At 71.3% G+C, this 56,454-nt stretch carries 55 protein-coding genes; 28 read left to right on the top strand and 27 right to left on the bottom strand.

Features of this window, described 5'->3' with window-relative positions; translation table 11 throughout:
• Positions 1–76 precede the first annotated feature (76 nt).
• Positions 77–274 carry a hypothetical protein gene (locus QSK31_RS02970; RefSeq protein ID WP_285680676.1) on the top strand — a complete coding sequence of 66 codons (198 nt, stop codon included), beginning with the start codon at positions 77–79 and terminating at the stop codon, positions 272–274.
• 667 nt (positions 275–941) lie between these two features.
• On the opposite strand, the gene QSK31_RS02965 is transcribed toward QSK31_RS02970, so the two are convergent.
• A complete protein-coding gene (locus QSK31_RS02965) occupies positions 942–1,367 on the bottom strand; it encodes a cytochrome c oxidase subunit 4 (RefSeq protein WP_285680674.1) in 426 nt (141 codons plus the stop codon).
• A 9-nt stretch (positions 1,368–1,376) separates the two neighbouring features.
• Positions 1,377–2,315, bottom strand: a complete 939-nt coding sequence (gene ctaC, locus QSK31_RS02960) for an aa3-type cytochrome oxidase subunit II (protein WP_285680673.1) — start codon at positions 2,313–2,315, stop codon at positions 1,377–1,379.
• 181 nt (positions 2,316–2,496) lie between these two features.
• On the opposite strand from ctaC, the gene QSK31_RS02955 reads away from it, so the two are divergent.
• Positions 2,497–3,660 (top strand): cysteine desulfurase family protein, encoded by a 1,164-nt coding sequence (locus QSK31_RS02955; RefSeq protein ID WP_285680672.1) that lies wholly within the window; start codon positions 2,497–2,499, stop codon positions 3,658–3,660.
• Positions 3,657–3,869 (top strand): sulfurtransferase TusA family protein, encoded by a 213-nt coding sequence (locus QSK31_RS02950; RefSeq protein WP_285680670.1) that lies wholly within the window; start codon positions 3,657–3,659, stop codon positions 3,867–3,869. Before QSK31_RS02955 ends, QSK31_RS02950 begins: the two co-directional genes overlap by 4 nt.
• On the opposite strand, the gene QSK31_RS02945 is transcribed toward QSK31_RS02950, so the two are convergent.
• The 4 genes from QSK31_RS02945 to QSK31_RS02930 form a co-directional block, all read right to left on the bottom strand.
• On the bottom strand, positions 3,859–4,365 hold the full coding sequence (locus QSK31_RS02945; protein ID WP_285680667.1) for a P-loop nucleotide/nucleoside kinase family protein: 507 nt from the start codon (positions 4,363–4,365) through the stop codon (positions 3,859–3,861). The two genes, QSK31_RS02950 and QSK31_RS02945, sit on opposite strands and share 11 nt — an antisense overlap.
• Positions 4,366–4,372: 7 nt before the next feature.
• Complete coding sequence (locus tag QSK31_RS02940) at positions 4,373–5,350, bottom strand: carbohydrate kinase family protein (protein WP_285680666.1); 978 nt, start codon at positions 5,348–5,350, stop codon at positions 4,373–4,375.
• A gap of 165 nt (positions 5,351–5,515) precedes the next feature.
• Positions 5,516–5,893, bottom strand: coding sequence for an iron-sulfur cluster insertion protein ErpA (gene erpA, locus QSK31_RS02935; protein ID WP_285680664.1), 378 nt, complete (start codon positions 5,891–5,893; stop codon positions 5,516–5,518).
• Between the two features lie 87 nt (positions 5,894–5,980).
• Positions 5,981–7,138 (bottom strand): glycerate kinase family protein, encoded by a 1,158-nt coding sequence (locus QSK31_RS02930; RefSeq protein ID WP_285680662.1) that lies wholly within the window; start codon positions 7,136–7,138, stop codon positions 5,981–5,983.
• Positions 7,139–7,187: 49 nt separating this feature from the next.
• On the opposite strand from QSK31_RS02930, the gene QSK31_RS02925 reads away from it, so the two are divergent.
• The 5 genes from QSK31_RS02925 (at position 7,188) to QSK31_RS02905 (ending at position 12,106) form a co-directional block, all read left to right on the top strand.
• Complete coding sequence (locus QSK31_RS02925) at positions 7,188–7,340, top strand: hypothetical protein (RefSeq protein ID WP_285680660.1); 153 nt, start codon at positions 7,188–7,190, stop codon at positions 7,338–7,340.
• Between the two features lie 63 nt (positions 7,341–7,403).
• Complete coding sequence (gene nadA, locus QSK31_RS02920) at positions 7,404–8,573, top strand: quinolinate synthase NadA (protein WP_502872887.1); 1,170 nt, start codon at positions 7,404–7,406, stop codon at positions 8,571–8,573.
• A gap of 182 nt (positions 8,574–8,755) precedes the next feature.
• A complete protein-coding gene (gene murA / locus QSK31_RS02915) occupies positions 8,756–10,111 on the top strand; it encodes a UDP-N-acetylglucosamine 1-carboxyvinyltransferase (protein WP_352244353.1) in 1,356 nt (451 codons plus the stop codon).
• 71 nt (positions 10,112–10,182) lie between these two features.
• Complete coding sequence (locus QSK31_RS02910; protein ID WP_285680656.1) at positions 10,183–10,800, top strand: DUF3043 domain-containing protein; 618 nt, start codon at positions 10,183–10,185, stop codon at positions 10,798–10,800.
• 76 nt (positions 10,801–10,876) lie between these two features.
• Complete coding sequence (locus tag QSK31_RS02905) at positions 10,877–12,106, top strand: 5'-methylthioadenosine/S-adenosylhomocysteine nucleosidase family protein (RefSeq protein WP_285680654.1); 1,230 nt, start codon at positions 10,877–10,879, stop codon at positions 12,104–12,106.
• 5 nt (positions 12,107–12,111) lie between these two features.
• Here QSK31_RS02905 and QSK31_RS02900 read toward each other — a convergent pair whose 3' ends face one another.
• The 9 genes from QSK31_RS02900 to QSK31_RS48755 all read right to left on the bottom strand — a co-directional run bounded on the left by QSK31_RS02900 (position 12,112) and on the right by QSK31_RS48755 (position 23,919).
• Entirely contained in the window at positions 12,112–15,123 is a 3,012-nt protein-coding gene (locus QSK31_RS02900) for an ATP-binding protein (RefSeq protein WP_352244352.1), read from the bottom strand.
• 110 nt (positions 15,124–15,233) lie between these two features.
• Positions 15,234–15,857, bottom strand: coding sequence for a hypothetical protein (locus tag QSK31_RS02895; RefSeq protein WP_285680649.1), 624 nt, complete (start codon positions 15,855–15,857; stop codon positions 15,234–15,236).
• On the bottom strand, positions 15,857–17,725 hold the full coding sequence (locus tag QSK31_RS02890) for a hypothetical protein (RefSeq protein WP_285680647.1): 1,869 nt from the start codon (positions 17,723–17,725) through the stop codon (positions 15,857–15,859). The genes QSK31_RS02895 and QSK31_RS02890 overlap by 1 nt, the downstream gene beginning before the upstream one ends.
• 354 nt (positions 17,726–18,079) lie before the next feature.
• Complete coding sequence (locus QSK31_RS02885; RefSeq protein ID WP_285680646.1) at positions 18,080–18,388, bottom strand: AzlD domain-containing protein; 309 nt, start codon at positions 18,386–18,388, stop codon at positions 18,080–18,082.
• Positions 18,388–19,071 (bottom strand): AzlC family ABC transporter permease, encoded by a 684-nt coding sequence (locus tag QSK31_RS02880; RefSeq protein WP_285680644.1) that lies wholly within the window; start codon positions 19,069–19,071, stop codon positions 18,388–18,390. The genes QSK31_RS02885 and QSK31_RS02880 overlap by 1 nt, the downstream gene beginning before the upstream one ends.
• Entirely contained in the window at positions 19,068–20,036 is a 969-nt protein-coding gene (locus QSK31_RS02875) for an ABC transporter ATP-binding protein (protein WP_285680643.1), read from the bottom strand. Before QSK31_RS02875 ends, QSK31_RS02880 begins: the two co-directional genes overlap by 4 nt.
• Positions 20,033–20,833, bottom strand: a complete 801-nt coding sequence (locus QSK31_RS02870; RefSeq protein ID WP_285680641.1) for an ABC transporter permease — start codon at positions 20,831–20,833, stop codon at positions 20,033–20,035. The genes QSK31_RS02875 and QSK31_RS02870 overlap by 4 nt, the downstream gene beginning before the upstream one ends.
• Positions 20,826–21,653 (bottom strand): ABC transporter permease, encoded by an 828-nt coding sequence (locus tag QSK31_RS02865; RefSeq protein WP_285680639.1) that lies wholly within the window; start codon positions 21,651–21,653, stop codon positions 20,826–20,828. Before QSK31_RS02865 ends, QSK31_RS02870 begins: the two co-directional genes overlap by 8 nt.
• A gap of 1,141 nt (positions 21,654–22,794) precedes the next feature.
• Entirely contained in the window at positions 22,795–23,919 is a 1,125-nt protein-coding gene (locus QSK31_RS48755) for a hypothetical protein (protein WP_352244350.1), read from the bottom strand.
• 219 nt (positions 23,920–24,138) lie between these two features.
• On the opposite strand from QSK31_RS48755, the gene QSK31_RS48750 reads away from it, so the two are divergent.
• The 3 genes from QSK31_RS48750 to QSK31_RS02855 are packed head-to-tail and all read left to right on the top strand — an operon-like array spanning position 24,139 to position 28,005.
• Positions 24,139–24,894 (top strand): pentapeptide repeat-containing protein, encoded by a 756-nt coding sequence (locus tag QSK31_RS48750; RefSeq protein WP_352244349.1) that lies wholly within the window; start codon positions 24,139–24,141, stop codon positions 24,892–24,894.
• Positions 24,836–27,001 carry a WG repeat-containing protein gene (locus tag QSK31_RS48745; protein ID WP_352244348.1) on the top strand — a complete coding sequence of 722 codons (2,166 nt, stop codon included), beginning with the start codon at positions 24,836–24,838 and terminating at the stop codon, positions 26,999–27,001. The genes QSK31_RS48750 and QSK31_RS48745 overlap by 59 nt, the downstream gene beginning before the upstream one ends.
• A gap of 5 nt (positions 27,002–27,006) precedes the next feature.
• Positions 27,007–28,005 (top strand): aldo/keto reductase family protein, encoded by a 999-nt coding sequence (locus QSK31_RS02855; RefSeq protein WP_285680635.1) that lies wholly within the window; start codon positions 27,007–27,009, stop codon positions 28,003–28,005.
• A 1-nt stretch (position 28,006) separates the two neighbouring features.
• On the opposite strand, the gene QSK31_RS02850 is transcribed toward QSK31_RS02855, so the two are convergent.
• Both QSK31_RS02850 and QSK31_RS02845 read right to left on the bottom strand, forming a co-directional pair.
• Positions 28,007–28,828, bottom strand: coding sequence for a site-2 protease family protein (locus QSK31_RS02850; RefSeq protein WP_285680634.1), 822 nt, complete (start codon positions 28,826–28,828; stop codon positions 28,007–28,009).
• On the bottom strand, positions 28,825–29,019 hold the full coding sequence (locus QSK31_RS02845) for a hypothetical protein (RefSeq protein ID WP_285680633.1): 195 nt from the start codon (positions 29,017–29,019) through the stop codon (positions 28,825–28,827). The genes QSK31_RS02850 and QSK31_RS02845 overlap by 4 nt, the downstream gene beginning before the upstream one ends.
• 145 nt (positions 29,020–29,164) lie before the next feature.
• Here QSK31_RS02845 and QSK31_RS02840 point away from each other — a divergent pair, with 145 nt between their 5' ends.
• Both QSK31_RS02840 and cobS read left to right on the top strand, forming a co-directional pair.
• Positions 29,165–30,868: a bifunctional adenosylcobinamide kinase/adenosylcobinamide-phosphate guanylyltransferase gene (locus tag QSK31_RS02840; RefSeq protein ID WP_285680632.1), complete on the top strand. Its 1,704-nt coding sequence runs from the start codon at positions 29,165–29,167 to the stop codon at positions 30,866–30,868.
• Positions 30,865–31,578 (top strand): adenosylcobinamide-GDP ribazoletransferase, encoded by a 714-nt coding sequence (gene cobS, locus QSK31_RS02835; protein ID WP_285680631.1) that lies wholly within the window; start codon positions 30,865–30,867, stop codon positions 31,576–31,578. The genes QSK31_RS02840 and cobS overlap by 4 nt, the downstream gene beginning before the upstream one ends.
• 5 nt (positions 31,579–31,583) lie before the next feature.
• On the opposite strand, the gene QSK31_RS02830 is transcribed toward cobS, so the two are convergent.
• The 3 genes from QSK31_RS02830 to gcvT all read right to left on the bottom strand — a co-directional run bounded on the left by QSK31_RS02830 (position 31,584) and on the right by gcvT (position 34,439).
• Positions 31,584–32,516 (bottom strand): anti-sigma factor RsbA family regulatory protein, encoded by a 933-nt coding sequence (locus QSK31_RS02830; protein ID WP_285680629.1) that lies wholly within the window; start codon positions 32,514–32,516, stop codon positions 31,584–31,586.
• Positions 32,513–33,280, bottom strand: a complete 768-nt coding sequence (locus QSK31_RS02825) for an MEDS domain-containing protein (protein ID WP_285680628.1) — start codon at positions 33,278–33,280, stop codon at positions 32,513–32,515. Before QSK31_RS02825 ends, QSK31_RS02830 begins: the two co-directional genes overlap by 4 nt.
• Positions 33,281–33,368: 88 nt before the next feature.
• Positions 33,369–34,439: a glycine cleavage system aminomethyltransferase GcvT gene (gcvT, locus tag QSK31_RS02820; protein WP_285680626.1), complete on the bottom strand. Its 1,071-nt coding sequence runs from the start codon at positions 34,437–34,439 to the stop codon at positions 33,369–33,371.
• 149 nt (positions 34,440–34,588) lie between these two features.
• On the opposite strand from gcvT, the gene QSK31_RS02815 reads away from it, so the two are divergent.
• Positions 34,589–36,133 carry a leucyl aminopeptidase gene (locus QSK31_RS02815; protein WP_285680624.1) on the top strand — a complete coding sequence of 515 codons (1,545 nt, stop codon included), beginning with the start codon at positions 34,589–34,591 and terminating at the stop codon, positions 36,131–36,133.
• On the opposite strand, the gene QSK31_RS02810 is transcribed toward QSK31_RS02815, so the two are convergent.
• On the bottom strand, positions 36,130–36,504 hold the full coding sequence (locus tag QSK31_RS02810) for a hypothetical protein (RefSeq protein WP_502872906.1): 375 nt from the start codon (positions 36,502–36,504) through the stop codon (positions 36,130–36,132). The two genes, QSK31_RS02815 and QSK31_RS02810, sit on opposite strands and share 4 nt — an antisense overlap.
• A 95-nt stretch (positions 36,505–36,599) precedes the next feature.
• Here QSK31_RS02810 and lpdA point away from each other — a divergent pair, with 95 nt between their 5' ends.
• The 6 genes from lpdA (at position 36,600) to QSK31_RS02780 (ending at position 43,826) form a co-directional block, all read left to right on the top strand.
• Entirely contained in the window at positions 36,600–38,009 is a 1,410-nt protein-coding gene (lpdA, locus tag QSK31_RS02805; RefSeq protein WP_285680620.1) for a dihydrolipoyl dehydrogenase, read from the top strand.
• A gap of 37 nt (positions 38,010–38,046) precedes the next feature.
• On the top strand, positions 38,047–39,978 hold the full coding sequence (gene sucB, locus QSK31_RS02800) for a 2-oxoglutarate dehydrogenase, E2 component, dihydrolipoamide succinyltransferase (protein ID WP_285680618.1): 1,932 nt from the start codon (positions 38,047–38,049) through the stop codon (positions 39,976–39,978).
• Positions 39,979–40,057: 79 nt separating this feature from the next.
• Positions 40,058–40,975, top strand: a complete 918-nt coding sequence (locus QSK31_RS02795) for a TIGR01777 family oxidoreductase (protein WP_285680616.1) — start codon at positions 40,058–40,060, stop codon at positions 40,973–40,975.
• A gap of 149 nt (positions 40,976–41,124) precedes the next feature.
• The gene (locus tag QSK31_RS02790; protein WP_285680614.1) at positions 41,125–42,999 is read left to right on the top strand and encodes a DUF6311 domain-containing protein; all 1,875 of its coding nucleotides are present in this window, start codon (positions 41,125–41,127) and stop codon (positions 42,997–42,999) included.
• A 20-nt stretch (positions 43,000–43,019) separates the two neighbouring features.
• On the top strand, positions 43,020–43,658 hold the full coding sequence (lipB, locus tag QSK31_RS02785) for a lipoyl(octanoyl) transferase LipB (RefSeq protein WP_285680612.1): 639 nt from the start codon (positions 43,020–43,022) through the stop codon (positions 43,656–43,658).
• A 3-nt stretch (positions 43,659–43,661) separates the two neighbouring features.
• A complete protein-coding gene (locus QSK31_RS02780) occupies positions 43,662–43,826 on the top strand; it encodes a peptide ABC transporter substrate-binding protein (protein ID WP_285680610.1) in 165 nt (54 codons plus the stop codon).
• Here QSK31_RS02780 and aspS read toward each other — a convergent pair.
• Positions 43,823–45,070: an aspartate--tRNA(Asn) ligase gene (aspS, locus tag QSK31_RS02775; RefSeq protein WP_285680608.1), complete on the bottom strand. Its 1,248-nt coding sequence runs from the start codon at positions 45,068–45,070 to the stop codon at positions 43,823–43,825. The genes QSK31_RS02780 and aspS overlap by 4 nt on opposite strands.
• A 378-nt stretch (positions 45,071–45,448) precedes the next feature.
• Between aspS and lipA the strand changes: the two genes are divergently transcribed.
• The gene (gene lipA / locus QSK31_RS02770; RefSeq protein WP_285681360.1) at positions 45,449–46,345 is read left to right on the top strand and encodes a lipoyl synthase; all 897 of its coding nucleotides are present in this window, start codon (positions 45,449–45,451) and stop codon (positions 46,343–46,345) included.
• A 171-nt stretch (positions 46,346–46,516) separates the two neighbouring features.
• Here lipA and QSK31_RS02765 read toward each other — a convergent pair whose 3' ends face one another.
• Both QSK31_RS02765 and QSK31_RS02760 read right to left on the bottom strand, forming a co-directional pair.
• The gene (locus QSK31_RS02765) at positions 46,517–47,506 is read right to left on the bottom strand and encodes a hypothetical protein (protein WP_285680607.1); all 990 of its coding nucleotides are present in this window, start codon (positions 47,504–47,506) and stop codon (positions 46,517–46,519) included.
• Between the two features lie 163 nt (positions 47,507–47,669).
• Positions 47,670–48,245, bottom strand: coding sequence for an NADPH-dependent F420 reductase (locus QSK31_RS02760; RefSeq protein WP_285680605.1), 576 nt, complete (start codon positions 48,243–48,245; stop codon positions 47,670–47,672).
• 91 nt (positions 48,246–48,336) lie between these two features.
• Between QSK31_RS02760 and QSK31_RS02755 the strand changes: the two genes are divergently transcribed.
• Positions 48,337–48,834, top strand: a complete 498-nt coding sequence (locus QSK31_RS02755) for a MarR family winged helix-turn-helix transcriptional regulator (RefSeq protein ID WP_285680603.1) — start codon at positions 48,337–48,339, stop codon at positions 48,832–48,834.
• Here the strand turns inward: QSK31_RS02755 and QSK31_RS02750 are convergent.
• Positions 48,813–49,019 carry a hypothetical protein gene (locus tag QSK31_RS02750; protein WP_285680601.1) on the bottom strand — a complete coding sequence of 69 codons (207 nt, stop codon included), beginning with the start codon at positions 49,017–49,019 and terminating at the stop codon, positions 48,813–48,815. The two genes, QSK31_RS02755 and QSK31_RS02750, sit on opposite strands and share 22 nt — an antisense overlap.
• 92 nt (positions 49,020–49,111) lie before the next feature.
• Positions 49,112–50,536 carry a type I glutamate--ammonia ligase gene (gene glnA / locus QSK31_RS02745; RefSeq protein ID WP_285680600.1) on the bottom strand — a complete coding sequence of 475 codons (1,425 nt, stop codon included), beginning with the start codon at positions 50,534–50,536 and terminating at the stop codon, positions 49,112–49,114.
• Between the two features lie 146 nt (positions 50,537–50,682).
• Here glnA and QSK31_RS02740 point away from each other — a divergent pair, with 146 nt between their 5' ends.
• Positions 50,683–51,084: an RDD family protein gene (locus tag QSK31_RS02740; protein ID WP_285680598.1), complete on the top strand. Its 402-nt coding sequence runs from the start codon at positions 50,683–50,685 to the stop codon at positions 51,082–51,084.
• On the opposite strand, the gene QSK31_RS02735 is transcribed toward QSK31_RS02740, so the two are convergent.
• Positions 51,081–51,773: a DUF4191 domain-containing protein gene (locus tag QSK31_RS02735; protein WP_285680597.1), complete on the bottom strand. Its 693-nt coding sequence runs from the start codon at positions 51,771–51,773 to the stop codon at positions 51,081–51,083. The two genes, QSK31_RS02740 and QSK31_RS02735, sit on opposite strands and share 4 nt — an antisense overlap.
• 184 nt (positions 51,774–51,957) lie before the next feature.
• On the opposite strand from QSK31_RS02735, the gene QSK31_RS02730 reads away from it, so the two are divergent.
• The 5 genes from QSK31_RS02730 to QSK31_RS02710 all read left to right on the top strand — a co-directional run.
• The gene (locus tag QSK31_RS02730) at positions 51,958–52,137 is read left to right on the top strand and encodes a hypothetical protein (RefSeq protein WP_285680596.1); all 180 of its coding nucleotides are present in this window, start codon (positions 51,958–51,960) and stop codon (positions 52,135–52,137) included.
• A 53-nt stretch (positions 52,138–52,190) separates the two neighbouring features.
• Entirely contained in the window at positions 52,191–55,058 is a 2,868-nt protein-coding gene (locus QSK31_RS02725) for a helix-turn-helix transcriptional regulator (RefSeq protein ID WP_285680594.1), read from the top strand.
• A gap of 196 nt (positions 55,059–55,254) precedes the next feature.
• The gene (locus tag QSK31_RS02720; RefSeq protein WP_285680592.1) at positions 55,255–56,013 is read left to right on the top strand and encodes a polysaccharide deacetylase family protein; all 759 of its coding nucleotides are present in this window, start codon (positions 55,255–55,257) and stop codon (positions 56,011–56,013) included.
• Positions 56,010–56,162, top strand: coding sequence for a hypothetical protein (locus QSK31_RS02715; protein ID WP_285680591.1), 153 nt, complete (start codon positions 56,010–56,012; stop codon positions 56,160–56,162). The genes QSK31_RS02720 and QSK31_RS02715 overlap by 4 nt, the downstream gene beginning before the upstream one ends.
• 98 nt (positions 56,163–56,260) lie before the next feature.
• Positions 56,261–56,454 (top strand): hypothetical protein (locus tag QSK31_RS02710; protein ID WP_352244345.1); only part of this gene is annotated, 194 nt, incomplete at its 3' end.

Here is a 56,454-nt window from a genome sequence, read left to right as displayed (position 1 = left end):
GCTTCACCTGCCGTTCGTGGCAGCGTCGAACACACAGCCGGGGAATTCCACCTTCCGACGAGGAGAGGAGCCACCCGTGGGAGACCGTGAACTGCGCTGCGTGATTTGTGACCGCGACATGATGTTCGAGGTGCCGCCCTGCGGCGACGGGCACGACGACGACTGCCCCGAGTTGCTGTGCACTCGCTGCGGCGCCGCCGAGATGCTCTTCCCGCTGTCCCTGCGGGTCCGCCGCTTCCGCGGTGTGGCCCCGCAACAGCGCCGGGCGGCCTAGACAAGCTTCCGGGTCACCGCTCCCGCTCGGCGCGAGGTCACCGCGGCCGCTCCCCGCCAGGCGCCAGGTCACCGCGGCCGCTCCCCGCCAGGCGCCAGGTCACCGCGGCAGCCGACGCTGGGCTGGGGGGTAAAGGTCAAGGGATGCCAGGCGCCCGGGGTGCCCACTCGCCCTGGCTGCCGCCGCTCGCGGCCGTTGCCGTGCAGTGGTAGACCCTGGCGGTATCCGGGCCACTGATGCCGCCTTGCGCTACCACTTTCCGCAGCGGTGGTAGGTCCTAGCGGTATTTCGGCCCAGATGCCGCCAGGAACTACCACGTTTCAATGGATCTACCACTCGCGGCAGCAAGGCACGGCAGCAAGGCACGGCAGCGAGGGTTAGTCGGCACCCCGGGCGCCTGGCATCCCTTGACCTTTACTCCCCAGCCCAGCGTCGGCGGCCGCAGTGACCTCGCGCCCAGCTGGAGCAGCCGCGGTGACCTCGCGCCCAGCTGGAGCAGCCGCGGTGACCTCGCCAGGCGAGAGGTCCGCCGCGGTAATGCGAGAGACCGCCCCCGAGACCGCGACGCGGACGCGGACGCCCAACGACCGCAACACGCGCCTGGCAACAGCGACCGAAAAGCGGAAGCCCGCGCTCGGTGAGCGCGGGCTTCCGTCTACGTCAGAGCTCAGTGCTCGGCGGGGTGCCGGGTTCCGGAGTAGTACTCGAAGAGCAGGCCGCACGCCGACGTGATCACCAGGATCAGGCCCAGCGCGATCAGCCACCACATCCAGAACACCAGGCCGAGGCCGGCGATCGAGGCCGACAGCGCCAAGCCGAACGGCCAGTAGCTGCCGGGGCTGAAGAAGCCGATCTCGCCCGCGCCGTCGGCGATCTCGCCGTCCTCGCGGTCCTCGGGGCGCAGGTCGATGCGCCGGGAGACGAACCAGAAGAAGCCGCCGCACATCGAGCAGAGCAGGCCGGACAGGATCAGCGCGACCGTGCCGATCCACTCGACGCCGCCGCTGGCACCGTTGGTCCAGATGCCGTAGACGGTCGCCGCGGCGAACAGGAAGGCTGCGACGCCGGCGAAGATCTTGTATTCGGTCTTCAACTCAGGTCCTTACTTTCCCGCGGTGATCTGCGTCTGGCCGGACTGGTTCCAGCTCTGGCCGTGCCGGCGGGTGTCGAACGGCTTGGTGGTCACGGCGTACCGCTCGTCACCGGCGAAGCCGATCGCCTGCATCGCCGCCGCGGTGTCCGCGCCGTCCTTCTTGGCCTGCAGGAACTGGTCGAAGCGCTGCGGCGAGACCACGACCATCTCGAAGTTCATGAACGCGTGGTAGGTGCCGCACAGCTCGGCGCAGTGGCCGACGTAACGGCCCTCCTTGTCGAGGGTGACCTCGAACTGGTTGCGCACGTTGCCGGGGAACACGTCCCGCTTGAAAAGCAGCTCGGGCACCCAGAACGAGTGGATGACGTCCGGGCTGGTCTCCTCGAACCGGATGGTGCGGTCGGTCGGGAGCACGAGCAGCGGGATCTGGTCGTCCGAGCCCAGCGTGGAGGTCACCGTGCCGGCGTCCTTGCCCACGCCGTCGCGGTAGTTGAACTGCCAGTTCCACTTGAAGGCGACGACCTCGACGACCTGGTCGGGGTTACGCGAGAGCTTGTCGACGTCGGTCTGCACGATCGCGGTGTAGTAGAAGAGCACCGCCACGATCAGCACCGGCGTGACCGTGTAGAGGACCTCCATCGGCATGTTGAACCGGGTCTGCACGGGCAGCTCGTCGCCGCGCTTGCGGTACCGGATGATGCACCAGAAGATCAGGCCCCACACGAAGATGCCGACGACCAGTGCGGCGATCACCGAGGCGATCCACAGGTCGTACATCTTGTGGGCCTGCAGGCTGACGCCCGGTCCCGGCCAGCCGAAGTGGCCGAAAGCGCCGCCGACATCCTCCAGCGAGCAGCCGGACAGCAGCGCCAGCAGCCCCGCCGCGACGGCGCCGAGCCCGGCGATCCGGGTGGCCCGTGGCCGAGCGGTCCTACTCTTTACGCCCACGTGCTCCAAGCCTCCTATGCAGCGCCGTCCCGTTGCCGAACCGGACACCGACGCCCAGGCGTTACCGACGGTCGCACATTACTCGACCAGGCCCTACCGATCCGTTGCGGGGTCCGATCTTCACGACTCCGGACACGCGCCGGACGCCTGCCTTCAACAACCGGACGATACCGTTTCCCAGGTGAAAAACTCCGCCGATCCGGCCGGTGCGGCGTCGTACTTCGACGCCGCCACCGCAGCTCCCCTGCACCCTGTGGCACGCGAGGCCTGGCATGCCGCCCTGGACGACGGATGGGCGGACCCGGACCGGCTCTACGCGAGCGGGCGGCGGGCACGCCGGCTTCTGGAGGCGGCTCAGGCCGCCGTCGCCGAGAGTCTCGAGGTACGACCGGACGAGCTCTCCTTCTGGCCGTCGGGTACGGCCGCGCTGCACGCCGGGGTCCTGGGCGGCCTGGCCGGGCGGCAGCGGGCGGGCGCCACGCTGGTCCACTCGGCGATCGAGCATTCGGCGGTCCTGCACATCGCCGCCCAGCATGTCGCCGCCCAGCAGGGCGATGCCACGTCGGTGGGTGTGGATCTGCTCGGACGGCTGGACCTGGAGGCGTGGGACGCGGCGGTGTCCGCGCCGGGGGTCGCGCTCGCCTCGTTGATCAGCGCCAGCCACGAGGTCGGGACGGTGCAGCCGGTCGAGGTGGCCGGCGCGTACTGCAAGGAGGCCGGGGTTCCGCTGCTGGTGGACGCGGCCCAGACGCTCGGCCGCGCCCCGGTGCCGGAGGGTTGGTCGTTGCTCACCGCCAGCGCGCACAAGTGGGGTGGCCCGCCGGGGGTGGGGCTGCTCGTGGTCCGCAAGGGGGTTCGCTGGCGTTCCCCGTACCCCGGTGATGATCTTTTTCGCCCGCAGCCGCGGGGCGCGGCGGACATCCCGGCCATCGTCGCGGCCGCGGCTTCTCTGCGCGCCGTGCTGGACGAGGAGGACACCGAGGCCAAGCGGCTGTCCGCGCTGGTCGAGCGGATCCGTGCGGAGGTGGCCCGGTCGGTGCCGGACGTCGAGGTGGTGGGCGATCCGGAGAACCGGCTGCCGCACCTGGTGACGTTCTCCTGCCTGTACGTGGACGGCGAGGCGCTGCTGCACGCGCTGGACCGGGCCGGGTTCGCGGTGTCGTCCGGCTCCTCGTGCACGGCGTCCACGCTGCAGCCGAGCCACGTGCTGGAGGCGATGGGCGTGCTCAGCCACGGGAACGTGCGGGTGTCGCTGCACCGGGGCACGACCGCGGAGGAGGTGGACCAGTTCCTGGCGGTGCTGCCGGGGCTGGTCACCGGGATCCGGGCGGAGGCGGGGATGTGACCGAGATCGACTGCCTGGGCCGCCGTTGTCCGATCCCGGTGATCGAGCTGGCCAAGGCCGCGCGGTCGGCGCCGGTCGGCGAGGTCTTCCGGGTGCTGGCAGACGACCCGGCCGCCGCCAACGACATCCCCGCCTGGTGCCGCCTGAAGGGCCAGGAGTTTCTAGGGCAATCCGGTCACGCGTTTGAGGTGCGCAAGATCAAGGATTGAGGTACGCGACGACGGGCGGAACCGGCTCCGCGGCCAGGAAGGTGTCCACGACCAGGCGCGGTCCCAGATAGGGCTCGTACTCGGCCTGCCGCTCCAGCACCCGCACCCAGTCGGGGATGCCGTCGTGGTCACGCGTCGCGAACCGGGCCTCCACCCGGCGGCGATGCTCGGCGGCGTCCCCGCACATCACCTCGACCACGCGCAGCGGCACGGACAGCCGCTCGGACAGGTCGACCCAGAGCTGGCGGGCGGCCCGGACCGGGTTCACCGCGTCGACGATCACGCTGTGCCCGGTCCGGAGCTGTTCCTCGGCCAGTGCCGCCACCACCCCGTACGCAGCGAACCCGGGCCGCTGCTCGCTGACCTGGTAGCGCTGGAGGGTGAAGTCGACGGTGTCCACGGGCAGCACCACGGCCGGCAGAGCGGCCGCGACCCGCGCGGCGAGCGTGCTCTTGCCGACCCCGGGCAGCCCGGCGAACACCGCCAGCACGGACATCGTGGTCTCAGGCCGGCAGGTGCGGCTTGATCTCGGCGGCGGCCTCGGCGCCGTACGAGTCGGCGAAGCGCTTGGCGAAGTCGTCGCCCTTCACCTCGTACTCCTGGCCACCGGCTGTCTCCAGCACCAGGGCCGCCACCAGCGAACCCACCTGCGCGGAGCGCTCCAGGCCCAGCCCCCAGCCGACGGCGGCGAAGAAGCCGGCCCGGAAGCCGTCGCCGACACCGGTCGGGTCGGTCGCGATCACGTCGCGGGCGACCGGAACGTGGATCCGGTCGATGCCGTGGCCGGTGATCTCGACGCCGTCCTTGCCCAGCGTGGTGACCCGGATCTTGACCTGGTCGAGCACCTGGTCGCTGGTCAGACCGGCCTTGGTCTCCAGCATCGACCGCTCGTACTCGTTGGTGAGCAGGAACTCGGCGCCCTGGATGAGGGCCATCACGTCGCTGCCCTCCATGCGGGCGAGCTGCTGCGACGGGTCGGCGGCGAACCTCAGCCCGCGGTCGCGGCACTCCTGCGAGTGGCGCAGCATCGCGGCCGGGTCGTTCGCGCTGATCAGCACCAGGTCGAGCCCGCCGGCACGGGCGTCGACCGGCCCGAGCTCGATGTTGCGGGCCTCGGACATCGCGCCCGCGTAGAACGAGGCGATCTGGTTGAGGTCGTCGTCGGTCGTGCAGACGAACCGCGCGGTGTGGGCGACCTCGCTGATGTGCACCGAGCCGCAGTCCACGCCGTGCCGCTCGAGCCACGACCGGTAGTCGGCGAAGTCGGCGCCGACCGCGCCCACGAGGATCGGCGTGAGGCCGAGCAGGCCCATGCCGAAGGCGATGTTGGGTGCCACCCCGCCGCGGCGCACCACCAGGTCGTCGACCAGGAACGACAGCGACACCTTGTGCAGCTGGTCGGCGATCAGGGACTCGGTGAAACGACCGGGGAAGTGCATCAGGTGGTCGGTGGCGATCGAGCCGGTAACGGCGATCTTCATGTCGGCCCTCGATGTAGTGAACGGGGGGTTGCCCGACGAGCCTACCGGCACACCACAGACAACACAGGCCGCCCTCCAAGAGAGTGGAGAGCGGCCGGCATCACAACACAGGCCGCGCCATCTCCATCAGAAACAAGATGGAGAGCGGCCGGCGTCGTACGAAGATCAGTGGAAGCTGTCACCGCAGGCGCAGGAGTTCTGCGCGTTGGGGTTGTCGATCGTGAAGCCCTGAGCGTCGATCCGGTCGGCGAAGTCGATCTTCGCGCCGGCCAGGTACGGCGAGCTCATCCGGTCGACCACGACGCCAACGCCGTCGAAGTCGGTGACGACGTCGCCGTCGAGCGAACGCTCGTCGAAGAAGAGCTGGTAACGCAGGCCGGAACAGCCACCAGGCTGAACGGCGATGCGCAGGCGCAGGTCGTCGCGCCCTTCCTGCTCGATGAGGGCCTTGACCTTGACAGCGGCAACGTCGGTCAGGATGACGCCAGTCGGCGCGGCGGCCGTGGTGGCCTCGGTCGACTCGGTGTGCGCTTCAGTGGTCACTGCGGATCTCCCAGCTTGCGGACGGTTATGCCGTTAATCAGCAACGCTAGCCCCGTTGCCGGTGATTCCCAATCCGGGAGACCCGGATCACGCTTTAGTCGAGTTTCGGGTGGGGGCGGGGTCGGCGGATGTGCGGCTCCATTGTCCCGCCAGGCGGGCGCCGATCTCACGCAACCCCCGGACGGGTTCGGCCAAGGCCTGCTCGGTGCTGCCGAAGTGGTCGACCAGGGAATGCGTCTCGGTCACGCCCGCCGCGGCCGCCTCACGCATCCCGGTCTCCACCCGGCCGGCCACCACCACGCACGCCAGGCCGCGGTCCCGGGCGCCGTTCGCCACGCCGGCGGCCACCTTGCCGCGCAGGCTCTGGTGGTCGAACGAGCCCTCGCCGGTGATCACCAGGTCGGCGCGGTCGAGCTCGGCCTCCAGGCCGATCGCCTCGGTGATCAGCGCGATGCCGGACACGACCCGGCCGCCCAGGGCGAGGAGCGCGGCGCCCAGCCCGCCCGCGGCGCCGCCGCCCGGGGCCGTGGTCAGGCCGGTGACGCCCAGGTCACGTTCGAGGACGCCGGCGAAGTGCTCCAGCGCGGCGTCCAGGCGGAGCACGTCCTCCCGGGAGGCGCCCTTCTGCGGGCCGAAGACACTGCTGGCGCCGTGCAGGCCGGTCAGCGGGTTGTCGACGTCGGTGGCGGCGATCAGGGAGATCGGGCGGAGCGTAGGGGTTCCGGCCAGTTTGTCCGCGCTGGTGAGCGGGCCGCCGCCGTACGGGAGGGCGTACCCGGCCACGTCGATCGGGCCGGCGCCGAGCGCGGCGAGCATCCCCGCGCCGCCGTCGTTGGTGGCGGAACCGCCCAGGCCCACGATGACCTCGGTCGCGCCGGCCTCGGCGGCGGCCGCGATCAGCAGGCCCAGGCCGTACGAGGTGGTGCGGCCGGGGTCGCGCTCCTCGCTGGTCAGCAGGTGCAGGCCGCACGCCTGGGCGCTTTCCACGTACGCCGTGGTCCCGGCCAGCAGCACCTCACCCGGCACCGGGCGGCCCAGCGGGTCGACCGTGCGTACGGGCAGCCGGCGGGACCCTTCGATCGCGGCGGCGAGCACCTCGACGAAGCCGGGACCGCCGTCGGCCAGCGGGCGCAGCACCATCTCGTCGTCCGGCTTCGCCTCCCGCCAGCCCTCGGCGACGGCTTCCGCGGCGGCGGGGGCGGACAGGGTGCCGGCGAATTTGTCGGGGCAGATGAGTACGCGCACGCAGTGACCGTACAGGCGACGCACAGCCACCTGTGTCACCGTGGGTGGCATGGCCACTCTCATGCAGCGACTGCAGATGTTCCTCCGCAGCCCGCGGGGTCAGCGGATCGTCGACCAGGGCCGGCACCAGATGGCGAAGCCGGAGAACCAGGCCCGCGCCCGCCGCCTCTTCAGCAAGCTCCAGGGCCGCAAGCGCTACTAGTAGCAGCACAGCGTGGTGAACACCACCGTTAACTAGCCACGACGCTGTGCAAACATGGGGCTCGTGACGTCTACCTGGACTGAACCTTCCAACACCGCCACCGCCTTGCTGCTGCTCGGCCGGGGCACCGACCCCGCCAGCGAGCGCGGGGTGGACTGCCCGGGCGACCTGCCCGCGCCCAGCGACCCCGGCCTGGTCGAGCGGGCCAGGGCCGCGAAGGCCGCGCTGGGCACCCGTGTGTTCGTGCTCGGTCACCACTACCAGCGCGACGAGGTCATCCAGTTCGCCGACGTCACGGGCGACTCGTTCAAGCTGGCCAAGGAGGCGGCGGCCCGGCCGGACGCGGAGTTCATCGTCTTCTGCGGCGTGCACTTCATGGCCGAGAGCGCCGACATCCTGACCTCTCCGGCCCAGCGGGTCGTGCTGCCCGACCTGGCGGCCGGCTGCTCGATGGCCGACATGGCGGTGCTCGGGCAGGTGGAGACCGCCTGGGAACAGTTCGAGGACCTGGGCATCGCCGATCAGATCGTCCCGGTGACGTACATGAACTCGTCGGCCGACATCAAGGGCTTCGTCGGCCGTAACAAGGGCGTGGTGTGCACCTCGTCCAACGCCAAGCGGGCCCTGGACTGGGCCTTCGAGCAGGGCAGCAAGGTGTTCTTCCTGCCCGACCAGCACCTCGGGCGCAACACGGCGGTCCTGGAGATGGGCCTCACGCTGGACGACTGCGTGCTCTACGACCCGCACAAGCCGAACGGCGGGCTCACCGCCGAGCAGCTGCGCGACGCGAAGATGATCCTGTGGCGCGGGCACTGCTCGGTGCACGGGCGCTTCACCATCGAGAGCGTGCGGGAGGTGCGCGAGCGCGTACCCGGCGTCAACGTGCTGGTCCACCCGGAGTGCCGGCACGAGGTGGTCCGGGCGGCCGACCAGGTCGGCTCGACCGAGTACATCATCAAGGCCCTCGAGGCCGCGCCGGCCGGTTCGGCCTGGGCGGTCGGGACAGAGCTCAATCTGGTACGCCGGATGGCGCTCGCGCACCCCGACAAGCAGATCATGTTCCTGGACCGGGCGGTCTGCTACTGCTCCACGATGAACCGCATCGACCTGCCCCACCTGGTGTGGGCGCTGGAGGAGCTGGTCGCCGGCCGGGTGCCCAACCAGATCACGGTCGACGGGGACACCGCGCACCACGCGCGGGTGGCGCTCGACCAGATGCTGGCCCTCCCGTAGTCGATTACCCACAGTAAGGCGCTGTTACCCGTACGCACGGGTGTGTCTTTCTGTTGCCTTAATCATCAGGGATTCGTGCCATCTCGCGGCTTGTGGTGACTGCCGCCCGCATCACGCAGGGCTATGCTCTCCGGGCCCCTCATACCCGCCGGGCGGGTCACCCGCCCCCTCTGGAGGTTCCGTTGACCGACGACGTCTTGGCTGTGCACGGCGGTGCGCCGCTGCACGGACAGATCCGGGTCCGTGGCGCCAAGAACCTGGTCTCCAAAGCCATGGTGGCCGCCCTTCTGGGCGAGACACCGAGCCGCCTGTACGACGTTCCCGGCATCCGTGACGTGGAGGTCGTGCGCGGCCTGCTCGAGCTGCACGGCGTCAAGGTGAGCGACGGCGCCGACGACGGCGAGCTGGTGATGGACCCGACGCACGTCGAGACGGCCAGCACCGACGAGATCAACGTGCACGCCGGGTCCAGCCGCATCCCGATCCTGCTCTGCGGTCCCCTGCTGCACCGGCTCGGCCACGCCTTCATCCCCGACCTGGGCGGCTGCCACATCGGCCCCCGCCCGATCGACTTCCACATCCAGGCGCTGCGCGAGTTCGGCGCGGTCGTCGACAAGGAGCCGGAGGGCATGCACCTGAGTGCGCCCAACGGCCTGCACGGCGCCAAGCTGGAGCTGCCCTTCCCGAGCGTGGGCGCCACCGAGCAGGTGCTGCTCACCGCGGTCCGCGCCGAGGGTGTCACCGAGCTGCGCAACGCGGCCATCGAGCCGGAGATCATCGACCTGATCTGCGTGCTGCAGAAGATGGGCGCGATCATCACGGTGCACACCGACCGGGTCATCGAGATCCAGGGTGTGCCCAAGCTGCACGGCTACAGCCACCGTCCGATCCCGGACCGGATCGAGGCCGCCAGCTGGGCCGCGGCGGCGCTGGCCACCCGCGGCGAGATCGAGGTGCTCGGCGCACGCCAGGCCGACATGATGACGTTCCTGAACGTCTTCCGGTCGATCGGCGGCGAGTTCGAGATCACCGACGAGCGGGTCGGCCGGCCCGGCGTCACCCCGCACGAGGGCGGCATCCGCTTCTGGCACCCCGGCGGCGAGCTGCAGGCCGTGGCGCTGGAGACCGACGTGCACCCCGGCTTCATGACCGACTGGCAGCAGCCGCTGGTGGTCGCCCTGACCCAGGCGCGCGGGCTCTCGATCGTGCACGAGACCGTGTACGAGCAGCGGCTCGGCTACACCGACGCGCTCAACGCCATGGGCGCCACGGTCCAGGTCTACCGCGACTGCCTGGGCGGTACGCCGTGCCGGTTCGGCCGCCGCAACTTCAAGCACTCCGCGGTGATCGCCGGCCCGTCCAAGCTGCACGCCGCCGACCTGGTCATCCCCGACCTGCGGGCCGGCTTCGCCCACCTGATCGCGGCGCTGGCCGCCGAGGGCACGTCGAAGGTGTACGGCGTCGACCTGATCAACCGTGGGTACGAGCACTTCGAGGACAAGCTGGCGGCACTGGGCGCACACGTCGAGCGGCTCTGATCTCTGACCGTTTCGCCAAGGGCGGCAGCGCGGTGTAGGCCGAGCTGCCGCCCTTCGTTACCCTTCATGTCGTGCCCTCGCTGTTTCGTCGCAAGACCGAAGACATCCCCGCCGCCTCCGAGCCGGTGGAGGAGGTCGAGCCTGCCCGGCCCAAGAGCTACACGCCGAGCAAGAAGGAGCTGGGTCAGGCGACGCCCAAGCGGGTGAGCAACCAGCGGCGGGTCTCCGAGCCGGCCCCGCAGAACAGGCGCGAGGCGTACAAGAAGATGCGCGAGCACCAGCGCGAGGAGCGGGCCGAGGCCTCGGCGGGCATGCGCGCCGGCGACGAGCGTTACCTGCTGGCCCGCGACCGGGGTCCGGAGCGGGCCCTGGTGCGCAACATCGTCGACTGCCGCCGGACGGTCGGCACCTACTTCTTCGCCGGGGCGATCATCGTGCTGATCGGCTCGTCCACCCGGATGCCGCAGGCCGTGCAGATCGCCGCCAACCTGCTGTGGGCGATCCTCGCGGTCGGCGTGATCATCGACAGCTGGCTGATCGCCCGCAAGGTCCGGGCGCTGGTCCGCGAGCGTTTCCCGAACACGTCGCAGAAACTGGGCGCGCTCTCGCTGTACGGCATCATGCGCGGCCTGACGTTCCGCCGCATGCGCGTGCCCAAGCCGGCCGTGGCGCTCGGCGACAAGGTCTGAACGACCGGTTGACGTCTTCCCGCACGGCGCGCCGGCGCGGTAGGCGGGCGGTAGATCGACGGTGCAGCCTTCTCCCATGACCACGATCGACGTCCTCGTCATCACCGCGCTCAAGGACGAGTACGACGCCGCGGCGGCGGTCGCCGGCGGGGCGGGCTGGACCGGGCACGACGCGGGTGGCGCCGCGCCCTACGTCACCACCACTCACCGCGGGCTCTCGGTCGCCCTCGCCCGCCCCACCCAGATGGGCGGGCGCAGCACCAGCCCGATCGTCACCACCCTGACCGACAAGCTGCGGCCCACCTGCCTGGCGATGTCCGGCGTGTGCGCGGGCAACCCCCGCGAGACCGCCCCCGGCGACGTGATCGTCGCCGCACCGGCATACCAGTGGGACGAGGGCAAGCACTCCCCCGGCGGCGTCTTCAAGGCCGACATCCAGCAGTTCCCGCAGGACACCCGGTGGGTCCGCGCGGTGCAGGACTTCGACCCGGCCGGCCTGCCCAGCCACGGCTCCGCCTCCGACGAGGAGGCCGCCGTCTGGTACCTCGAACGCCTCCACAAGGGTCAGAACCCGCGGAAACATCCGGCCCGGGACCGCTACTTCCCGCACTCGACCTGGAGCCCGCGGCTGGGGCGGCTGGAGTCCGACGGGCTCATCGCCTGGCAGGACTCCCAGCTGGTGCTCACCGAGGCCGGCCGCGACCAGGTCAAACGCTCCCTCTACATCACCGTGGACGGCCCCGGCCGTCTGCCGTTCAAGGTGGCGGCCGGGCCGATGGCCAGCGGCGGCGCCGTCATGTCGGACCCGCGGATCTGGGACCGGCTCGAGGTCAGCACCCGTAAGATCCTCGGCCTGGAGATGGAGGCCGCGACCATCGCGACCATCGCCCACGAGCGGCGGGTGCCGCACTGGCTGGTCGCCAAGGGCGTGATGGACCACGCCGACCTGGACAAGGACGACCGCTTCAAAGCCTTCGCCGCGCGCGCGTCCGCCGAGGTGCTCTTCGCCCTGCTCGGCCGGCTGCTCACCCCTGCGACCAGGGCGCCCCGGCCGTCCACCCGGGCGCAGCTGATCCCCGGCATGGTGAAGCTCGAGATCGTCCGCCGGCTCACCTACGACTGGCAGGACCTGGCCGACGTCGTCGGCGTCCCCTCGCACGAGACGGGCCGGTTCCGCTCCGGCGACGAGCCGCGCGGACTGTGGGACTGGCTGGCCGCCCGGGACCGGCTCGGCGACCTTCCGCGCGCACTGGACGAGATCGGCCGGCCCGACCTGGCCGGCCTGCTCCGCCCGTACGCGGAATAAAGGTCTCAGATCCGGGCGCGGGCCATCACCTCCTCGTCGGTGAGCGGGCTGCTGGGGTGATGGCTGAGGCTCATCGGCGTACGCACCTTGACCGGCGCCTCGCCCTCGAGGGCGACGTAGAACACGCCGGCGGTGAGGTTGCCGATGTCCGGCACGTCGCCGCCCTTCACCTTGGCCATCTCCCGGGCGGCCTCGATCTGGGCGGGAGCGCTCAACCGTCCGAAGAACTGGGTGGCGGCGTTGCCCGGGATGCGATTGTGCAGGCCCTTCGGCGCCTGGGTGGCGAAGATCAGCCCGAGGCCGTACTTGCGCGCCTGGGAGGCCAGGGCGAGCGTGCTCTGCGTGCACGCGGTCATCCCGCCGGACGGCGCGAAGTTCTGCGCCTCGTCCATGACCAGCAGGCCGAGCAGCGGCCCGTGCTGCGCGGGATGCTTCTTGATCCACGCGAAGAGGCTCATCTGAAGCTGGTTGACGAAGCCCTGAGCGGCCTCCGGCGACAACCCGATGAAGCTGATCACCGAGATCCGCGCCCGCTTCCCCGCCGACGGGGTCAGCAGCGTCCCCGGCTCCATCGGCGAGCCGTCCCCGCCGAACATCGGATCGTTGTCCATCGCCGCGGTGAGCGTCTGGGCGAGATCCGCGGCGATCTTCGCGGCGTCCCGCAGCTCGCTGATCCCGTCCGGCAGATCGCTGAGCAGCGCGATGAGTCCCCGCAGGTCGCTGCCGCCCTCCCGCCCGTAGAACTCGACCGTCCTGCGCAGAACGGCCGTGCCGAGCAGGACCTTCTGCGTACGGCCCACCAGGTTCGCCCGCGGCGCCAGCGCCGCGGCGGCAGCCTCGACCGCCGCGCCGAACTCGTCCGGGTCGTCCCGCACACTCAGAAAGTCGGGCAGCGGCTGAAAGCTGAGCGGCCGCCCGGTCTCCCGCCGCGGCGTCCAGGTGAGCACCTCGACCTCATGCTCGTAGCGCGCGGCGAGCGCTTCGTCGCCCGCACCCCATCCGGTCGGCGGCGCCGGCCACTTGTCACCCAGCCGGGCCAGATCGTTGTTGGGGTCCAGCACGATCGCCGAGACGCCCTGCAGCGCGCACTCCTCGACGATGCGGCGCAACAGCACGGTCTTGCCGGACCCGGACGCGGCGAAGATCGCGGCGTGCTTGCGGAGCGCCTCCAGCGAGATCGACGACGGTACGTCGTTCTCGATGCCGCGGCCGATGGTGAAGCCCATCTCGTCCGAGGGCGTCTCCGTCTCGGCGATACGGGCGGGTTCCCCGGTCCACGCTTCGGCGTCGGCCAGCGCCTCCTTGAAGAAGGCGATCTGCTCGGTGGGGCGCTCGCGGACCAGCCAGGCCTGAAGCTGGGCCGGGTTCTCCGCACGGAGCCCGTGCAGGGCGGACAGCACACGCAGATCATCCTTGGTGACCTCGAGAGTGACGCCGCCGTCCTGCTTGAGCTTCCGGATCTCCTCCTGCGTCTTGGCCGACTGGCTCCAGGGGCCGTTCCGGAGAAGGAAGAGTTTGCGCTTCGCCACGTCGGTGTTCAGGCCGGCGGCGGTACGGGCACGCCGCATCCGGTGCAGGGCGGCCGTGCCGTGGTGGGTGTCGCTGATCGCCCGGAACGACCATTGAGCCTGATCCTCCGTCCGGGACTGGTCGGACGAAGCCGCCCGCTCCTCCTCGGTGCGCTCGTCCAGGTCTCGGCGCAACCGGGCATGCAGATCCGGTTTGGAGCTCGGCGGCGGGTCGACACTGAACTTCGCGCCGTTCTCTCCGCGTTCGGCGATCCAGGCCTGAAGTCCCACCGCGAGAAGGGCCGGGAAGGTGGTGTCCTCCGAGTCCCGCTCGAGCGGTGAGGTCACGTCCGCACCTCGCTTCAGCTCCTCGAACCTCGCCTCGATCCGGGCGAGCGCGTCCTTCGGAATTTTCGGCGGCGGCGGGGCTGTCATCTGCTGGTCCTCGCTCGGCACATCGCTGAGGCGCCTCAGTTCGCGAACTTCACCGTCGACGAGACAGGCCCGGATGTGCCGGTCGATGTCGATGAGCAGCCTGCGGGGTGTGTAGTCAGTGGTCTCGTCGAAGACCTCCGCCCGGATCGGCCAGGTCGGATAGGGCGGAGTGAAGTCCACGGCCGCGAAGCGATCGGAGAACCGCTTCTCGATGAGGGCGCGGGCGATCTGCGGATTTCGGATGCCCTGGAGCGCCATGCAGCGCCGGAACCTCGGGGCGAAGGACGCCGTGGCGTGATCCTCGATCAGCGACCAGTTGGTCGAGAGCAGCGTCACCATGGTCACGGTCCGGCGGGTCATGTCCCGAAGGTCGGTCAGTCCGTTCGCGAGGTCCACCACGACGCCGGCCTCGGAGTATTTGACGTCGTCCTCATGTGCCGCGGCTTGAGCGAGAGCCGTGTCGATCTGGTCGAAGGCGATGACGGTCGGGCCGGTCAGCGCGAGGATCCAGGAGATGTCCCGGACGAGCTCCTGAGCCGTGCGCCGCTTGCGGATCCCCCACTCCTTGAGATCCGCCGCGACCGCTTCCTCGCCGCCGAAGTAGCTCTCGGCGATGTCCTGATGGTCCTCGTCGTCCGACGAGCGCAAGGCCAGCGCGCGCAGGGTGTCCCGGCACTGCAGGGCGACGTGCCGATCGAACTCCGTCAGACCCTGGACGAACGCGTCGAGCGCGCTCCGGGTCAGTTCGGTGTCACCCATCACCGCGCGCCGCGCGGTCCGGGGAGCTCCGATCCGGGACGAGAGGCGTCGCAGCAGCAACTCCAGCTGCGTTTCACCACCCGCCGTGTCGCGTGCCAGGCCGTCCAGCAGGAACACCAGGACGCCCTGCCAGAAGTTCCGCTCGTCGAGCAGCCCGATCAGGAAGAAGTAGCCGCCCTGCTGCTGGGCCTGCTCGCGGACCCAGCCGAGCAGGTGGGTCTTGCCCGTGCCATGACGGCCCTCCAGAACAAGCCCGATCGGACTGACGTCGGCACTGTCCCTGGCATCGGCGATGCTGCCGCGGACATCTCGCACGACAGCCTCGTGCAGTCCGTCGACGTGGAAAGGTGAGCGCCGCCATACGTCATCAGGGGCCTGCGCCCAGCTGAATCGAAGCGCCGCCAGCGCCCTGCGCTCCTCCTCGGTCATCGCAGGCCGATCGCCAGCTTGTGCCGCGCCTCTCCGCCGACCACGATCGCCGCCTCTCGTTCCGCCGCGTCGATGCGGCGGCGATGGCTCTCCGGCTCGAGTCGCACGTCCGGCGCATCGAGCATCCGGACCAGTGCCTCGTCGAGATCCACCTTCGGCACGTCGTCGAGTGAGGACCGGAGCGCGGTCAGGTTCACCCACTCACCCCGCTCCTCCGCCAGCGTGGCGTAGGTGGCCCGGATCCGGTCGGTCAGATCGGCAGGCGCCTCGATCACCGCACGGCCGTCGTCGGGTCGCATGCGTCCGGACCTGTTCTGCTGGGCGACCAGCGCGCCCCACAGCACCTTCTCCGCCGCCGAGCGCCGTGCGCCCTTCTCGACCCTGCCGTCGTCGACCTTCAGACTCGCGGCGAGAACCTTCCTCCCTCCCGCGGTGATGGTGTGCTGATAGCAGCCCCGCCGCTCCGAGACCACATATCCGTCCTTCTTGAGCTTCGCGTAGGGGGCTCCGACCAGCCTGACCTGGTAGAGCTCCTCCATGTCGTTGTTCGAGAGCTCGCGGTCCTCCGCGTCGAGGATGATCAGGAACGCGTATTCCGCCGGGGTCAGGTCGGCACTCATCAAAAGTCCTTTCGCCGTACGCCTAAGGGTTGGGTTTCGGGGGTGACGAGTTGCCCGTCCGCTTCCAGGCCGAAGGCCCGCAGGTGGATCAGCGACGGATGCTCGCGTGCCGTGTAGAGGGCGATCAGCTTCGCGGCCGCGCTGGGGGTGCCGGCGTCCAGCTCCGCCTTGAGGTTCTCCTCGTCGCGCAGGTCGAAGAACAACGTGCAGAGGTCCAGTGCCGCCCGGAGGCTGCCCTCGTCGGCCTTCTCCCGCAGCGCGCCGATCTCGAATCGTGCGTTCTCGCCGCGGGACGAGACACGACGCAGCTTGGGCAGACGCAGTTCGGCAGCCTCGTCCCCGGCACGAGCCCGGGCCATGAGCAGGTCCTCGTCGCCCCAGTCCACATACATGTCAGCCAGGGCCTCGGCCGCGAGCCGCTCGCCGCGATCGGCGCGATCGCGCAGTTCGCGGAGGCAGCCGCGATCGGCGAGAAGCTCGATCAGGCGTTCCGCCGCCAGCGCGTCGCCGTCGTCCGCGTCCCGCCTCAGGTCGTCGCAGACGCCGACGTCGGCCAGCAGCTCGGCGACCTCGTCGGAGAGGCCGCGGACGAAGGGCGGGCGGATGGCGTCCACCCGCTGCTGCAGCTTCGCGAGGTGAGCCAGTTTCGTCGCGACGAGCGGGCCGGCCGCCTCGTGATGCCGCAGGACCCGGACCGCCTCGATCAGACGGTCCTGACGAGTCAGGAGGTCGGCCAGCACCACCGCCGATTTGCTGTCGTCGAACTCATGGGCGAGCCGGTCCAGGGCGACCTCGGCGTAGCGGTACCGCAGGCGGGCGATGGCACTCTCGGCCAGGCGGCGCAGGTCCTCCGGGCTACGCAGCCGCGTCGCCAGCGTCTGCCAGGCCTCGTGGGGCACGGGCTCGGTACGGCGTACCCGGCGCAGGTGCTGGGCCAGGTAGTCGGCGACGGTGTAGCCGCCGAGGGTGCCGGCGCGGCCGGCGTCGACCGGGGACAACGCGGACACGTTGCCGTAGAGCGGCCGGGTGGCGTGCGGCATGGCCTCGTCCAGCCAGTGGTCAGTCGGAGCCACCCGCTCGCGCGAGGTCAGATAGCCGAACATGGCGCCGGTCAGCAGTTCCACGCTCAGGGGTGACTGCATGCCCAGGCGGTGGGCGTCGGCCGCGGCCGTGATGATCGCCTTCGCGTACGGCGTGGCCGCCTGCTCCCAGCACATCACCAGGCTCGGCCCGCCCGCGAGCACCTGGGTCATCCCGGCGTCCCGCGTCTCGAGGGCCCGGCGGATCCGGCCGTCGCGCCTGGCGACCTTGGCCGCCTCGGTCAACTCCGTCGGGCTCAGCCTGTCCGGGACGCTGATGGACACGGCTCGTTTCACCAGCTTCTGAACGTCCTCGCCGGTGGCCGTCCAATGGGCGTACTGATCCGGCCACAGCGTCCCCACCACCAGGTTGCCGTTCCGTTCCAGGGCCAGCACACACTCGGCGGTCAGCGGCGGGCTGCTGCCGAGGTAACGCTGGAGCTCGTCCAGCCAGAAGACGGTCCTTCGCGGCGGAGCGTTCTTGAGGTGGAGAAGATCGGCCGCGTCCGCCGGGAGCAGCAATCGCCAATCGGGGAAGTTCTCGCGCACCGCCTCATAGAGCGACCGCGTCTTACCGGAGGAGGAACCGCCGATCATGATGACGAAGGCACCGCGATCCGGGAGGTTCGCACCGAGGGTCAGCCGGAGCTTGAGATCGAAGTCGCGGGGTACGTACTTCGGCAGCTCGTCGTCGCCGGTCGGAGTCGGGATGGCGCTGTGGATGCCGAGATCGCGGGGAAGGACGCTCTCGAAACGATCGCCGAGAGCAGAGCCGTCGCGATCGTCCAAGAGCTGCGAGCGAGAGCCCCCACCGGAAAGCCACTCCCGTTCACGCACCCGCCATCGCCTCTTCTCAAGCCCTCGAATTCCGCAGAGAAAAGCCGCATCGTCCATTGATCATTGATCGGCAATGGTCCGAAGGCTACCCGAGGCAACATGGAGATCACCAGCAGATCGTCTTCGCAGAAATGGAAAGAAGGCCTCATTCATGAGGCCTGGCAATGATCGTTGATCGACTCACCGAGATGACGTTTGACCAGTTCAGAACGGATCGGGCCGGGGCGGAAGGATAAATGCGCGATCCACTCGAACCGGTGAACGGAAGGTTTGCGGAAGATCCGCAGAAGGAATGGTCGGCGGGGGTCAGGGAACGCCGGCCAGGCGGAGGAGGGCGGACGTCACGGCCGCGGCGATGACCACCACGACGAAGGGCAGGCGGCGCCAAGCCAGGAGGACGCCGACCAGGACGCCGGCCGGTCGGGCCACGCCCGCGAACGCGGCGCCCTCCATCAGCGCCGCCGTGACCGCCAGCGCCGCCAGCAAGGCGGTCGCCGCCAACGGCAGCAGGCGCTGGACCGAGTCGGGGAACTCGACGCGGTCGCGCAGCAGGACGCCGCCCAGGCGGATCAGGTAGGTGCCGACGGCCAGCACGATGATCGTCGCGAGCAGCATCAAGGGTCCTTCCGGCGGCGCGACGGCAGGAAGACCGCGGCCAGGCCGGCCAGGGCGCACAGGACCGGGAGGCCGGCGGGGACCACGGGGGTCAGCAGGACGGCGATCGCGGCGCCGGACAGGGCCACGCGGCGGGTGGTCCGGTCGCGCAGGGACGGCAGGATCAGGGCGATCAGACCCGCCGGAAACGCGGCGTCCAGGCCGAGCGTGGCGGGGTCGCCGGCCGCCCCGCCGAGGAGGACGCCGAGCAGGGTGCCGATGTTCCAGAAGGTGAAGAGCGTGACGCCGATCAGCCAGTAGGTGCGCCGGCGGCGGGACGGGTCCTGCTCGGCCAGGGTGAAGGCGACCACCTCGTCGGTCATCAGGTGGCTGCCGATCAGGCGGTCCCGCAGGCGCGGGCCGATCACCTCGGAAACCGTCAGGCCGAACGGCAGGTGGCGGGCGTTCAGCAGCAGGCCGGCGAAGATCGCGGCCACCGGGTTGCCCGCCGCGATCAGCCCGACCGCCAGGAACTGGGCGCCGCCGGCGAAGACCAGGGTGGACATGGCGAACGGAACCCAGGTCGGCAGGTCGTACGCGATGGTGATGGCCCCGAAGGAGGCGCCGACCGCGACCATGGCGGCGGCGATCGCGGCCGCGTCGCGCAGCAGGCGCCGGTCGGCGGGCGTCCGGCTGCTGGTCATGAAGTGTCGCCGGGCGAGGCGTAGAGGCGGGCGACCACATCCTCGATGTCCGGCTCGACCAGCGACAGGTCGCGGACCGACGCGGACGCCATCAGCGCGGCCACCGCCTCCGCGGCAGTCGTCGACTCCAGCGTGAACGACACCCGGTGACCGTCCGCCTCGCTGGCCACCAGCGACGCCCCGGCCAGCGTGAACGACGCCGGCAGCGGGGCGTCCAGGTCGGCCACCAGGCGGCGGCGGGAACCGTACCGGGCGTGCAGCGCCTCGATCGTGCCGTCGTGCACCACGTGACCGTGATCGATCACGACCAGGCGGCGGCACAGGCGCTCGATGTCGGCCAGGTCGTGCGTCGTCAGCATCAGCGTCACGTCGCCGCCCTGGCCCAGCTCGGCCAGGAAACCGCGCACCGCCTGCTTGCTGACCACGTCCAGGCCGATCGTCGGCTCGTCCAGGAACAACACGTCCGGGCCGTGCAACAGGGCCGCGGTGATCTCGCCGCGCATCCGCTGGCCCAGCGACAGCTGACGCACCGGCGTGTCCAGGAAGTCGTCCAGGTCGAGCAGCGAGCGGCACCGCGCGAGACGGGCGGCGTGGTCGGCGGCGGGCACCCGGTAAATATGCCTGAGCAGCGTGAACGACTCGTGCAGCGGCAGATCCCACCACAGCTGGGAACGCTGGCCGAAGACCACGCCGATGCGGCGGGCCAGCCTCGTCCGCTGTGGCACCGGCGTCAGGCCGCACACCCGGACGGTGCCCGCCGACGGGGTCAGGATGCCGGTCAGCATCTTCAGCGTCGTGGACTTCCCGGCGCCGTTCGGGCCGATGTAGCCGACCATCTCGCCCCGGTCCACGGTCAGGTCGATGCCGTCCACGGCGGCCACCGTGCGTTTTCGGCGGCGGAACCGGCCCGCGCGTACCCGTACGGTGAAATCTTTTTTGAGGTCGTGCATCTCGATGACGGTCATGATCCGGTGCTCCGGTAGTGGCGGACGCCGGCGCGCCAGACCAGCGCGGCGACGACGGCCGCGACGAGCGCGACCAGCGGTGAGAGATAGCCGGCCCAGGCGGGCAGGCCCAGGGGATCGGTCCGGCCGAGCAGCGCCAGCGCCGGCTGATAGGCCACAAAACCAAAGCCCAGCGCGTACGCGAAGACGGCGCGGAACCAGCCCGCATAGACCGGCACCGGGTACGACGTGAAGTCCCGCCCGCCGTAGGTGAACGCGCTGCCCAGCTCGCCCGAATCCACCCACCAGAAGGCCAGGCTGGCGCTCAGCACGAAGATCGCGCCGAAGAACACCAGCCCCGCCAGCGGGCTCAGCACGAGCAACGCCACCCGGCCCGGCGTCCAGTCGACGTCGTTCAGATGGATAGCCACGCCCAGCACGACCAGGGCGAGGACCACGCGCAGCGCCTTGCGAAACGGCAGATCCATGCACAACAACTGCCACAGGGAACCCAGCGGGCGCACCAGGATCACGTCCATCAGGCCGCTGCGCACGTACGTCTTGAGGTGGTCGACGTTGCCCACGAGCATGTCCGCCAGCGCGAAACCCAGCGACGAGAGGCTCGCCACCAGCAGCGCCTCGGCCAGCGAGAAGCCGGCCACCGACCGGTTCGCGCCGAACAGCACCAGCACGGTGGTGATGTCCAGTGCCGTCGTCATCGCGTTGCTGGACATCTCCACCAGGAACGACACCCGGTACGAGGCGATCGACCGGAACTGCCCGCCGATCAAGGCGCCGTACGCCCGGAGATCAGCCACCCTGAACCACCAGCTTGCTCTCGGCCCTCTTCTGGACGCGGGCGCAGGCGAACAACAGCCCCGCCGCCCACACCGCCTGCACCGCCACCAGACCGGCCTGCAGCGCCGGGCCGTCCCGCTCGGTCAGCACGTCCGCCGGGATCTGCAACATGCCGGCGAACGGCAGAGCCGCGTACAGCAGCACCGCCGCCCAGTCCGGCAGCAGCCGCAACGGGAAGTACAGCCCCGCCAGCACCCCCGACGCCAGCGTCCAGAGCCCGATCGGCCCGCGCGCGTCGTGCAGCCAGTAGGCGGTCGCGTTCACCAGGAACCGCCCCGCGAAGCTGACCAGCGTCCCCAGCACCACCGACACCAGGAACAGCGGGATCGTGCCGGCGCGATGAGGCACGTACAGCGGGAAGAAGATCGCGCCCACCACCATCGGCGGCACGAACCGGGTCAGCATGGCGTGCCCGAACCGCCCCAGATCCGCCGCCAGGTAACTGACCACCGGCGGGACCGGGCGCAACAGGTCGGCGGCCACCTCACCGGTCCGGATCCGGTCGGCCAGCTCCGTCCAGCCCCACATCCCCACCACGGTGATCAAACCCTGACCCACCCAGACGTACGTGGCCAGCTGCTCAGCGTCATATCCGGCGGCGAGCCCACCGGCCGTGGCGGCGGCGACGGCCAAAATCACGTAACACCGGAGGAAGCCGAAGACCACATTCGTGAAGGCACCGGCTATGGTGGCTTGCCGATAGGTGGACCAGCGCCGGAAGCCCGACCGAGCAAGTGCACCGAACGTGACCACGCCCTCCCTGGCGTCGAGCCGGTCCACGTCGATACGCTCCTTTCATACCCCCGCAGCGGAGCCGGGAGACTGTACCTCGGTGCCCCGGCTCGGCACCGCGCTTTTCCGACGAGGTGGAGCACGCCCGTGACAGAGCGTCGCCATGCGTCGGTGCACCAGCCGCCTGGTGCCCGATGAACGGCTGGAGCTCACACCTGGGCGCGGACCGCTGGGACGACGAGCCGGCCTGGCTGTACGAGATCACCTGGGAGTGGGAGCCGCTGCCCGGGCAGCGCTACCCGGGCGACCCCGGGCGCCGGCGGCGGGCTGTGCACACGCCGATCTACGAGGCGGGGCCGTACCCGCCGGAGCCCCAATCTCCCGCGCCCTACCCCGCGCCTCACCCGGCGTCGCCGCAGTCCGTCGCGCCTTACATCGCCGGGCCGAACTCGGCCTCGTCCCACCCCGCGGCGCCCCACTCGGCGGCGCCTTATCCCGTCGGGCCTCAGGCGCCGGGAGCGACTTCGCAGCGCCCGGGCGGGCGGGCGGTGCCGGGTCCGCGGCCGGCCTCCGAGGGTCAGCAGCGGCCCGAGTCGCGGGGGCCGCAGTGGAATGATCTTGTCGGGCCGGGCGGCGCCTCACCGCCTCGGCGTGGTGGGCCGCCTCCCGGGCAATACGGCCAGCCGCCTCAATACGGTCAACAGCCGCAGTACGGCCAGCCGCCCGCGCAATACGGGCAGCCGGGTGCTGATCGGCGTGCCGGGGCGCCGCAGCCTCGGCAGCCGCAGGACGGGAGCTACGGCTCTCCGCGGCCCTCTTCCGGTCCACCTGCGCGACCTTCCTCCGGGCCGCCGGCGGGCTACGGCTCAGCGCGACCCGCCTCCGCGCCGCCTGCCGGCTACGGCTCAGCGCGACCCGCCTCCGGGCCGCCGGTCGGTCATGAGCCTCCGGCCGGACCTGGGTCGGCACGGTCCGGGCCGCGGGCGGCGGACAATTCGCGGCCGGTGCCACAGGACGTGCGGCCGTCGTTCCGAGATGCGCCGCCGCCGGTGCAGGACATGCCGGCGCCGTTCTACGGACAATCTCAGCCGACGCAGCGGGACACCCGGCCCGGATCCGGATCCGGGCGGCCCCCATCGGCGCGTCCCGTCTCGGGCGGGACGCCACACCCCTACGACGGTCCGCGGCCCTATGTGTCGGGCGGCGCCGCTGCGACGCCGCGTGACGCACGGTCCGGCGAGGACGCGCGACCGGCCGGGTGGACGGATTCCGGCGCCGACCCGGCTTCGACGCTGGCCGGCCCGGAACGCAGGCAGCCTCCTCCGCCCAGCCGCCCGTCCTGGGACGCGCCCGCGTCTGCCTGGCAGCAGCGCGGCGCCGAGCCGGGCCGAAACCCGGCGGAAGCCCCCGCCTGGAACCGCGCCGCGCCGCCGCCGGAAACGACCTGGGCCGGACCTGCCGCACCGCCACCCGACACGACCTGGGCCGGTCCCTCCGCACCGCCACCCGACACGACCTGGGCCGGTCCCTCCGCACCGCCCCCCGACACGACGTGGACAGGGCCTGCCGCGCCGTCCCCCGACACGACCTGGGCCGGTCCCTCCCGCGAGTCGTCGGCCGCCTGGTCGGGCATCAGCGACCCCGCCCTGGGCGGCGCCGACCCCGGCGACACGTGGGCCGGCCAGGCCGATCCCGCGGACACCTGGGCCGGACCCGGCGACCCCGCCGACACGTGGGCCGGCCCCGGCTCACGCCCCGGACCGTCGGTGCGCACACCCGGATCCCACGTCTCCCCCGCCGACCAGCCGCCCACCTGGAACGTCCCCGGCGCCCGCCCGGCCAACGGACCCGGCCGGCAACCGTCCAGCATGGACCCGGCAGGGCCCTTCCCCGGGCAGCCCGCTCGCGGCACCCCCTGGAACTCGCCCTCCGCCGATCCGGCCAGCACCCTCGCCGGCGCGGACCCGCGCCCGGCATCGCTGGCGTCGCCGTTCAGCCCCGCGGCCGATCCGCGCTCCGCCCCGCCGGGCGCACGCCCCGGTTCGCCCCCGCCAACGGGCACGCGCCCCGGCACGCCTCCGCCAGCCCGCACGGCCCCACCGCCCGGCGCCCGCCCCGACGCTCCGCCCGCCACCCGTCCGGCCACGCCACCGCCAGCCGGTGCCCGGCCCGGCTCGCCCACGCCGCCCGACGCCCGCCCCGGCTCACCCACGCCCTTCGACGCCCGGCCCGGCGCGCCCACGCCACCCTTCGCCCGGCCCGGCTCGGCCACCGCGCCCGACGCCCGGCCCGGTACACCTCCGCCGGCCGGCATTCGGCCCACCACCCTTCCGCCGCCCGGCACTCGGCCGGGGGGCGCCGGCGCTCATCCCAGCGTGCCCGCGCCTGCCGGGAGCCGTCCCGCGTCACCCGCGCCCGGCACACCGCCACCGCCCGATAGCCGGCCCGACACCCTTGCGCCACCGAACACCGGCCCTCGCCCGGGGACACCCGCGCCATCCAGCGCCGGGCCGGCCAATCCGCCCGGCCTGTCGTGGGGCCCGGGCGGCTTCGTCACGCTCCCTGGATCACCGGCCCCGGCCGATGCCACCGCCCGTCGCTCCGGGCCGCCGACCTGGGATCCCCCCAGCGCGGTCTCCGGCCCGCCCGCACCGCGCAACCCTGCCAGCACGGTCTCCGGCCCACCCGCACCGCGCAACCCTGCCGGAGCGGTCTCCGGCCCGCCCGCACCGTTCTCAGCACCACCCGCTGCCTGGGATGCGACCTCGGACCCGGCCAGCACCTTGGCCGGTCCGGCGAAGCGCGGCGTTTGGGACGCACCGGATTCCGACCCTTCGGACACCCTGGCCGGCGCGCCCTCCGCCGAAGCCACCGCCCCGGTCACCGCCCCGCCCGTGATCGAGGGCGAAGTAGTCTCCGCGGACCTCGAAACCCGCCGGGAACCGACCTGGTCTCCCCCGGCTGCGCGCGTCCCGCTCTCCGAACCGCTGGCCTACCAGCCACCCGCACCGGCCCGCCCGCAGTCACCGGCTCCCACCCCGACCTCCGGCGCGCCCACCTCAAGCGCCCGAACCGCCGCTGCCCCGACATCGAGCGTCCCTGCCTCCGGAGTGCCGATCTCCGGGGCGCCGACGTCCGGGATACCGACGTCCGGGATACCGATCTCTGCCGCGCCGATCTCTGCCGCGCCGATCTCCGGAACGCCGATCTCCGGAACGCCGGTCTCCGGAATGCCGGTCTCTGCCGCGCCGGTCTCCGGTTCGTCGGTCTCGGGGATCCCGGCGGATGACGAGGACGGCGAGCAGCGCGGGCTTGGCTGGCTCCTGAAGATGAGCGGTCTCGGCGCCGAGACCACAGAGCCCGAGGCCGACGAGACACCAGTTTCGCCCGCCGCGGTCGAGGCACCGGTCGAGGAGGAAGAGCCGGCCGAGGACGAAGACCGGCCGACCTGGTTCGAACCGAACACCGACGCTCGGATGCAGCGGCCCGCCTCGCTGGCGGACAAGACCTTCCCACCCGACCGGGAAGACGCCCCCGAAATCGACGACAATGCCAGCGCAACGTCCAAGTCCGATGCCGCGGGCGAGGCCACCGGCGAGGAGACGTCCGCACCGGCCGAGGTCCACGACACCGCGCCGGAGTCCGACGATCGGCTCGGAGAGGTCGACACCGAGCCCGAACAAGACGCCACAGCGATCGAGCCAGGCGGCAAGACCGCGACCGAGGCCGGCGAGCAGGATCGGGCGCCGGACGAGACGGCGGACCCCGAAGACGACAGCCCGGAGCCGACGGCCGATCGCCACAAGGCCGAGACGGACGACGCGGACGTGCCGGAGTCCGGTGTGGACGCCACCGCAAAGGACGCTGCCGCCGACACCGCGAAGGACGACACCGCGAAGGACGAGCCCGCGAAAGGCGAGACCGCGGAGGACAAGCCCGGCGACGCCGCGGCGGACGGGCCCGGCGACACAGCGAAGGACGAGCCCGGTGACGCGGCGGAAGAGCCGGCCGACACCTCCACCGAGGATGAGGCCATTGCGGCGGATGCCGGGGAGCGGCTGGCCGCTGCCGTGACCGGGGCGGCCGCCGTGGCCGTGACCACCGATTCCGCCCGGAATGTAGGGCAGCCACCGGTGGACCCACGCAGCCGGCTGGTGGATCCCGAGCAGGTACTGTCCGCGTACCCATTCAGGTTTAAACCGGGCACCCTGCGCGAGATAGCCGACCACCCGGACCAGCTCCGGGCCGTTCGTGATCGGCTGACCGACAAGCTGGAGTACGCCGAGCGCGACTCGATCCGTGCCCGGCTGCTGAGCTTGCGGGCCGTCGTGTCGCGGGTGCTCGGGGATCTGGACTTCGCGCTGGCCGATGGGCGGGCGGCGCTGGAACACGCGGAACGGACCGGTGAGCTGCGGCGGACCGCGATGGTGCAGGCCCGGCTGGCGAACGTGTTGCGGTGGCGGGGGGATTTCGCGGAGGCGGACCGGCTGTTCGAGGACGCGAACTCGCCGGAGTTGCCGGATCGGCTGCGGGCGGAGATCGCCGAGCTGGCGGGGCGGTCGGCGTTCGAGCAGGACCGCTACCTGGAGGCGATGAACCGGTTCGAGGAGGCCCTGGACCTGCGGCGCGGCGAGGATCCGGAGCGGGCCGAGGTGGCGCTGGACCTGGTCCTGGCCGAGATCCGGTTGCACGGCTGGGGTCCGTACGCGCGGACGTCGGACGAGATCATGGGGCGGCCGGCGCCGGAGCCGCTGGAGACGGGCGAGACGTGGGCGCTGGCGCAGGGTTACGCCGAGGGGCTGGCCTGGGCGCGGCGTCCGGGCAAGTGGGCGTGGGAGCTGGTCGACGCCGAGGGCCGGACCGTGATCGACGGGAACGCCGGGTATGTGCAGGCGCGGCCGTTCAGTGAGGGTCTGGCCTGGGTGTCGCGGGATCCGGTCGGTGGGTGGTTCGCGATCGATGCGCGCAACCGGCTGGTGGTTCCGGGCGGGTTCGAGGACGTGATGCCGTTCCGGAACGGGGTCGCGGCGGTCAAGGCCGGCGGGTGGGGTGCTGTCGACCGGTACGCGCGACCGGTGGTGCAGCCCCGCTACCGGCGTTTCGCGACGGTGCTGACCGGCGGGCAGCCGGTGGACGGCTTCACGCGGGAGGGGCTGGCGATCGTGGACGCCGGCGACCGGCTGGGTGTGGTGGACCGCCGCGGGCAGCTGGTCGTGGCCCCGGTGCATCCGGCGCTGGTGATCCACCCGGTGGCGTTCCTGATCGCCGACCGGAACGGCCGGTGGGGCGCCCTGGACCGGGAGGGTGAGCCGCTGATCGAGCCGGTGCACCGTTCGGAGGCGGACGTGGTGGATGCGATCGAGGAGCTGTTGGCCGACACCCGGCCCGTAATGTAAGAGGCATGGAACATCGTCATCTCGGCCGCTCCGGCCTTCTGATCAGCGAGATCGCCTACGGCAACTGGATCACCCACGGCTCCCAGGTGGAGGAGGACGCCGCGACCGCCTGTGTGCGGGCCGCGCTCGACCTGGGCATCACGACGTTCGACACCGCGGATGTCTATGCGGGCACCCGCGCCGAGGCGGTGCTCGGCCGCGCGTTGCAGGGTCAGCGTCGTGAGGGTCTGGAGATCTTCACCAAGGTGTACTGGCCGACCGGTCCCGGGCCGAACGACCGCAGCCTGTCCCGCAAGCACATCATGGAGTCGATCAACGGGTCGCTGCGCCGGCTGCAGACCGACTACGTCGATCTCTACCAGGCGCACCGCTACGACTACACGACGCCGCTCGAGGAGACGATGCAGGCGTTCGCCGACATCGTGCACGGCGGCAAGGCCCTGTACATCGGCGTCTCCGAGTGGACGGCGTCGGAGATCCGGGCCGGGTGGGAACTCGCCCAGGACCTGAAGATCCAGCTGGTGTCGAACCAGCCGCAGTACTCGATGCTGTGGCGGGTCATCGAGGCCGAGGTGGTGCCGACGTCGATCGAGCTGGGCATCGGCCAGGTGGTCTTCTCGCCGATCGCGCAGGGCGTGCTGACCGGCAAGTACCAGCCGGGCAAGCAGCCGCCGGCGGGTTCCCGGGCAACCGACGACAAGTCGGGCGCCAACTTCATCTCCCGGCTGATGACCGACGAGGTGCTGACCACCGTGCAGGGCCTGAGGCCGCTCGCCGAGCAGGCCGGCCTGACGATGGCGCAGCTGGCGGTGGCGTGGGTCCTGCAGAACCCGAACGTCTCGGCGGCGATCGTCGGCGCGACCCGTCCGGAGCAGCTCGAGGACAACGTGAAGGCGTCCGGGGTGAAGCTGGACGACGACCTGATCAAGGCGATCGACCAGGTCACTCAGTCGATCGCCGAGTTCGACCCGGCGAAGACGGTCAGCCCGCCGAAGCGGCCCTGATCTACAGCCAGTCCTGCCAGAAGCGCATGAGCTCGAAGCCGGTGGAGGACAGCGCCGGTGACACGCCGATGGCTTCACTGATCCAGTAGATGAACGTGAAGAAGTACTTGTTGATCTCGGACTGCCAGAGCAGCACGAAGAGCAGCATGAATCCGTACGGGGCGAAAAGGTTGTAGGCCCGCTGGTAGGGCGGGCTCAGCCACGGCTGCAGGATGTTCCCGCCGTCCAGACCGGGTACGGGCACGAGATTGAGCACGCTGGCGGTGATCTGCAGCACCGCCAGCAGTGCGATCGCCGACCAGAACTCGAGATGGTTCGCGTCGCCGACCAGGGTGTTGCCCTCGATCTGCGGGCCGAACCCGGCCAGGAACGGCACGGCGAGCACCAGGGCGAACAGCACGTTGGTGAACGGGCCCGCCGCGCTGATCAGGGACAGCTTGGCCTTGCTGCCGATGTGCTGGTGGTTGACCCAGACGGCGCCGCCGGGCAGGCCGATGCCGCCGAGCACCACGGCCACGATCGGCAGCGCGATGGACAGCAGTGGGTGGGTGTACTTCAGCGGGTTGAGCCGCAGGTAGCCGCGTTCGGCCACCTCGTGGTCGCCGGAGAAGAAGGCGACGATCGCGTGCGCGTACTCGTGCAGGCACAGCGAGACCAGCCACCCGCAGATGACCAGCAGGAAGACGTCGACCCGGACGTTGCCGAAGCCGGTCCACGTCATCCAGCCGCTGACCACGGTGAGCGCGAGAATGCCGACGAAGACCGGGCTGGGCACGAACGCGTTGCGCGGCGCCTGCCGGCGGGCGGCCTGGAACTCGGTCATTCGGCCGGGAGCAGGCTCATGTCGTAGTCGACCCGGTCATCCTCGACCAGCACGACCTTGGTGATCCCAGCGGTGGCGAGAGCACGCCACTCCTGGCCGATCCAGGACTCGGCATCTGCCTGGCTGCTGAACGTCTCGGCCGGACCCGCAACCGGCCCGTCGACACCCTCGTACCGCCAACTCCACGGCATGCGCCGCCCCCTTTGTCTACTCGCTGCAAGGCGGCTCCCACCCTACGGCGTCCTCCTGTGCGTCCTCGCCTAGGCCAAGTTTCACATTTGCCTCGCGCCGAACCGCCTCGCAAGCGAATTTGAAACAAGGCCTAAGGTACGAGGCATGTCCGTTGATCGGTGGAACACCGCGCTGGTGCTCGGGGGCATCCGTTCCGGCAAGTCCGCGTTCGCCGAGGAGCTGGTGGCCGACGCGGCCTCGGTTCACTACGTGGCGACCGCGGCGGGCGCCGAGGACGACCCGGAGTGGATGGGTCGCATCGAGGCGCATCAGCGGCGCCGCCCACAGACCTGGTCCACCGAGGAGACCGCCGGCGACCCGGCGCGGCTGGCCCAGGTGCTGGCCGAGGCGAAACCGGACGACACGCTGCTCATCGACGATCTGGGCGGCTGGGTGGCGACGCTGCTCGACCCGGCGAACCAGCCACAGGACGACGTGGCGATGGTGGCCGCCCTCGCCGACGCGCTGCGCGCGTGCGCGGGCCGGGTGGTGCTGGTGAGCCCCGAGGTGGGTCTGTCGCTGGTTCCGGCGACGCCGGTCGGTCGCGCTTTCGCTGACGCGTTGGGTACGACGAACCAGGCGCTCGCCGCGGCGGTGGATCGGGTCGCTCTGGTCGTGGCGGGCCAGCACACCTGGATCAAGGCGGTTGCGCCTCGTTCCCGCCCGGCCGGGACGATCGTCGCGGCGCCGGCCGTTGAGGAACCGGCCGCCCCGGAGCTCCTGGTCGCCTCCGATCTCCCTGCCGATTCGGACATCGTTTTCGAGCCCGGCATGGACTTGCCGATGCCCGATCAGGACGCCGGCCCCGACGCGCACGACCGGCTCGCCACCCTCGACCTCCCCGGCGCCGGGCTCGGCCCGCTGGGCGAGGCGATCGAGTTCGCCGCCGCCACCCAGCAGACCGTGACACCGCAGCCCTGGTCCGCGGTCCGGGTGCTGCTGCTGGCCGGTTCGCACGCGGGCGGCGCGGGCGCCGGTTCCGATCCGGCCGACGCTGTCCGGCGGATCGCCGAGGCCGAGGCGGGCACGGGCCCGCTGATCCGGCTGGCCGGTCAGGCCGGTGCCGACGTGGCGGTGATCCGCGCGGCCGGCTCCGGCGCGATGGAGGACGGCCCGGTTCTGGACGCCGACGCGGTGCAGGCGGCGCTGCGGCACGGCTGGCAGCTCGCCGAGGCGGCCCGCGCCGACGGCAAGGACGCGCTGGTGATCGCCGCGTGCGGCACGGGCGTCGAGGCGGCCGCCGCCGCGGTGCTGTCGGCCACCACGGGCGCCGAGCCGGTGGCCGTGCTCCCCCGGGTGCTGTCGCCCGGCGGCACCATCGACGACAACGCCTGGATGGTGCGCTGCGCCGCCGTCCGGGACGCGCTGCACCGCATCCGCAAGGAGTCGCGCGGCGCTTTGGACATCCTGGCCCAGATCGGCGGCGCGGACGTGGCCGTGGCGGCCGGCGCCCTGCTCGGCGCCGCGGCGCACCGCCTGCCGGTCCTGCTCGACGGCCCGCTCGGCATCGCGGCCGGTCTGGTCGCCCGGGACCTGGGCAGCCAGATCCGGCACTGGTGCCTGCTGCCCGACGCGGGCACGTCCGAGCTGGTCAAGCAGGGCGCGGACGTGCTCGGCCTGACTCCGGTCACGCACCTCGGCCTGGATCTGGGCGAGGGCCTGAACGCGCTCACCGCGCTGCCGGTCCTGCGCACCGCGATCGGCCTGGCCGCCTCCCTGCCGGTCCACCCGGCGCTGCTCGCGGGCCACGACGCCGCTCCCGAAGCCGAAGGATCCGCCTCTCTCGAGGGCGACGAAGAGGACGCTTGAACGGCCTCCGGCTGGCGCTGACCACCCTGACTGTCCTCCCGCTTCGGCCCGGTGAGGTCGACCGGCGCTCAGCCGGCGTGGCCATGAGCGTGGCCCCCCTGGTCGGCCTGCTGCTCGGCGTGGTCCTGGCCGGGGTGCTGTGGCTGCTCTCCGGCACACCGCCGCTGGTGGCCGGCGGCGTGACGGTGGCCGTGGCGGTGCTGCTCACCCGAGGCCTGCACCTGGACGGCCTGGCCGACACGGTCGACGCCCTCGGCTCCTACCGCCGAGGCGCCGAGGCCTTGGACATCATGAAGAAGCCGGACATCGGCCCGTTCGGCGTGGCCGCGATCGCCCTGACCCTGCTGGTGCAGGCCGCCGCGATCACCCCGGTAGCCGCCGTGGTCGCCTGGACCGCGGGCCGCGCCGCGTTGCCGCTGGCCTGCCGCCGCGGGGTGCCGCCGGCCCGCGCTGAAGGTCTGGGCGCGATGGTCGCGGGCACGGTGCCGGCGCCCGTGGCGGCGGCGATCGCGGTCACCGTCGCGGTCGCGGCCTGGTGGGCGGTGCCGGGCCGTCCATGGCAGGGCCCGGCCGCGGTGCTCGCCGCCCTGCTCGTCGTGGTCCTTCTCCTGCACCACGCGGTACGCCGCTTCGGCGGCGTCACGGGCGACGTCCTCGGCGCCTGCGTCGAGCTGGCCACCACGCTCACCCTGGTCGGGCTGGCCCTCTGACCGGGTCAGAGGGCGCCGGAGGTCAGGCGGAGGGTGAAGCCGTCCGGTGACGTCTCGGCGGTGACGTTGTCGCAGGACTGGTGGACGATCCACAGCCCGCGCCCGCCGACGGAACGGTCCGTGGCGGGCAGCAGACCGGCGAACGGGTCCTTCGGGCCGGGACCGGCGTCGCTGACAGCCACCACGACGCGTCCGGCGCCCGACCAGACCCGCAGGCCGACCGGCGGCTGGCCGTGCACCAGCGCGTTGGTCACCGACTCGCTCACCGCCACCACCAGGTCCTCCAGGGCGTCCTCGCCGAGGATGCCGACCGCCGCGGCGCGGACCGCGGAGCGTGCCGCGGCCGGGGTGGGCGCGGCGAGGTGGGCGAACGGCCGGGTCGACTCCAGCGGGTCGGGGTCGGCCTTCCAGGGCTCGCTCAGGTAGCCGATCGGGTCGAGGTAGGTGGGGCTGGGCTCGTGGGTGCCGTCCGGGCGGGCGGTGCGCGGGTGGGTGCGGGCGACCTCGGTGAGCATGTCCGACGGTGTGGTCCGCTGGTCGTACACGCAGATGCTCCACAGCGGGAAGTCGTTGTACGCGTGGTTGATGGCCGCCTCGTAGCGTGCCCACGCCGGCCCGGAGGGCACCCCGCCGACGATCCGGATCTGCGGCGCCCCGGTGGCGGCGTGCTCGGCCAGCAACCGGCGGTAGGAGCGGATCGCGGCGGTGGGCCGGGAGTAGACGGCGCCGCCGGCCAGGTATTCGACGCCGGAGCCGGCCGGCATCGCCGAGCGGACCAGGCCGGCGGACCGCTCGTCGAGGGTCACCAGGCTGGGCTCGCCCGCCTCGCGGCCCTCGGTCAGGAACGGCACGGCCACGGCCAGCAGTTCCTCGTCGGACGAGTAGCACAGGGAGGTGTGGAAGTAGCCCTCGTGGCCCGCCGCGGCGCCGCTCCTCATCGGGCGGCCTCCACGCGCAGCCGGGACAGGCCGAGCATGTCCGCGAGGCGTTTGACGCCGCCGTTCGCGTCCCGCAGCACGACCGTGATGCCCCGGTCGTCGGCGTACCGCTCGATCCGCAGCAACGCGCCGTGGTCGGCGAAGCGCAGGCCGCTCGCCTGCAGGACGACCTCGTCGGCCGGGGGCAGGTCGGCCCGGTCGAGGGTCGTGGTGAGCAGGTCGTAGGCGTGCAGGTCGAGCTCGCCGGTGAGCGCGGCGCTGCCCTCGGCCGGCGGGCAGGCGTGCAGCTGGAAGGGGACCCTGGCGTCGGCCCTGGAGTGCATGCAGGCGAGCTCGGCGATCGCGGCGTCGCCGAGGTCGGCGCGGTCGTAGGCGCATATCGCGGTGTACGGGTGGTCCGGGATGTAGCGGTCGATCAGGTATTCGTACCGGGCGAAGGCGTCGCGTTGCTCGGGGGTGCGCACCAGCGAGGTCACGTCGGCGACCACCCGCAGGCCGGTGTACCCGGTCGCCACGGCGTCCTCGGTCGCCGCCGCGTAGACGGCCACCTGCGCGTGCGGGTCGATGACGACACCCTCCGGATAACGGTCGCCGAGCGGCAGCCACGGCAGCGGCACGGTGGGTTCCTCGGCCGCGATGTACCTGGTCAGCTCGCCCGTCGCCGCGCCGGCGGCGAGGAACTCGCGGGCGCGCGCCTCCAGGTCGGCACGGTTGTCGAAGGCGAGGCAGACATGCCCGGCGCCTCGCCCCGGGTCGCGAATCACCAGCCCAGCATAAGCCTCGCCGACCACCGTCGAAGAAGGCGAGGAGGGACGCCGGGTCTGCGCGTTCACCGCACCGCGGTAACCGCTGTCAGCGCACCGAGGTGTCCACGAACGGCGGCTTGACCAGGGTGGCCTCGGCGCGGCGGCCACGGATGTCGATCTCCACGGTGTCCCCGTCGGACAGCCCGGCGGCCGTGTCGATCAGGGCCAGGGCGATGCCCACTCTCTTCGTCGGCGAGAAGGTGCCGCTGGTGGTCTCCCCGACGGCGTTCTCCCCGGCGTACACGGTCATGTGGCCCCGCGGAATGCCGCGACCGGTCAGCTCGAGCCCGCGCAGCACCCGCCTCGGACCTTCGGCCTTCTCCGCCTGCAGGGCGGAGCGGCCCCAGAACTCCGGCTTGGACCAGCCGACCGCCCAACCCGCGCGGGCCTGGACCGGGCTGATGTCGAGGCTGAGCTCCTGCCCGTGCAGCGGGTAGCCCATCTCGGTGCGCAGCGTGTCCCGGGCGCCGAGGCCGCACGGCCGCACGCCGGCCTCGACCAGCCTGTCCCACAGCGGCCCGGCGTCCGCCCACGGCACGACCAGCTCGTAGCCCTGCTCGCCGGTGTAGCCGGTGCGGCACACCACCAGCTTCTCCTCGGCGTGGAACGACATGTACTCATGGCCGATGGGCAGGCCCAGTGCCCGCACCGCTTCCTCGGACGCGGGGCCCTGCACGGCCAGGATCGCGAAGCTGGTGTGCTCGTTGGTCACGTTGACGCCCTCGGGCGCGGCGGCGGCGAGCCGGGCGACCACCTCGGCGGTGTTGGCAGCGTTCGGGATGAGGAAGACGTCCTCGTCGCTGAACAGGTAGGCGATCAGGTCGTCGACCACGCCGCCGGACTCATCGCAGCACATCGTGTACTGCGCTTTGCCGGGCTTGATCCGGCCCAGGTCGTTGGTCAGGCAGCGGTTGACGAACTCCGCCGCCCCGGGCCCGACGACCGCCGCCTTGCCCAGGTGCGACACATCAAAGACCCCGGCTTGCGTACGCACGGCCGTGTGCTCCTTGATGACGCCGCCCCCGGCGTACTCCAGCGGCATCTCCCAGCCGCCGAATTCGGCGAGCTTCGCGCCGAGCTGGAGGTGCCGATCGTGTAGTGGTGAGCGCTGGAGCATGGACTCAACTTACCCGTGATCAGACGGCCCGTTAGAGTCGGCTGGAACCTCACTGTGAACCTCACTGTGCTCGGCCGTACCGCGCCGGGCCCGCCAGTGCCGGGGCCGCCCACAGGCGACACCGGCTCTCGACTTACCGGAGAGCGCGAGTGACCCAGCCCCGACTCAGCCTGGTCGACACCGATCCCGCTGAACTGGCCGTCGACGCCATCGTGATCGGCCTGCACAGCCAGCCCGACGACGGCGGCGCGCTGCTGCCCGCGGCCGGCGCGGAGAGCATCGCGGCCGCGTTCGACGGCAAGCTGACCGCGACGCTGGCGCTGCTCGGCGCGACCGGCTCGCCCGGCGAGGTGACGAAGCTGGCCACCCTGGGCACGGTCGCCGCGCCGCTGGTGCTGGCGGTCGGCCTGGGCGACGAGCCGACCGGTTCGGCGCCGGCCGCGGAGACGCTGCGCCGGGGTACCGGCGCGGCCGTCCGTGCGCTGGCCGGCAGCGAGACGGTGGCGCTGGCGCTGCCGCTGCCGGACGACGCGGACGCCCCCGGTGTGCTCCGGGCGATCCTGGAGGGCGCGCTGCTCGGGTCGTACCGGTTCGCCGGCTACAAGACCAAGCCGCAGCCGGGCCGCCGGGAGCCGGTCGCCGCGCTCCAGGTGTACGTGCCGGACGCGGCCGACGAGGCCGCGCTGGCCGAGGTCGAGCGGGCCGGGACCGTGGCCGAGGCGGTCCGGCTGACCCGGGACTGGGTGAACACCTCCCCCAACAACCTGCGCCCGCCGGCGTTCGCCGACGCGGTGGTCGCGGCCGCCGAGGGCTCCGGGCTCGAGGTGGAGGTGCTGGACTTCGAGCAGCTCCAGGCCGGTGGGTACGGCGGCATCGTCGCGGTCGGCCAGGGTTCGTCGGCCGGCCCCCGGCTGGTCAAGCTCACCTACACCCCGGCCGGCGTGCAGGACCCGAAACGGGTGGCGCTGGTCGGCAAGGGCATCACGTTCGACACCGGCGGCATCAGCATCAAGCCTGCCGCCGGCATGTGGGAGATGAAGTCGGACATGGCCGGGGCGGCCGCGGTCGGCGCGACCATGCTGGCGGTGGCCGCGCTCAAGCCGGACGTCGCGGTGAGCGGTTACCTGGCCATGGCGGAGAACATGCCCTCGGGTACGGCGTACCGGCCCGGTGACGTGATCACGATGTTCAACGGCAAGCGGGTCGAGGTGCTGAACACCGACGCGGAGGGCCGCATGGTGCTGGCCGACGCGATCGCCCGGGCCTGCCAGGACGGCGCCGACTACCTGTTCGAGACGTCCACGCTGACCGGCGGCCAGGTGATCTCGCTGGGCAAGCGGATCGCCGGCATCATGGGCGACCCGGCGACCTGCGAGCGGGTCAAGGCGGCCGGCGAGTCGGTGGGCGAGCCGGCCTGGCCGATGCCGCTGCCCGACGAGGTGCGCAAGGGCATGGAGTCGGAGATCGCCGACATCTGCCAGACGAACAGCTCGATGGACCGCGCCGGCCACATGCTCCAGGGCGGCGTCTTCCTGCGCGAGTTCGTCGCCGAGGGCGTCGACTGGGCGCACATCGACGTGGCCGGGCCGGCCTTCAACTCGGGCGAGGCGACCGGCTACCTCACCAAGGGCGGCACGGGCGTACCCGTCCGCACGTTCCTGGCCCTGATCGAGGACGTAGCCGCGAACGGTTAGGTAGTTTCCGGCCGAGCTTTCCTGCGCGCGTTGTAGTCGCGCATGCGCTGGGGGTAGCCCATCAGCTTGACGTCGTAGATCGGCATGCTGAGCTGGTGGGCGAACTTCCGGGCGGACTCGGGGGAGTCGACGCGGCGACGGGTCCACTCGCCGTCGTGTGCCACGAGCAACAGCGTGGTCTCGGTCACGTTCGTGCGCGGCTCGATGAAACCCTCGACACCCCGCCGGGAACGGACAAACTCCGCAAGATGCTCGAGAGCGGCACGATCCGCACCACGATCGGTCGTACGACCCGGCTGACTGCGCCGGCGGAACCAGGCCACCGAGCCCTCCTCACGTTCTTTAGCCGCAAGCGTACTTTGTGCGGGCATGTCGTTGGGCACCTGAGTGCATCGACCGGTTCCACAAGTGACAAGATGGCCAGGACGACTGTGACCGTTTCGCCTGTGTGACCCGCAGCGGGACGATGCTTAGGGAGTTGACCGTGAGCCAGCCAGACGGCGGAACATTCGACATCGTGATCCTCGGGGCGGGCAGCGGTGGATACGCCGCCGCGCTCCGTGCCGCCGAGCTTGATCTGTCGGTGGCGCTGATCGACAAGGCCGAGCTGGGCGGCACGTGCCTGCACCGCGGCTGCATCCCGACCAAGGCGCTGCTGCATGCCGCCGAGATCGCCGACCAGACCCGCGAGAGCGAGCAGTTCGGCGTGAAGGCCGACCTGGTGGGCATCGACATGGCCGGGGTCAACTCGTACAAGGACGGGGTGGTCGGGCGGCTCTTCAAGGGCCTGACCGGCATGCTCACGACGAACAAGAAGATCACCGTGGTGCCCGGGCACGGCAAGCTCGTCGCCAAGGACACGGTCGAGGTGGACGGCAAGCGCTACACCGGCCGCAACGTGATCCTGGCCAGCGGCTCCTACTCGCGCTCGCTGCCCGGCCTGGAGGTCGACGGCAAGCGGGTGATCGCCAGCGAGCACGCCCTCAAGCTCGACCGCGTGCCGAGTTCCGCGATCGTGCTCGGCGGCGGCGTGATCGGCGTCGAGTTCGCCAGCGTGTGGAAGTCGTTCGGCGCCGACGTGACCATCCTGGAGGCGCTGCCCCGGCTGGTGGCCGCCGAGGACGAGGAGATCTCCAAGGCGCTGGAGCGGGCCTTCCGCAAGCGGAAGATCAACTTCAAGGTCGGCAAGCCGTTCGAGAAGGTCGAGCACACCGAGAACGGCGTCCGGGCGACGATCCAGGGCGGCGAGACGGTGGAGGCCGAGGTTCTCCTGGTCGCGGTCGGTCGCGGCCCGACAACCAAGGACCTGGGGTACGAGGAGCAGGGCGTCACCCTCGACCGCGGCTTCGTGATCACCAACGAGCGCCTGCACACCGGCGTCGGCAACATCTACGCGGTCGGCGACATCGTCCCGGGCCTGCAGCTCGCGCACCGCGGCTTCGCCCAGGGCATCTTCGTGGCCGAGGAGATCGCGGGCCTCAACCCGCCGGCCATCGACGAGAAGGGCATCCCGCGGGTCACCTACTGCGACCCCGAGATCGCGTCGGTCGGCATCACCGAGGCCCAGGCCAAGGAGACGTACGGCGCCGACAAGGTCAAGTCGTACAACTACAACCTCGGCGGCAACGGCAAGAGCCAGATCCTCAAGACCGCGGGCTTCGTCAAGCTCGTACGCGTCGAGGACGGGCCGGTCGTCGGCGTCCACATGATCGGCGCGCGGATGGGCGAGCAGGTCGGCGAGGCTCAGCTGATCTACAACTGGGAGGCTTTCCCGGACGAGGTCGCGCAGCTGATCCACGCGCACCCGACGCAGAACGAAGCGCTCGGCGAGGCCCACCTGGCGCTCGCGGGCAAGCCCCTGCACGCGCACGCCTGATTCATCCATCCGCAACACTGGTTAGGAGTTCGAAGAGATGCCGGTATCGGTCACCATGCCGCGGCTGGGTGAGAGCGTCACCGAGGGCACCGTCACGCGCTGGCTGAAGCAGGAGGGCGAGCGGGTCGAGGCCGACGAGCCGCTGCTCGAGGTCTCCACCGACAAGGTCGACACCGAGATCCCCTCCCCCGCCGCCGGCGTGCTCACCCGCATCGTCGTCGGCGAGGACGAGACCGCCGACGTCGGCAGCGAGCTGGCCGTGATCTCCGGCGACGGCGACGACGACGATTCCTCCGCGCCGGCCCCCGCTCAGGAGCAGACCCAGGCGCAGGCCGAGCCCGAGCAGGCCCAGGCCGCGCAGGCCCAGCCTGAGCAGGCCCAGGCCGACCCGGAGCCGGAGCCCGCCGCGCCGGACGAACCCTCCACCGAGAAGCCGGTCGAGGACGAGGCACCCGCCCCGCAGACCGCCGCTCCGGCCGGTGGCGGCGAGGGCACCGCGGTGAAGATGCCGGCGCTCGGCGAGAGCGTCACCGAGGGCACCGTGACCCGCTGGCTGAAGCAGGTCGGCGACGCCGTCGAGGTGGACGAGCCGCTGCTCGAGGTCTCCACCGACAAGGTCGACACCGAGATCCCGTCGCCGGTCGCCGGCACCGTCCTGGAGATCAAGGTCCAGGAGGACGAGACCGCCGACGTCGGCGCCGACCTGGTCGTCATCGGCTCGCCGGACTCCGGCGGCTCCGCACCGGCGCAGCCCTCGCCCCCCCAGGAGGAGCCGAAGCAGGAGGCCCCGAAGCAGCAGGAGGCCCCGAAGCAGCAGGAGCCCAAGCCGGAGCCCAAGCAGCAGGCTCCCGCGCCGCAGCAGGCCGAGGCGCCCAAGGTCGAGTCGAAGCCGGCGCCCCAAGTGGCGTCGTCCGGCGAGTCCTACGCCGACCCCTCTCCCGAGGTCGAGCAGGGCAAGCCGGTGCAGCAGCCGTCGGCCCCGGCGCCCGCGCAGGCCTCGTCCTCCAACGGTGGCTCCGGCGACGCCGGCTACGTCACCCCGCTGGTCCGCAAGCTCGCCGCCGAGAAGGGCGTCGACCTCGCCACCCTGACCGGCACCGGGGTCGGCGGCCGGATCCGCAAGCAGGACGTGATCGAGGCCGCCGACAAGGCAGCCGCCGCGAAGGCCGAGGCCGCCAAGCCGGCTCCCGCCGCTCAGCAGTCCACCTCGTCCGCGGCGGCCGCGGCGCCCAAGCCGGCCCCGAGCCCGCTGCGCGGCCGCACCGAGAAGCTGACCCGCACTCGCGCCACGATCGCCCGGCGCATGGTCGAGTCGCTGCAGATCTCGGCGCAGCTCACCACGGTCGTCGAGGTCGACGTCACCAAGGTCGCCCAGCTCCGTCAGCGGGCCAAGGCCGACTTCCAGGCCAAGCACGGCGTGAAGCTGACCTTCATGCCGTTCCTGGCGCTGGCGGCCGTCGAGGCGCTGCAGGAGCACCCGGTGGTCAACTCGTCGATCGACCAGGAGGCCGGCACGGTCACCTACCACGACGGCGAGCACCTGGGCATCGCGGTGGACACCCCCAAGGGCCTGATCGTCCCGGTGATCAAGGACGCGGGCGACCTCAACCTGTCCGGGCTGGCCAAGCGGATCGCCGACGTGGCCGACCGCACCCGCAACAACAAGATCAGCCCGGACGAGATCTCCGGCGGCACGTTCACGCTGACCAACACCGGCAGCCGGGGCGCGCTCTTCGACACGCCGATCATCAACCAGCCGCAGGTCGGCATCCTCGGCACCGGCGCGGTGGTCAAGCGGGCCGTGGTCGTCGACGACCCCAACCTGGGCGAGCTGATCGTGCCGCGCTCGATGATCTACCTGGCCCTGAGCTACGACCACCGGATCGTGGACGGCGCCGACGCCGCCCGCTTCCTGACCACGATGAAGGCCCGCCTGGAAGGCGGCCAGTTCGAAGCTGAGCTGTCTTAGATCCGCTTCTGCTGAATGGGCCCCGCTTTGCGGGGCCCATTCAGTTTTGAACCTGTTCGAACACGGGCATGATGGGTATATGCGGATCCTCATGGCCGGTGTTTCCGGGTTTCTCGGTGTCCCGCTCGCGCGGCGGCTGCGGGAGGCCGGGCACGACGTGACCCGGCTGGTCCGGCGGCCTGCTGAGGCGCCCGACGAGGCTTCGTGGGAGCCGTCGCAGGGGCAGATCGATCCCGCGCTGGTGGCGAGTGCCGACGCGGTCATCAATCTGGCCGGCGCCGGGGTCGGCGACAAGCGCTGGACCGCGGCGTACAAGAGCACTCTCCGCTCGAGCCGGGTCGACACCACCGGGACCATCGCCCGGGCCATCAGCCATCTGCCGGCGGCCGATCGGCCGCGCACGCTGCTGCAGGGCACGGCGGTCGGGTGGTACGGCGACACCGGCGACCGCCCGGTGACCGAGGATGCGCCGGCCGGCCGCGGGTTCCTGTCCGACCTCTGCCGAGTGTGGGAGGCGGCCGTCCGCCCGGCCGAGGACGCCGGGACGCGGGTTGTCCTGCTCCGCAGCGGGCTGCCCCTCGACCAGGACGGCGGGCTGCTCAAACCGCAGATGGCGATCTTCCGCGCCGGGCTGGGCGGGCGGCTCGGCAACGGCAAGCAGTACGTGCCGTGGATGTCGCTGGACGACTGGCTGAGCGCCGTCGAGTTCCTGCTGGAGCACGACGAGGTCAGCGGGCCGGTGAATGTGGTCGGTCCCGATCCGGTGACGAATGCCGAGTTCACCGAGGTGCTGGGCCGCGTGCTGCACCGCCCAGCCCTGCTGTTCGTGCCCGGGTTCGCGCTGCAGGTGGCGCTCGGCGGGTTCGCCGACGAGGCGTTGCGCAGCCAGCGGGTCATCCCGGGCGTGCTGAGCAAGGCCGGATTCCAGTGGTCGCACCCGACGCTGGAGTCGGCCCTGCGGGTGGCGGTCGGCCAGGCCCCGAGCACCGCGGCGTGACACACGACCAGTCGGCCCTGCGGGTGGCGGCCGGCCAGGCCCCGAGCACCGCGGCGTGACGCACGACCAGTCGGCCGCGCGGGTGGCGGCCGGGCAAGCGCCGAGCGCGGCGGCGTAACACACGGCGGTCGGCTGTTAGCTTGTAGCCGATGTCCGTCACCGCCACCGTCCCCGCCGAGTCCTCCGACGACTCACCCCCCGAGCCCGCCGGCGCCCCTCCCGTGCGCCGGCGATGGCCCGGTCATCTGCTCATGGCCCTGGTCTCGACCGGCATCGCGGTCTACGTGACCAAGGGCCTGTGGGCCGACCCGTACAACCACGTGCTCCTGCGCAACGCCGGTGATCAGGCGTTCTTCGAGTGGCTGCTGGGCTACGGGTGGTACCTGGTGAGCCACGGCGCGGACCCGTTCTTCACCGATCTGCTGAACGCGCCGAGCGGCGTGAACCTGGCCGTCAACACGTCGATCACGGTCTACATCGTGGCGCTTGCCCCGCTCAGCCACTTCCTCGGCCCACAGGTCAGCTTCGTGCTCGTGCTGACCCTCAACCTGGCCGGCGCCGCGTTCGCCTGGTACTTCTTCCTGCTCCGGCACGCCACCACCCGCCGGGGCGTGGCCGCCGCGGCGGGGCTGTTCTGCGGGTTCGCGCCCGGGTTCGTGTCGCATGCCAACGGCCACCTGAACTGGTCGGCCGGCTGGATCGCGCCGGTCGTGCTCTGGTGGGTGCTCAAGCTGCGCGAGCCGGGCAAGTGGCTGCGCAACGGGCTGGTGCTCGGCGTGCTGATCACGGCCGGTTTCTCGATCGCCGCCGAGGCGCTCTTCTTCACCGCGCTGGCCAGTGGCGTCTTCCTGGGCACGTGGGCGCTGGCGTCGGCGACCCGGGCCGAGGCGCGGGTGGCGCTGCCGACGGTGCTCAAGGGACTCGGCGTCACCGCGGTGGTGTCCGGCGCGCTGCTCTCGTACCCGCTGTACATGCACTTCGCCGGGCCGCAGAGCTTCTCCGGAACCGGGTTCAACCAGCGCTATTACGTCGAGGACGTGGCGGCGTACCTGAGCTACTCGCAGCAGACGTTCGCCGGGTGGGCCGGGCTGGACAGCTCGTGGCTCGCGCCGAACCCGACCGAGGAGACGTCGTTCTTCGGGCTGCCACTGATCGTGCTGGTCATCGCCGGCCTGGTGCTGATGTGGAAGCGGGCCGATCCGGGCCGGCGGGCCACGCTGCGGGCGCTGATCGTCGTCGGCGTCACGTTCATGGTGCTGTCCTGGGGGCCGCGCCTGCAGGTCTTCGAGTTCGAGACGCCGATCCCGCTGCCGTACGCCGCGCTCGCCCATCTGCCGCTCTTCGACTCCGCGCTGCCCGGCCGGTTCGCGCTGGTGCTGGTCGGCGTCTTCGGTGTGGTGCTGGCGATGCTCGGCGAGATGCTGCTGAAGGACGTGACTGTCTCGTCGACGGCACAGACGGCGTTCGGTGCGGCGTACGCGGTGGCCTTGGTCCCGATCTTGCCTGTGCCCTTGCTGACGATCGAGCGCGCGCCGGAGCCGCGGTTCATCGCGGACGGCACCTGGAAGCGGTACGTGGACGAGGGCGCGTCGCTGAGCTCGCTGCCGCTGGCCAGCAACGTGTCCGCGGACGCGCAGCGCTGGCAGGCCTACACGCTGGCCCGGGGCGGCAAGCACTTCGCCATCCCGGACGGCTACTTCCTCGGCCCGGGCGGCGAAAACGACACCGGCCGCATCGGCGCGCCGTGGCACTGGACCGACTGGCTGCTGGCCCGGGCCGGCCGCTACGGCGAGGTACCTCAGGTCACCGAGGCCGACCGGACCCGCGCCCGCGAGGACCTGGCGTACTGGAACATCCAGGGCCTGTTCCTGGCCGACCGGGTCACCGGCGAGGTCGGGCCCGAGTACCGGTCGGCGATCGAGATGACGGCACGCGACCTCTTCGGCGAGCCGCAGCGGGTGGACGATGTCCTCTTCTGGCGGATCCGGCCCGGCGTGGACCCGGTCACACCGGAGGGCGGCTGAGGCGGAGTAACTTGGTTCCCGTGACCAGCCCGACGCTCACCATTCTGCGGCCCGGCCTCATCGACTACCGCGAGGCGTGGGACGAGCAACGCCGCATCCATGACGCCGTCGCGGACGGCATCCGGCAGGACACCATCCTGCTGCTGGAACATCCGAGCGTGTTCACGGCCGGCAAGCGCACCGAGCCGGCCGACCGCCCGATGGACGGCACCCCGGTGGTCGAGGTGGACCGCGGCGGCAAGATCACCTGGCACGGCCCCGGCCAGTTGGTCGGCTACCCGATCCTCAAGCTGCCGGACCCGATCGACGTGGTGGCCTACGTGCGTCGCACCGAGCAGATGCTGATCGACGTGTGCGCCGAGTTCGGGGTGGCCGCCGAGCGGGTCGAGATCAAGGGCCGCAGCGGCGTCTGGGTGCGCGCCGACGAGCGCGGACCCGACCGCAAGGTGGCGGCGATCGGCATCCGCGTCGCCCGCGGCGTCACCCAGCACGGCTTCGCCCTGAACTGCGACTGCGACCTGTCCAACTATGACCGGTTCGTGCCGTGCGGCATCCGGGACGCCGGGGTCACGTCGCTCTCCTGGGAGCTGGGCCGCCAGGTGACCGTCGCCGAGGTGCAGCCCGTGGTCGAGCGACACCTGGCGACTCTGCTTTCCTAGGTCATGGCTTTCGAGAAGGATCCGTCCGACCCGCGCGTCTTCCTGCCGCGGCCGGGCGGTGGTGTGTACCTGAACTTCGCGCACGGCATCGCCTGGGCGATCTTCCTGAGCATGACGGTGGTCCCGCTGGCCGTCGTCGTCGGGACCACCCTCCTGCTCCTGCTTTAGGGCGTCATCCGGTGCAGGTCCCGTGGGAACGCGGTGACCTCCCGGACGTTGCGCACCTCGAGCAGCCGGGCCACGAAACGCTCCAGGCCGATCGCGAACCCGCCGTGCGGCGGCATGCCGTAGCGGAAGGCGTCCAGATACCCCGCGTACGGCTCGACGTCGCCCTTCAGCGCGACCTCGTAGTCGGAGTACCGGTGCAGCCGCTGCCCGCCGGTGACCAGCTCCATGCCGCGAAACAGCAGGTCGAAACCGTTCGACCAGCGCGGGTCGGCCGGGTCCGGGTGGGTGTAGAACGGGCGCTTCGCCATCGGGTAGCCGGTCACGAACACGAAGTCCGAGCCGTGCTCCTTCCTCGCCCACTCCCCCAGCGCCCGCTCGTGCGCCGGCGCCAGGTCGGGCTCGTCCTCTCGCGCGCCCGCGATCTTCAGCGCCTCGGTGAAGTGCACCGCCGGGAGCTCCCGCTCCACGTGCAGGGCGGCCCACGGCTCGACGGCGGCGGCCATCCCGGCCAGCGCCGAGGTCAGCACCCTCATCACGTCGCGGTGGTCGGTGATGAAGCCGAGCTCGGCGTCGAGGGACGTGTACTGCGCCAGGTGCCGCCCGGTGTCGTGCGGCTCGGCGCGGAACACCGGGCCCACCTCGAAGACCCGCTCGAACACCCCGACCATCATCTGCTTGTAGAACTGCGGCGACTGGGCCAGGTAGCCCGGCCGGCCGAAGTAGTCGATGGCGAACACGTTCGCGCCGGACTCGGTCGCCGACGCCACGATCTTCGGCGTGTGGATCTCGACAAACCGCTGCGCGGCCAACGCCGACCGGAACCCCTCGGTCGCCGCGGCGGCCATCCGCAAGGCCGCCGCCCGCGTCGGATGGCGCAGGGCGAGAGCGGCATGGTCGAGCTGCGTCGGCAGGGTCGCGGTGAGCGCGGGTCGATGCAGTTCGAGAGGCAGGGGTACGGACACAGCGCTCAGCACCCGTACCGAAGGAGAAGTGAGCTCGACCCCCGCCGGAGCCGCCGCGTTGACGCTGACCTGGGCCGTCACCTCGATCACGCTCTCCTCGGAGATCATCTCGATCTCCGCGCGCGTGGCCGGGTCGGCGACCACCACCTGGGCGAAGCCGGTGGCGTCCCGGACGATGACGAAAGCGACCTGCTTGAGCAGGCGACGGCGATGCACCCAACCGGCGATCGTGACGGTCTCGCCGGGGTGCTGGGCCAATTCGGTGGAGAGGATGCGTTGCATGGCTGGAACCTCCTCGGTGACTGCAACGCGGCCCCAGGGAGGTGTGGGCGAGCGGGATCCTCGCGGTGCCACCACACCTTCGCGCCTTTCGGCGCCTCTTGTCGTGCTGCGGCTCAGGAGTGTCTTCGCGCCCCGGCGTCGGACCACCTTCACAGCATCCGGTGGCTCTCTCGGCCGGCGTGATCGGGGCGCTACTCGGTTCCTTCACAGCCGTGGACCGGACGTTAACAGGGGGCGACGGGGCGGCAAAGCGGGTTTACACGTGTCACGTGAGGGCACTCACACCAACCGCCACGTGAGCCTCGTCGCCTGAGCGCCTCACCCGGGGTGATCCGGCGTAACCTCGGCATTGTGACTATTGCTCCCGAGGGCCGCCGCATGCTGCGCATCGAGGCGCGCAACGCCGAGACTCCGATCGAGCGGAAGCCTCCGTGGATCAAGGTCAAAGCGAAGATGGGCCCGGAGTACACCCAGTTGCGTGGATTGGTGCAGCGCGAGGGCTTGCATACGGTTTGCCAGGAGGCGGGCTGCCCCAACATTTACGAGTGCTGGGAAGACCGCGAGGCCACCTTCCTCATCGGTGGCGACCAATGCACCCGCCGATGCGACTTCTGCCAGATCGACACCGGCAAGCCGGCCGAATTCGACGCCGACGAGCCCCGCCGCGTCGGCGAGTCCGTCGCCACGATGGGCCTCCGCTACGCCACGGTCACCGGCGTCGCCCGCGACGACCTCCCGGACGGCGGCGCCTGGCTCTACGCCGAGACCGTCCGCCAGATCCACAAGCTCCAGGCCGGCTGCGGCGTCGAGCTGCTGATCCCCGACTTCAACGCCGACGAGACCCAGCTGGCCGAGGTCTTCGGCGCGGCGCCCGAGGTGCTGGCGCACAACGTCGAGACGGTGCCGCGCATCTTCAAGCGCATTCGCCCCGGCTTCCGCTACGAGCGTTCCCTCTCGGTGCTGACCATGGCCCGCGCCGCCGGCCTGGTCACCAAGAGCAACCTGATCCTCGGCATGGGCGAGGAGCGCGCCGAGGTGTCCCAGGCGCTGCGCGAGCTGTACGACGCCGGCTGCGAGATCATCACCATCACGCAGTACCTGCGCCCGACCCCGCGGCACCACCCCGTCGAGCGCTGGGTGAAGCCGGAGGAGTTCGTCGAGCTGCAGGCCGAGGCCGAGGCGATCGGCTTCGCCGGGGTGATGAGCGGGCCGCTGGTCCGGTCTTCCTACCGGGCCGGGCGCCTCTACAAGCAGGCGATCGACGCTCGCGGCTGATCCCGCGCCGCGTGCCTGCGGCTCCTTCTCCGCGCCGCGTGCCGGCGGCTCATCCCCCGCGCCGCGCGTTTGCGGCTCATCCTCCGCACCGCGTGCCTGCGGCTCATCCCCCGCGCCGCGCGTTTGCGGCTCATCCTCCGCACCGCATGCCTGGCCTGATCCCGCGCCGCGTCACTGCATCGCCGTGGCCGGTGGGTGGTCGAAGGATGTCGGGCAGCGGAAGACGTAGAGCGCGTATCCCCGGCCGATGACGACATCGGTCGGGTTGGACGAAGCCTTCGCCGGCTCCTCAACGGGCTTCCAGCTGCCGTCCCGCCCCTCCCACTCACCCGAGTCGGCGGCGAGCAGCAGAGTCATCGCGGCGCCGCACTCCACACAGTCCATCGGCTGCGGGTCGCTCAACGACCAGCTCGCGAAGCCACCCACCTTCCAGCCGGGCGCCAGCGACAGGTCGGACTGGTAGTCGTACTCGTCTTCCCGCGCCTCCTCCCACGCGGAGATCCGGGCGTCGAGGTCCTCGGGCAGCAGCGCGCCGTACTGGTATTCGCGAATCTGCTCCGGATGGACGACGCAGGGCGTCGGCAGGGAATCCTCGTGCACCACGGCCGGTTCGTCCGGCGCGTCCAGAGTCCGGCCGACGTCGGCGCTGCGCCGCCAGTACAGCCGGACCCGCGGGTTGTAGCCGTCATCCGGATGCAGGTGCGGGCACCACAGCACCTGCAGCAGATCGGTGCCGTCCGGACCGGCGAAGTCCGGGACGTCCCGGCGGTACAGCTGAGCCACCGGCACCAGGGGGATCGGCTGGTCGAGCAGGCTCGTCGGCTCCGAGAAGTCCAGATCCGGCAGCTGCGTGCGCTCCTCGTCGGTCAGGAAGTAGGGAACGCCGGTCGCGTCGGCACGTGCCTGCGCCGCGGCGTAGATCCGCCGCTTGAGCCGGACCGTCGCCGGGGTCAACAGGTCGAAGACCTCGTGGTCGCGGCCGTCGGTGCACACCGGCCACGGCTCGTCGGCGGGCCAGAGCAGCGGGCCACCGACCGAGCTGTCGGCGGGCGTGGCGGCGCCGGGGCGGGGGTGCAGGCGGGTGGCGGTCGTCGAGTGGTCGCGCAGCTCGGGAAAGAGGGCGGCGACGTCCAGCGGGCGGGGCGGCGTGGTGCGGACCATGGTCGCCGATCCTAGGTGCTCGAAAGGCCGCGGCTCTGTCGAGTCGCGGCCTTTCGCTTCGCGTGGGCCGGGCACCGCCACCTCCCCCACCCCGGCACTGGGTGGGTCGGAATGTAGCGCGGGGCTACGACATTTTCGGGTGGCTGTCCACAGGGGCGGGCGGTCAGGAGATGACGGCGAAGCCGCCGGTCCAGCTGATCTTCTCGCCGGCGGCCAGTGTGATCTGCAGGAAGGCGAGCGCCTCCAGTTCGCGGGCCCGCTTCAGGGAGCCGGCGTCGATGGCCTTGAGGCCGGCCGCGGACACGATGCCGGCCAGGAGGGCCTTGGCCTCGGCGTCGTCGCCGGCGATGAGGACCGTGGTGGGCTCGGTGCCGACCGTGCCACTGCCCAGGGTGGCGCCGAAGTTGGTGTTGAAGGCCTTGAGCACCCGGGACTGCGGCAGCTTCGCGGCGATCTCGGCGGCGGCGGAGCTGTCGGCGGGGACGGTCAGGCCGTCGAAGGTCTCGAAGTTCAGCGGGTTGGTGATGTCCACGACGATCTTGCCGGCCAGCTGGTCGGCGCGCTCGGAGAGGATCTGCGCCACCGACGCGTACGGCACCGCGAGCACCACGATGTCGCCGGTGACCGGCTTGCTCGTGTCGGAGCTGTTGAAGAGCTCGACCGTGTTACCACCCTTGGTGACGATGGTGGCGATCGCCGGGCCCATGTTGCCGGTGCCGAGGATGCTGACGTGGCTCATGATGTGCTCCCTGGAGTATTGGTTGTCGCTACAACTATGACACTAGACGGGTAAAGTTGTCGCGACAACCTTTTCGAGGGAGAATGTGACCATGGACTCGCCTTGGCTGGACGACAAGCAGCTCGCCGCGTGGGTGCGCCTCGCGGCCGTCGTGGAGCTGCTGCCCGGCGTGCTCGAGCGGCAGCTACGCGACGCGGGGCTGACGCACTACGACTACTTCGTGCTGGCGATGCTCTCCGAGGCGCCCGAGCGGACCCTGCGGATGACCGAGCTGGCCCGGCAGACCAACGCCACGCTCCCCCGGCTGTCCCACGTGGCGCAGCGGCTCGAGGACCGCGGCCTGGTCGAGCGCTTTCCGTGCCCGCAGGACAAGCGAGCCACGAACGCACGGCTCACCGACGCCGGCCTGGCCAAAGTGGAGGAGGCGGCGCCGGGGCATGCGGCTACCGTGCGTACCCACGTCATTGACGCTTTGAGCCCGCAGCAGATCAAGCAGCTCGCGGAGATCGCCGAGGCCATCCTGCGCCGCCTCGACCCGAACGGCGCGATGAGCGGCGTCTACAACCGCTACGACCCCGCGGCGGACTGAGATCGCCCGCGCACGACGCGCCGCAGCAGCATGAACAGAAGCGCGTTGAGCAGGCCCGCGAAGGCGGTGGCGGGTGCGACCCAGACCTTCGCCGACCAGGGCAGCACCAGGAACAGGAGCACACCGGCGGCGAGGATGGCCACGGCGCATACGAGGTCGAGCCAGCGCAGGGTCTGGAAAGTCACGGCTACACAATAGAGCGCCGGGTACCGCGCAACGCGACGAGCCGCCGACCGCACCCGGCAAGGGCGGTCGACGGCTCGGCGGTCGTTACAGGTCAGACGTTGTAGTACATCTCGAACTCGTGCGGGGTCGGGCGGAGGCGGACCGGGTCGATCTCGTTGGCCCGCTTCCAGTCGATCCAGGTCTCGATCAGGTCGTCGGTGAAAACGCCGCCCGCGGTGAGGAACTCGTTGTCCGCCTCGAGCGAGTTGAGCACCGCGTCCAGCGAGCCCGGCACCTGCTTGACGTTGCCCCACTCCTCCGGCGGCAGGTCGTACAGGTCCTTGTCGATCGGCGCCGGCGGCTCGATCTTGTTCTTGATGCCGTCCAGGCCGGCCATCATCTGGGCCGAGAAGGACAGGTACGGGTTGCTCGACGGGTCCGGCACGCGGAACTCGACGCGCTTGGCCTTCGGGTTGCTGCCGGTCACCGGGATGCGGGTGCAGGCAGAGCGGTTGCGCTGCGAGTAGACCAGGTTGACCGGGGCCTCGTAGCCGGGCACCAGGCGCCGGTACGAGTTGACCGTCGGGTTGGTGAACGCCAGCAGCGACGGCGCGTGGTGCAGCAGGCCACCGATGTACCAGCGGGCCATGTCCGACAGGCCGGCGTAACCGGTCTCGTCGTAGAACAGCGGCTCGCCGTTCAGCCAGAGGCTCTGGTGGGTGTGCATGCCGGAACCGTTGTCACCGAACAGCGGCTTGGGCATGAACGTCGCGGTCTTGCCGTGCTCCCAGGCGGTGTTCTTGATGATGTACTTGAACATCTGCATCTGGTCGCCGGCGTGCAGCAGGGTCGAGAACTTGTAGTTGATCTCGGCCTGGCCGGCGGTGCCGACCTCGTGGTGCGAACGCTCGACGGTGAAGCCGCCGTCGATCAGGCGACGGACCATCGCGTCGCGCAGGTCGGAGTAGTGGTCGAGCGGCGCGACCGGGAAGTAGCCGCCCTTGTACGCGGTCTTGTAGCCGCGGTTGCCGCCCTCCTCCTCCTTGCCGGAGTTCCAGGCGCCCTCGATCGAGTCGATGTGGTAGAACGACTCGTTCGCGCTGGTGGAGTGGCGGATCGAGTCGAAGATGTAGAACTCCGCCTCGGCGCCGAAGTAGGCGGTGTCGGCGATGCCGCTGGAGGCCAGGTAGGTCTCGGCCTTCTTCGCCACGTTGCGCGGGTCACGCGAGTAGGCCTCGCGGGTGAACGGGTCGTGGATGAAGAAGTTCAGGGCCAGCGTCTTCTGGATGCGGAACGGGTCGATGAACGCCGTGGCGACATCCGGCAGGAGCATCATGTCGGACTCGTGGATGGCCTGGAACCCGCGGATCGAGGATCCGTCGAAGGCGAGACCATCGGTCACGACGCTTTCGTCGAACGACTCGACCGGGATGTTGAAGTGCTGCATGACACCCGGCAGATCGCAAAAGCGTACGTCGACGAACTTGACGTCCTCGTCCTTGAGGTATCGCAGGAGTTCCTCGGGATTGGCGAACACACGTCCTCCTGGCGCAGGAAAATTCGAACTGGTCGCGACGGTATGGGTGCGGAGTTGCCCAGGCGTATCCCTATTGTTTCCGCCGTGTTACGGGGCCTGTGATCTGCCGCGACCTCCCGGAGGGTACCCCGGTAGCGTGGTCTCTCGTGGCAGCTCGCGCGAATTCCACCCCACCCGCGTTCGACCCGGAGTCCACCCTGCTCGCGGGGTTCGGCAGGCGTTTCGCCGCGCTGATGATCGACTGGGCGCTGTGCCTGCTGGTGGGCAGCCTGGTCGCCGACCCGCGCGGGGTGGCCTGGCCGCCGGTCGCCGTTCTCGTGCTGATGAACACGTTCTTCATCGGCCTCTTCGGACAGACGCCGGGCATGGCGCTGGCCGGCATCCGGTGCGTCTCGATCGAGGACGGCGGTGCGATCGGCCTGGCCAAGGGGCTGCTACGGGCCGTACTGCTGGCCCTGCTCATCCCGGCCGTGATCATGGACCAGGCCCGCCGCGGATGGCATGACCGCTGGGCGGGCTCGGTCGTCGTCCTCAAGAAAAAGCCCTAGCGCGGGCGCTGCTGGCGGAACTGGCCCTTCGACGGCCGCATGTTCTTGGGGATCGCGCCCTTCGGCATCTGCGGCCGCGCCATCAGCGCCGAGAGACGCTTGTCCAGGGCGTTCACGTCCTTGCCGGTGAGGTTCCGGGGCAGCCGCATGAAGGTCGTGCGGAGCTTGCGTACGGACAGCTCACCCTCGCCCTGGCCGACCACGTAGTCGTACATGGGCGCCTTGCCGATGACCTTGGACAGGCGGCGCTTCTCCTGGCCGAGCAGGGTGCGCACGCGCTGCGGCTGGCCCTCGCCGAGCAGGATGACGCCGGGCCGGCCGACCACCACGTGCACCATGTCGAACTGGGTGGTCGAGCTGGCCGCGGCGCGTACCCGCCAGTCGCCGCGCATGTTCTCCACGATCTGCGCCGCCGCGCCGGGCTGCCCTTCGGCGACGTTCATCATCGCCGCGTTGGAGCGCAGGTTGAGCACGATCAGCGCGGCCAACAGGGTGATCATCACGCCGAGCGGGAAGACGATCCAGCCGAACCCGAGCAGGAAGAACAGCACCGTCAGCGCGAGCGGGATCAGCACCGCCGCGATCAGGAGTGGGACGAACCACTTGTCCTGTTTCGCGGTGAAGGCGAAGACCTGGCCGATCTGCTTGAGCCGGGTGCCGAACGACACCTTCTCCTCGGGTTTTGCCATACCCGGAAGTGTAATGGTGAGCAGTAAGGCCCTTACGCCGCCCATCCATCTCCGCAGCTCGCCGTAAGGTAGCCGCCCGCCCGAACATAGGGGTCGTTCCCCATGCGCCCCGCCTGCCTTCACGCGGAGAGTCGTCGTCAAGAGCTTCAAAGCCAGAGACGACGAGTACGCAAGGAGCACGCGGATGTTTCCCTACACCGACGCACAGACGATCCTGGACCTGCATCACCAGCGTGCCGACGACCTCCGCCGCGAGGCCGCCGCCCACAGCATCGCGCGCGCCGCGGCGCCGGCGGGGCGTCATCGCCGCTTCGGCCGGGCGTCCCGCCGGGCCGCGGCGGTTCGAGCGCCGGCCCAGCCATGAGCGCTGCCACCGGGGCCTCCCACGAGGCCATAAATCGGTCGTACCCCCATGGCATGCTCGATCTCATGACGGCGACCGTGCGGAGCACCGACGTCCTGGTCGGCCGAGAGGCTGATCTGGCGGTCCTGCGCGACGCCCTGAAACGCACCCGCAGCGCCGAGCCGTCGGCCGTTCTGGTCGGCGGCGAGGCGGGGGTGGGCAAGACCCGGCTGATCGAGGAGTTCGTCCGTGGCGCGGCCGCGGACGGCGCCCACGTTCTCACCGGCAACAGCCTGGAGCTCGGCGAGGAGGGCCTGCCCTACGCGCCGTTCGTCGGGGCGCTGCGTGAGCTGATCCAGCGCGACGGCACCGGGGTGCTCCAAGGACGCGAGCAAGATTTCGTACGCCTGCTGCCCGAGCTCGGCCCGCCCGAGTCGGGTGGCGACGCCCGCCGCGGGCATGTGTTCGAGGCGGTGGCGACCCTGTTCGGCCGCCTCGCCGACGGGCAGCCGCTCGTCCTGGTCCTGGAGGACCTGCACTGGTCCGACCGGTCCACCCGCGACCTGATCGGGTTCCTCCTGCGCGCCGCGCGCCTGCCACACGTCCTGCTGATCGGCACCTACCGCACGGATGAGATGCATCGGGGGCATCCGCTGCGGCCGTTCCTCGCCGAGCTCGACCGGGTGCGTGGCGTGCTCCGGCTCGAGCTCGATCGCCTCGACCGCGAGGGCACCGCCGAGATGCTGGGTCACCTGCTCGGCGCCGAGCCCGAGCCCGGCATGGTCGACACGCTCAACGAGCGGGCGCAGGGCAACCCGTTCTTCATCGAGCAGATCGCCGCGTCCGGCGACGAGTGCGGCGACATCTCCGACAACCTGCGCGACCTGTTGCTCGCCCGGGTCGACCAGCTGTCCGAGCCGGCCCAGCGGGTGCTGCGGGTGGCCGCGGTCGGCGGCACCCGCTTCGGTCATGGGCTGCTGACCCGGGTGGCCGGGGTGCCCGAGGCCGAGCTCGAGTCGGCGCTGCGGGCGGTGGTCGCCGCCCAGCTGATCGTGGTCGACACCTCCGGTGAGTACGAGTTCCGCCACGCCCTCGTGCGCGAGGCGGTGCACGACGACCTGCTGCCCGGCGAGCACGCCCGGCTGCACGGGCGCTACGCCGAGGTGATCGAGGCCGAGCCCGGGCTGGTGCCGATCGGCCGGGCGCCCGCCGAGATCGCCCACCACTGGCATGCCGCCAACGACCATCCGCGCGCGCTGGTCACGGCACGGGTGGCCGCCGACGACGCGGGGCGGCGATATGCCTACGGCGAGCAGGCCCGCCTGCTCGACCGGGTGCTGCAGCTGTGGGAGCAGGTGCCCGAGTCCAAGACGCTGCTCGGCACCTGCCACGTCGACCTGCTCGAGCAGGCGGCCCTGGTCGCCATCGACGCGGGCGAGACGATGCGGGCGCTGAGCCTCACCAAGCACGCGCTGGCCGGCATCGACTGCGACAGTGAGCCGCTACGGGCCGCCCGGCTGCTGGTCCGGCGATCCAAGCTCCTGCAGAACGCCGGCAAGAGCGACGGCGCGGCCGAGTCGCAGGAGGCCTACCGCGTCCTGCAGGGCCAGCCGCACACGGCCGAGAGCGTGAAAATCCTGGCCGACGTCGCGCAGGCACTGCACCGGGCGGACGAGGACCTGGCCGTTGACGTCGCACAGGAGGCGATGACCGCGGCCGCCGACCTCGGCGACATCGCGGCGCAGGTGGCGGCGACGATCACGTACGGGCGGCTGTGCGCGGGTGGCATCTCGGTCGAGGAGGCGCTGCCGGTGATCCGCACCGCGGCCGACACCGCGCGGCGGACCGGCGACCAGCAAAACCTCGCCTATGCGCTGGTCAACATCTCGGACAGGTTGTTCGAGACGGGCCGCTACCTCGAGTCCGCCGACGCGGCGTGGGAAGGCGTGCCGTACGCGGACAAGGTCGGCATCAGCCGGACGACGGGCGTGTTCCTGCTGGCGAACTACGCCGAGGCGGAAATCGCGCTGGGCGACTGGGACGAGGCCGAGCGGCGGCTGGCCGAGGCCAATCGGCTCGACCCGCCCGGCACGCTCGCCCTGCCGGTGCTGCGGCTGCGGTCCTGGCTGCGGCTGGTCCGCGGGCACGAGGGCGCCGAGTCGCTGCTGACCCGGGCGTTCGGCTTCCTGAGCAAGCCCTACCTGGGCGCGGAGCCGCGGCTCTACCTTCTGGAACTGCGCATCCTGTGCGCGTTCGAGTTCGGCGACGACGCGATGATCCGGATGGCCGCCAAGGCCGCCCTGGCCGAGCCGGTGATCACCGAGCGTCCCCGCTACGGCTGGCCGGTGATCGCCGCGGCGGCGACAGCAGCCGACCGGCTGAACGACCCGCAGCTGAGCGAGTTGGTCGAGTTGCGGGCCCGCTGGACGAAGGTCACCTACGCGGTCGACCGGGCCTACGAGGCGCAGGTGCGGGCCACCCTGAGCCACGACCCGCAGAGCTGGCGCGAGGCAGTCGCCGAGTGGCGCGCCGACGGCCAGCGCTTTCAGCTCGCGGTCGCCCTGCTCAACCTGGCCGAGGCGGTGGCCGGCACCGGCGACCGGGCCGACGCCGCCGCGGCCATCGAGGAGGCCGCGGAGATCGCCGGCGCTCTGGGGGCGACCCCGCTGCTGGCGCGGACCGCGACGCTGGCACAGCGGCTGGGCCTGCGTCCGGGTGCGGCCACGCAGCCGGGGGCCGAGATCCTGACGGCGCGCGAGCGCGAGGTCCTGCGCCTCGTGGCCGAGGGCCAGAGCAACGGCCGCATCGCCGAACAGCTCTACATCTCCCCCAAGACCGCGAGCGTCCACGTGTCCCGCATCATCGCCAAGCTCAACGTCGCCAACCGCGTCGAGGCCGCCGCGGTCGCCCGCCGCCTCGGCCTCCTCGACCCCAAGCCCTGACCATGGCCGACCTTCCCCACATGCCGAGCGGCACTGACCTAGCCCCCACGCCGGGCCGCATCGACCTCTCTACGGTTCTGGCGGCATTGACCTGCTCCGGCCGCTGGGCGGCGCCGCCTCCCTCCGAACGCTGGGCGGCGCCGCCTCCCTCCGAACGCTGGGCGGCGCCGCCTCCCTCCGAACGCTGGGCGGCGCCGTGGCCGAGCCTTTGATCTCGCGCGATCGCTGGGTGGCGTTGACCTTCGACGACGGTCCGTCGGCCTTCCGGCCCCGCACGTTGGAGATCCTGCGGCGGCACGCGATTCCGGCGGCCTTCTTCGACGTCGGGATGCGGGCGGCGGCCAACTCGCACCTCGTCGCCTTTCAAGCGCGCGAGGGGCACCAGGTCTTCAACCACACCTATCACCATCCGAACCTCACCAAGCTGACCCCTGCGGCGGTGCGTGCGGAGATGCTCGACACCGAGGCGGTGCTCCGGGAGGCAGGCGCGCGGATGCCTTTCCGCGGGATGCGGCCACCCTTCCTGGACGCCGACGACACGACGCTGGCACGGCTGGCGGAGATCGGCTACGACACGGTCGTCGCGGTCCACGTGATCACCGACGACTCGGATGCGGCGACGACGCCGGAACAGATCCGGGACGCGGTTCTCACGAGGCTGACCCCCGGCGCGATCCTGCTGCTGCACGACGGCAACGTCGACACGCCATCCGGCCGCTCGGTGGTGACGGCTCTGCCCGAGATCATCCAGGGGGTGCAAGACCACGGCTACCGCTTCGGCACGATCGGCGCCGACGGGACGGTTGTCCCGGCGCCACCTCTCCGCCCCTGCGACGAGCCCGTCCCTCACATCGTCGACCCGGTCCCCTACCTGCCGTTGGTGGAGAGATTCCGTGGCGACCCGCCCCAGGACCCACCGGACCCTTACGTGATCGTGGAATCTCCGCACTCATGACCTACATCCTCGAGGCGGTGGTCGGTGTCGAGCCGGTCATCCGCGTCTTCGCCGCCGACCATCCCCCTGCGGTGGTGGTTCCGCTCCCCTTCGGACTGCTTCGCCACCGGGACATCGACGGCTGGGCGGGTGATCAAGGCCCCCGCTGACGGTCGCACAGCCAGGCGGTCGCACAGCCAGGCGGTCGGCGCGCCCGCAAACGCCGGGGCTTGCCGCCCCGCGTCGCGGCAAACGGCCCGACGGCGGGTTGCAGGCGATCAAGCCGACTGCGGACGGCGGCGGGCGTGATGCCGGCAGGCGTGATGCCAGCAAGCGTGATGCCAGCAAGCGTGATGCCAGCAAGCGTGATGCCAGCAAGCGTGATGCCAGCAAGCGTGATGCCAGCAAGCGTGATGCCAGCAAGCGTGATGCCAGCAAGCGTGATGCCAGCAAGCGTGATGT

Origin of the sequence: Actinoplanes sp. NBRC 103695 (assembly GCF_030269485.1) — a bacterium.
Classification (GTDB): domain Bacteria; phylum Actinomycetota; class Actinomycetes; order Mycobacteriales; family Micromonosporaceae; genus Actinoplanes.
Note: the sequence above shows the minus strand (reverse complement) of the source record. Positions and strands in the feature narration are given on the sequence as shown.

What these genes read in the sequence shown, in the direction of transcription:
- QSK31_RS02945 (WP_285680667.1), bottom strand. Translation starts at nt 4,365, where the DNA reads ATGTCCGTGCTGGCGGTGTTCGCCGGGCTGCCCGGGGTCGGCAAGAGC.
- QSK31_RS02940 (WP_285680666.1), bottom strand. Translation starts at nt 5,350, where the DNA reads ATGAAGATCGCCGTTACCGGCTCGATCGCCACCGACCACCTGATGCAC.
- QSK31_RS02925 (WP_285680660.1), top strand. Translation starts at nt 7,188, where the DNA reads ATGGCCACTCTCATGCAGCGACTGCAGATGTTCCTCCGCAGCCCGCGG.
- QSK31_RS02905 (WP_285680654.1), top strand. Translation starts at nt 10,877, where the DNA reads ATGACCACGATCGACGTCCTCGTCATCACCGCGCTCAAGGACGAGTAC.
- QSK31_RS02895 (WP_285680649.1), bottom strand. Translation starts at nt 15,857, where the DNA reads ATGAGTGCCGACCTGACCCCGGCGGAATACGCGTTCCTGATCATCCTC.
- QSK31_RS02885 (WP_285680646.1), bottom strand. Translation starts at nt 18,388, where the DNA reads ATGCTGCTCGCGACGATCATCGTGCTGGCCGTCGGCACCTACCTGATC.
- QSK31_RS02880 (WP_285680644.1), bottom strand. Translation starts at nt 19,071, where the DNA reads ATGACCAGCAGCCGGACGCCCGCCGACCGGCGCCTGCTGCGCGACGCG.
- QSK31_RS02875 (WP_285680643.1), bottom strand. Translation starts at nt 20,036, where the DNA reads ATGACCGTCATCGAGATGCACGACCTCAAAAAAGATTTCACCGTACGG.
- QSK31_RS48755 (WP_352244350.1), bottom strand. Translation starts at nt 23,919, where the DNA reads ATGCCGGCCGGCGGAGGTGTACCGGGCCGGGCGTCGGGCGCGGTGGCC.
- QSK31_RS48745 (WP_352244348.1), top strand. Translation starts at nt 24,836, where the DNA reads ATGCCGGTCTCTGCCGCGCCGGTCTCCGGTTCGTCGGTCTCGGGGATC.
- QSK31_RS02855 (WP_285680635.1), top strand. Translation starts at nt 27,007, where the DNA reads ATGGAACATCGTCATCTCGGCCGCTCCGGCCTTCTGATCAGCGAGATC.
- QSK31_RS02850 (WP_285680634.1), bottom strand. Translation starts at nt 28,828, where the DNA reads ATGACCGAGTTCCAGGCCGCCCGCCGGCAGGCGCCGCGCAACGCGTTC.
- QSK31_RS02845 (WP_285680633.1), bottom strand. Translation starts at nt 29,019, where the DNA reads ATGCCGTGGAGTTGGCGGTACGAGGGTGTCGACGGGCCGGTTGCGGGT.
- QSK31_RS02840 (WP_285680632.1), top strand. Translation starts at nt 29,165, where the DNA reads ATGTCCGTTGATCGGTGGAACACCGCGCTGGTGCTCGGGGGCATCCGT.
- QSK31_RS02830 (WP_285680629.1), bottom strand. Translation starts at nt 32,516, where the DNA reads ATGAGGAGCGGCGCCGCGGCGGGCCACGAGGGCTACTTCCACACCTCC.
- gcvT (WP_285680626.1), bottom strand. Translation starts at nt 34,439, where the DNA reads ATGCTCCAGCGCTCACCACTACACGATCGGCACCTCCAGCTCGGCGCG.
- QSK31_RS02810 (WP_502872906.1), bottom strand. Translation starts at nt 36,504, where the DNA reads ATGCCCGCACAAAGTACGCTTGCGGCTAAAGAACGTGAGGAGGGCTCG.
- lpdA (WP_285680620.1), top strand. Translation starts at nt 36,600, where the DNA reads ATGCTTAGGGAGTTGACCGTGAGCCAGCCAGACGGCGGAACATTCGAC.
- sucB (WP_285680618.1), top strand. Translation starts at nt 38,047, where the DNA reads ATGCCGGTATCGGTCACCATGCCGCGGCTGGGTGAGAGCGTCACCGAG.
- QSK31_RS02795 (WP_285680616.1), top strand. Translation starts at nt 40,058, where the DNA reads ATGCGGATCCTCATGGCCGGTGTTTCCGGGTTTCTCGGTGTCCCGCTC.
- QSK31_RS02790 (WP_285680614.1), top strand. Translation starts at nt 41,125, where the DNA reads ATGTCCGTCACCGCCACCGTCCCCGCCGAGTCCTCCGACGACTCACCC.
- QSK31_RS02780 (WP_285680610.1), top strand. Translation starts at nt 43,662, where the DNA reads ATGGCTTTCGAGAAGGATCCGTCCGACCCGCGCGTCTTCCTGCCGCGG.
- aspS (WP_285680608.1), bottom strand. Translation starts at nt 45,070, where the DNA reads ATGCAACGCATCCTCTCCACCGAATTGGCCCAGCACCCCGGCGAGACC.
- lipA (WP_285681360.1), top strand. Translation starts at nt 45,449, where the DNA reads ATGCTGCGCATCGAGGCGCGCAACGCCGAGACTCCGATCGAGCGGAAG.
- QSK31_RS02765 (WP_285680607.1), bottom strand. Translation starts at nt 47,506, where the DNA reads ATGGTCCGCACCACGCCGCCCCGCCCGCTGGACGTCGCCGCCCTCTTT.
- QSK31_RS02760 (WP_285680605.1), bottom strand. Translation starts at nt 48,245, where the DNA reads ATGAGCCACGTCAGCATCCTCGGCACCGGCAACATGGGCCCGGCGATC.
- QSK31_RS02755 (WP_285680603.1), top strand. Translation starts at nt 48,337, where the DNA reads ATGGACTCGCCTTGGCTGGACGACAAGCAGCTCGCCGCGTGGGTGCGC.
- QSK31_RS02735 (WP_285680597.1), bottom strand. Translation starts at nt 51,773, where the DNA reads ATGGCAAAACCCGAGGAGAAGGTGTCGTTCGGCACCCGGCTCAAGCAG.
- QSK31_RS02730 (WP_285680596.1), top strand. Translation starts at nt 51,958, where the DNA reads ATGTTTCCCTACACCGACGCACAGACGATCCTGGACCTGCATCACCAG.
- QSK31_RS02725 (WP_285680594.1), top strand. Translation starts at nt 52,191, where the DNA reads ATGCTCGATCTCATGACGGCGACCGTGCGGAGCACCGACGTCCTGGTC.
- QSK31_RS02715 (WP_285680591.1), top strand. Translation starts at nt 56,010, where the DNA reads ATGACCTACATCCTCGAGGCGGTGGTCGGTGTCGAGCCGGTCATCCGC.